The organism is Paractinoplanes toevensis, from assembly GCF_018332695.1.
GTDB classification, from domain to species: domain Bacteria; phylum Actinomycetota; class Actinomycetes; order Mycobacteriales; family Micromonosporaceae; genus Actinoplanes; species Actinoplanes toevensis.
Window position 1 is genome coordinate 1 of the sequence record NZ_BOQN01000124.1, and the last position, 54,359, is coordinate 54,359.

At 70.1% G+C, this 54,359-nt stretch carries 57 protein-coding genes (1 of these 57 running past the window's edge); 29 read left to right on the forward strand and 28 right to left on the reverse strand.

The annotated features are described in order from the left end of the window. Window positions 1-214 (reverse strand): hypothetical protein (locus tag Ato02nite_RS42065; RefSeq protein WP_438873112.1); only part of this gene is annotated, 214 nt, incomplete at its 3' end. Continuing rightward, window positions 207-869, reverse strand: coding sequence for a YqeB family protein (locus tag Ato02nite_RS42070; protein WP_213012307.1), 663 nt, complete (start codon window positions 867-869; stop codon window positions 207-209). The genes Ato02nite_RS42070 and Ato02nite_RS42065, both read right to left, overlap by 8 nt. 108 nt (window positions 870-977) lie before the next feature. On the opposite strand from Ato02nite_RS42070, the gene Ato02nite_RS52730 reads away from it, so the two are divergent. Further along, complete coding sequence (locus Ato02nite_RS52730; protein WP_213012308.1) at window positions 978-2,339, forward strand: sensor histidine kinase; 1,362 nt, start codon at window positions 978-980, stop codon at window positions 2,337-2,339. Window positions 2,340-2,566: 227 nt separating this feature from the next. Then, a complete protein-coding gene (locus tag Ato02nite_RS42080) occupies window positions 2,567-3,220 on the forward strand; it encodes a response regulator transcription factor (RefSeq protein WP_281419892.1) in 654 nt (217 codons plus the stop codon). Here the strand turns inward: Ato02nite_RS42080 and Ato02nite_RS42085 are convergent. After that, entirely contained in the window at window positions 3,217-3,945 is a 729-nt protein-coding gene (locus Ato02nite_RS42085; RefSeq protein WP_213012309.1) for a GbsR/MarR family transcriptional regulator, read from the reverse strand. The genes Ato02nite_RS42080 and Ato02nite_RS42085 overlap by 4 nt on opposite strands. Window positions 3,946-4,137: 192 nt before the next feature. Here Ato02nite_RS42085 and Ato02nite_RS42090 point away from each other — a divergent pair, with 192 nt between their 5' ends. From Ato02nite_RS42090 to Ato02nite_RS42100, 3 genes are all read left to right on the forward strand, one after another. Next, complete coding sequence (locus Ato02nite_RS42090; RefSeq protein WP_213012310.1) at window positions 4,138-4,812, forward strand: DUF4097 family beta strand repeat-containing protein; 675 nt, start codon at window positions 4,138-4,140, stop codon at window positions 4,810-4,812. Between the two features lie 64 nt (window positions 4,813-4,876). Further along, window positions 4,877-5,821: an ATP-binding cassette domain-containing protein gene (locus Ato02nite_RS42095; RefSeq protein ID WP_213012311.1), complete on the forward strand. Its 945-nt coding sequence runs from the start codon at window positions 4,877-4,879 to the stop codon at window positions 5,819-5,821. Next, a complete protein-coding gene (locus Ato02nite_RS42100) occupies window positions 5,818-6,591 on the forward strand; it encodes an ABC transporter permease (protein ID WP_213012312.1) in 774 nt (257 codons plus the stop codon). Before Ato02nite_RS42095 ends, Ato02nite_RS42100 begins: the two co-directional genes overlap by 4 nt. A 64-nt stretch (window positions 6,592-6,655) precedes the next feature. On the opposite strand, the gene Ato02nite_RS42105 is transcribed toward Ato02nite_RS42100, so the two are convergent. The 4 genes from Ato02nite_RS42105 to Ato02nite_RS42120 form a co-directional block, all read right to left on the reverse strand. After that, the gene (locus Ato02nite_RS42105; RefSeq protein ID WP_213012313.1) at window positions 6,656-8,134 is read right to left on the reverse strand and encodes a glycoside hydrolase family 130 protein; all 1,479 of its coding nucleotides are present in this window, start codon (window positions 8,132-8,134) and stop codon (window positions 6,656-6,658) included. Window positions 8,135-8,142: 8 nt separating this feature from the next. Continuing rightward, window positions 8,143-9,225 (reverse strand): glycosyltransferase, encoded by a 1,083-nt coding sequence (locus Ato02nite_RS42110; RefSeq protein WP_213012314.1) that lies wholly within the window; start codon window positions 9,223-9,225, stop codon window positions 8,143-8,145. Beyond that, entirely contained in the window at window positions 9,222-10,376 is a 1,155-nt protein-coding gene (locus Ato02nite_RS42115; protein ID WP_213012315.1) for a glycosyltransferase, read from the reverse strand. The genes Ato02nite_RS42110 and Ato02nite_RS42115 overlap by 4 nt, the downstream gene beginning before the upstream one ends. A gap of 135 nt (window positions 10,377-10,511) precedes the next feature. Next, window positions 10,512-11,507 (reverse strand): glycosyltransferase family 4 protein, encoded by a 996-nt coding sequence (locus tag Ato02nite_RS42120; RefSeq protein WP_213012316.1) that lies wholly within the window; start codon window positions 11,505-11,507, stop codon window positions 10,512-10,514. An 82-nt stretch (window positions 11,508-11,589) separates the two neighbouring features. Between Ato02nite_RS42120 and Ato02nite_RS42125 the strand changes: the two genes are divergently transcribed. After that, window positions 11,590-13,275 (forward strand): glycoside hydrolase family 13 protein, encoded by a 1,686-nt coding sequence (locus tag Ato02nite_RS42125; RefSeq protein ID WP_213012317.1) that lies wholly within the window; start codon window positions 11,590-11,592, stop codon window positions 13,273-13,275. On the opposite strand, the gene Ato02nite_RS42130 is transcribed toward Ato02nite_RS42125, so the two are convergent. Further along, window positions 13,254-14,138: a TetR/AcrR family transcriptional regulator C-terminal domain-containing protein gene (locus Ato02nite_RS42130; protein WP_213012318.1), complete on the reverse strand. Its 885-nt coding sequence runs from the start codon at window positions 14,136-14,138 to the stop codon at window positions 13,254-13,256. The genes Ato02nite_RS42125 and Ato02nite_RS42130 overlap by 22 nt on opposite strands. 114 nt (window positions 14,139-14,252) lie before the next feature. On the opposite strand from Ato02nite_RS42130, the gene Ato02nite_RS42135 reads away from it, so the two are divergent. Next, a complete protein-coding gene (locus tag Ato02nite_RS42135) occupies window positions 14,253-15,509 on the forward strand; it encodes an FAD-dependent monooxygenase (RefSeq protein ID WP_213012319.1) in 1,257 nt (418 codons plus the stop codon). Here Ato02nite_RS42135 and Ato02nite_RS42140 read toward each other — a convergent pair. Then, entirely contained in the window at window positions 15,417-17,402 is a 1,986-nt protein-coding gene (locus Ato02nite_RS42140) for a peptidoglycan recognition protein family protein (protein WP_213012320.1), read from the reverse strand. The two genes, Ato02nite_RS42135 and Ato02nite_RS42140, sit on opposite strands and share 93 nt — an antisense overlap. Window positions 17,403-17,592: 190 nt before the next feature. Here Ato02nite_RS42140 and Ato02nite_RS42145 point away from each other — a divergent pair, with 190 nt between their 5' ends. After that, window positions 17,593-19,881, forward strand: coding sequence for a putative bifunctional diguanylate cyclase/phosphodiesterase (locus Ato02nite_RS42145; RefSeq protein ID WP_213012321.1), 2,289 nt, complete (start codon window positions 17,593-17,595; stop codon window positions 19,879-19,881). On the opposite strand, the gene Ato02nite_RS42150 is transcribed toward Ato02nite_RS42145, so the two are convergent. Continuing rightward, window positions 19,847-20,503 (reverse strand): TetR/AcrR family transcriptional regulator, encoded by a 657-nt coding sequence (locus Ato02nite_RS42150; RefSeq protein WP_213012322.1) that lies wholly within the window; start codon window positions 20,501-20,503, stop codon window positions 19,847-19,849. The two genes, Ato02nite_RS42145 and Ato02nite_RS42150, sit on opposite strands and share 35 nt — an antisense overlap. Window positions 20,504-20,553: 50 nt before the next feature. On the opposite strand from Ato02nite_RS42150, the gene Ato02nite_RS42155 reads away from it, so the two are divergent. Further along, window positions 20,554-22,131 carry a CocE/NonD family hydrolase gene (locus Ato02nite_RS42155; protein ID WP_213012323.1) on the forward strand — a complete coding sequence of 526 codons (1,578 nt, stop codon included), beginning with the start codon at window positions 20,554-20,556 and terminating at the stop codon, window positions 22,129-22,131. Between the two features lie 57 nt (window positions 22,132-22,188). Further along, window positions 22,189-22,335 (forward strand): hypothetical protein, encoded by a 147-nt coding sequence (locus Ato02nite_RS42160; RefSeq protein WP_213012324.1) that lies wholly within the window; start codon window positions 22,189-22,191, stop codon window positions 22,333-22,335. Here Ato02nite_RS42160 and Ato02nite_RS42165 read toward each other — a convergent pair. Further along, the gene (locus tag Ato02nite_RS42165) at window positions 22,332-23,144 is read right to left on the reverse strand and encodes an NADP-dependent oxidoreductase (RefSeq protein ID WP_307854241.1); all 813 of its coding nucleotides are present in this window, start codon (window positions 23,142-23,144) and stop codon (window positions 22,332-22,334) included. The genes Ato02nite_RS42160 and Ato02nite_RS42165 overlap by 4 nt on opposite strands. Before the next feature lie 179 nt (window positions 23,145-23,323). On the opposite strand from Ato02nite_RS42165, the gene Ato02nite_RS42170 reads away from it, so the two are divergent. The 3 genes from Ato02nite_RS42170 to Ato02nite_RS42180 all read left to right on the forward strand — a co-directional run bounded on the left by Ato02nite_RS42170 (window position 23,324) and on the right by Ato02nite_RS42180 (window position 24,850). After that, entirely contained in the window at window positions 23,324-23,776 is a 453-nt protein-coding gene (locus tag Ato02nite_RS42170) for a hypothetical protein (RefSeq protein WP_213012326.1), read from the forward strand. Between the two features lie 91 nt (window positions 23,777-23,867). Next, the gene (locus Ato02nite_RS42175) at window positions 23,868-24,533 is read left to right on the forward strand and encodes a hypothetical protein (RefSeq protein WP_213012327.1); all 666 of its coding nucleotides are present in this window, start codon (window positions 23,868-23,870) and stop codon (window positions 24,531-24,533) included. Continuing rightward, window positions 24,530-24,850: a transcriptional regulator gene (locus Ato02nite_RS42180; protein ID WP_213012328.1), complete on the forward strand. Its 321-nt coding sequence runs from the start codon at window positions 24,530-24,532 to the stop codon at window positions 24,848-24,850. Before Ato02nite_RS42175 ends, Ato02nite_RS42180 begins: the two co-directional genes overlap by 4 nt. On the opposite strand, the gene Ato02nite_RS42185 is transcribed toward Ato02nite_RS42180, so the two are convergent. After that, window positions 24,840-25,970: an erythromycin esterase family protein gene (locus tag Ato02nite_RS42185; protein ID WP_246608038.1), complete on the reverse strand. Its 1,131-nt coding sequence runs from the start codon at window positions 25,968-25,970 to the stop codon at window positions 24,840-24,842. The genes Ato02nite_RS42180 and Ato02nite_RS42185 overlap by 11 nt on opposite strands. A gap of 55 nt (window positions 25,971-26,025) precedes the next feature. On the opposite strand from Ato02nite_RS42185, the gene Ato02nite_RS42190 reads away from it, so the two are divergent. Beyond that, window positions 26,026-26,721, forward strand: coding sequence for a TioE family transcriptional regulator (locus Ato02nite_RS42190; protein WP_246608039.1), 696 nt, complete (start codon window positions 26,026-26,028; stop codon window positions 26,719-26,721). Here Ato02nite_RS42190 and Ato02nite_RS42195 read toward each other — a convergent pair. After that, the gene (locus Ato02nite_RS42195; RefSeq protein WP_213012330.1) at window positions 26,706-27,602 is read right to left on the reverse strand and encodes an oxidoreductase; all 897 of its coding nucleotides are present in this window, start codon (window positions 27,600-27,602) and stop codon (window positions 26,706-26,708) included. The two genes, Ato02nite_RS42190 and Ato02nite_RS42195, sit on opposite strands and share 16 nt — an antisense overlap. Window positions 27,603-27,716: 114 nt before the next feature. On the opposite strand from Ato02nite_RS42195, the gene Ato02nite_RS42200 reads away from it, so the two are divergent. Beyond that, window positions 27,717-28,589, forward strand: a complete 873-nt coding sequence (locus tag Ato02nite_RS42200) for a helix-turn-helix transcriptional regulator (protein WP_213012331.1) — start codon at window positions 27,717-27,719, stop codon at window positions 28,587-28,589. Between the two features lie 18 nt (window positions 28,590-28,607). On the opposite strand, the gene Ato02nite_RS42205 is transcribed toward Ato02nite_RS42200, so the two are convergent. Continuing rightward, complete coding sequence (locus Ato02nite_RS42205; RefSeq protein WP_213012332.1) at window positions 28,608-30,212, reverse strand: hypothetical protein; 1,605 nt, start codon at window positions 30,210-30,212, stop codon at window positions 28,608-28,610. A gap of 126 nt (window positions 30,213-30,338) precedes the next feature. Between Ato02nite_RS42205 and Ato02nite_RS42210 the strand changes: the two genes are divergently transcribed. Together Ato02nite_RS42210 and Ato02nite_RS42215 are read left to right on the forward strand one after the other, a co-directional pair. After that, window positions 30,339-30,998: a Type 1 glutamine amidotransferase-like domain-containing protein gene (locus Ato02nite_RS42210; protein WP_213012333.1), complete on the forward strand. Its 660-nt coding sequence runs from the start codon at window positions 30,339-30,341 to the stop codon at window positions 30,996-30,998. An 11-nt stretch (window positions 30,999-31,009) separates the two neighbouring features. Further along, window positions 31,010-31,975 (forward strand): serine hydrolase domain-containing protein, encoded by a 966-nt coding sequence (locus tag Ato02nite_RS42215; protein WP_213012334.1) that lies wholly within the window; start codon window positions 31,010-31,012, stop codon window positions 31,973-31,975. Window positions 31,976-32,109: 134 nt separating this feature from the next. Here Ato02nite_RS42215 and Ato02nite_RS42220 read toward each other — a convergent pair whose 3' ends face one another. Both Ato02nite_RS42220 and Ato02nite_RS42225 read right to left on the reverse strand, forming a co-directional pair. Further along, window positions 32,110-32,742, reverse strand: coding sequence for a nitroreductase family protein (locus Ato02nite_RS42220; RefSeq protein ID WP_213012335.1), 633 nt, complete (start codon window positions 32,740-32,742; stop codon window positions 32,110-32,112). A gap of 197 nt (window positions 32,743-32,939) precedes the next feature. Continuing rightward, a complete protein-coding gene (locus Ato02nite_RS42225; protein WP_213012336.1) occupies window positions 32,940-33,332 on the reverse strand; it encodes a MerR family transcriptional regulator in 393 nt (130 codons plus the stop codon). 272 nt (window positions 33,333-33,604) lie between these two features. Between Ato02nite_RS42225 and Ato02nite_RS42230 the strand changes: the two genes are divergently transcribed. The 5 genes from Ato02nite_RS42230 to Ato02nite_RS42250 all read left to right on the forward strand — a co-directional run bounded on the left by Ato02nite_RS42230 (window position 33,605) and on the right by Ato02nite_RS42250 (window position 39,308). Continuing rightward, complete coding sequence (locus Ato02nite_RS42230; RefSeq protein WP_213012337.1) at window positions 33,605-35,131, forward strand: DHA2 family efflux MFS transporter permease subunit; 1,527 nt, start codon at window positions 33,605-33,607, stop codon at window positions 35,129-35,131. A gap of 2 nt (window positions 35,132-35,133) precedes the next feature. After that, window positions 35,134-36,396, forward strand: a complete 1,263-nt coding sequence (locus tag Ato02nite_RS42235; protein ID WP_246608045.1) for an LLM class flavin-dependent oxidoreductase — start codon at window positions 35,134-35,136, stop codon at window positions 36,394-36,396. Between the two features lie 22 nt (window positions 36,397-36,418). Next, window positions 36,419-37,225, forward strand: coding sequence for an NADPH-dependent F420 reductase (locus Ato02nite_RS42240; RefSeq protein ID WP_213012339.1), 807 nt, complete (start codon window positions 36,419-36,421; stop codon window positions 37,223-37,225). Between the two features lie 576 nt (window positions 37,226-37,801). After that, complete coding sequence (locus Ato02nite_RS42245) at window positions 37,802-38,581, forward strand: hypothetical protein (protein WP_213012340.1); 780 nt, start codon at window positions 37,802-37,804, stop codon at window positions 38,579-38,581. Window positions 38,582-38,717: 136 nt separating this feature from the next. Continuing rightward, window positions 38,718-39,308 (forward strand): HAD family hydrolase, encoded by a 591-nt coding sequence (locus Ato02nite_RS42250; RefSeq protein ID WP_213012341.1) that lies wholly within the window; start codon window positions 38,718-38,720, stop codon window positions 39,306-39,308. Window positions 39,309-39,310: 2 nt separating this feature from the next. Here Ato02nite_RS42250 and Ato02nite_RS42255 read toward each other — a convergent pair whose 3' ends face one another. Both Ato02nite_RS42255 and Ato02nite_RS42260 read right to left on the reverse strand, forming a co-directional pair. Further along, window positions 39,311-40,438, reverse strand: a complete 1,128-nt coding sequence (locus Ato02nite_RS42255) for a 4-hydroxybenzoate 3-monooxygenase (RefSeq protein ID WP_213012342.1) — start codon at window positions 40,436-40,438, stop codon at window positions 39,311-39,313. A 38-nt stretch (window positions 40,439-40,476) separates the two neighbouring features. Further along, window positions 40,477-41,331 (reverse strand): NmrA family NAD(P)-binding protein, encoded by an 855-nt coding sequence (locus Ato02nite_RS42260; RefSeq protein WP_213012343.1) that lies wholly within the window; start codon window positions 41,329-41,331, stop codon window positions 40,477-40,479. Window positions 41,332-41,410: 79 nt separating this feature from the next. On the opposite strand from Ato02nite_RS42260, the gene Ato02nite_RS42265 reads away from it, so the two are divergent. Continuing rightward, on the forward strand, window positions 41,411-42,070 hold the full coding sequence (locus Ato02nite_RS42265; RefSeq protein WP_213012344.1) for a TetR/AcrR family transcriptional regulator: 660 nt from the start codon (window positions 41,411-41,413) through the stop codon (window positions 42,068-42,070). 18 nt (window positions 42,071-42,088) lie between these two features. Here the strand turns inward: Ato02nite_RS42265 and Ato02nite_RS42270 are convergent, their stop codons facing one another. The 3 genes from Ato02nite_RS42270 to Ato02nite_RS42280 are packed head-to-tail and all read right to left on the reverse strand — an operon-like array spanning window position 42,089 to window position 44,001. Beyond that, complete coding sequence (locus Ato02nite_RS42270; protein ID WP_213012378.1) at window positions 42,089-42,526, reverse strand: HAD family hydrolase; 438 nt, start codon at window positions 42,524-42,526, stop codon at window positions 42,089-42,091. 1 nt (window position 42,527) lies between these two features. Then, a complete protein-coding gene (locus Ato02nite_RS42275; protein WP_213012345.1) occupies window positions 42,528-43,409 on the reverse strand; it encodes a GlxA family transcriptional regulator in 882 nt (293 codons plus the stop codon). 7 nt (window positions 43,410-43,416) lie between these two features. Continuing rightward, window positions 43,417-44,001: a cysteine hydrolase family protein gene (locus tag Ato02nite_RS42280; protein WP_213012346.1), complete on the reverse strand. Its 585-nt coding sequence runs from the start codon at window positions 43,999-44,001 to the stop codon at window positions 43,417-43,419. Window positions 44,002-44,234: 233 nt separating this feature from the next. Here Ato02nite_RS42280 and Ato02nite_RS42285 point away from each other — a divergent pair, with 233 nt between their 5' ends. Further along, window positions 44,235-45,605 carry an alpha/beta hydrolase gene (locus Ato02nite_RS42285; protein WP_213012347.1) on the forward strand — a complete coding sequence of 457 codons (1,371 nt, stop codon included), beginning with the start codon at window positions 44,235-44,237 and terminating at the stop codon, window positions 45,603-45,605. A gap of 160 nt (window positions 45,606-45,765) precedes the next feature. On the opposite strand, the gene Ato02nite_RS42290 is transcribed toward Ato02nite_RS42285, so the two are convergent. From Ato02nite_RS42290 to Ato02nite_RS42305, 4 genes are all read right to left on the reverse strand, one after another. Next, window positions 45,766-46,695 (reverse strand): sugar kinase, encoded by a 930-nt coding sequence (locus Ato02nite_RS42290; protein WP_213012348.1) that lies wholly within the window; start codon window positions 46,693-46,695, stop codon window positions 45,766-45,768. After that, the gene (locus tag Ato02nite_RS42295) at window positions 46,692-47,333 is read right to left on the reverse strand and encodes a bifunctional 4-hydroxy-2-oxoglutarate aldolase/2-dehydro-3-deoxy-phosphogluconate aldolase (RefSeq protein WP_213012349.1); all 642 of its coding nucleotides are present in this window, start codon (window positions 47,331-47,333) and stop codon (window positions 46,692-46,694) included. The genes Ato02nite_RS42290 and Ato02nite_RS42295 overlap by 4 nt, the downstream gene beginning before the upstream one ends. A gap of 52 nt (window positions 47,334-47,385) precedes the next feature. Next, complete coding sequence (locus Ato02nite_RS42300; RefSeq protein WP_213012350.1) at window positions 47,386-47,934, reverse strand: hypothetical protein; 549 nt, start codon at window positions 47,932-47,934, stop codon at window positions 47,386-47,388. A 72-nt stretch (window positions 47,935-48,006) separates the two neighbouring features. Then, complete coding sequence (locus Ato02nite_RS42305) at window positions 48,007-48,519, reverse strand: VOC family protein (RefSeq protein WP_246608042.1); 513 nt, start codon at window positions 48,517-48,519, stop codon at window positions 48,007-48,009. Between Ato02nite_RS42305 and Ato02nite_RS42310 the strand changes: the two genes are divergently transcribed. Then, window positions 48,518-49,363, forward strand: a complete 846-nt coding sequence (locus Ato02nite_RS42310; protein WP_213012351.1) for a PHP domain-containing protein — start codon at window positions 48,518-48,520, stop codon at window positions 49,361-49,363. The two genes, Ato02nite_RS42305 and Ato02nite_RS42310, sit on opposite strands and share 2 nt — an antisense overlap. 84 nt (window positions 49,364-49,447) lie before the next feature. On the opposite strand, the gene Ato02nite_RS42315 is transcribed toward Ato02nite_RS42310, so the two are convergent. Both Ato02nite_RS42315 and Ato02nite_RS42320 read right to left on the reverse strand, forming a co-directional pair. Beyond that, window positions 49,448-50,383, reverse strand: coding sequence for an SDR family oxidoreductase (locus Ato02nite_RS42315; protein WP_213012352.1), 936 nt, complete (start codon window positions 50,381-50,383; stop codon window positions 49,448-49,450). A gap of 32 nt (window positions 50,384-50,415) precedes the next feature. Continuing rightward, on the reverse strand, window positions 50,416-51,039 hold the full coding sequence (locus tag Ato02nite_RS42320; protein WP_213012353.1) for an NADPH-dependent F420 reductase: 624 nt from the start codon (window positions 51,037-51,039) through the stop codon (window positions 50,416-50,418). 207 nt (window positions 51,040-51,246) lie between these two features. Between Ato02nite_RS42320 and Ato02nite_RS42325 the strand changes: the two genes are divergently transcribed. The 3 genes from Ato02nite_RS42325 to Ato02nite_RS42335 are packed head-to-tail and all read left to right on the forward strand — an operon-like array spanning window position 51,247 to window position 53,513. Then, window positions 51,247-52,167, forward strand: coding sequence for a LysR family transcriptional regulator (locus Ato02nite_RS42325; RefSeq protein WP_213012354.1), 921 nt, complete (start codon window positions 51,247-51,249; stop codon window positions 52,165-52,167). A gap of 41 nt (window positions 52,168-52,208) precedes the next feature. Then, window positions 52,209-52,973 carry a hypothetical protein gene (locus Ato02nite_RS42330; RefSeq protein WP_213012355.1) on the forward strand — a complete coding sequence of 255 codons (765 nt, stop codon included), beginning with the start codon at window positions 52,209-52,211 and terminating at the stop codon, window positions 52,971-52,973. A 48-nt stretch (window positions 52,974-53,021) separates the two neighbouring features. Beyond that, a complete protein-coding gene (locus tag Ato02nite_RS42335) occupies window positions 53,022-53,513 on the forward strand; it encodes a hypothetical protein (protein WP_246608043.1) in 492 nt (163 codons plus the stop codon). On the opposite strand, the gene Ato02nite_RS42340 is transcribed toward Ato02nite_RS42335, so the two are convergent. Continuing rightward, window positions 53,510-54,100, reverse strand: a complete 591-nt coding sequence (locus tag Ato02nite_RS42340; RefSeq protein ID WP_213012357.1) for a TetR/AcrR family transcriptional regulator — start codon at window positions 54,098-54,100, stop codon at window positions 53,510-53,512. The two genes, Ato02nite_RS42335 and Ato02nite_RS42340, sit on opposite strands and share 4 nt — an antisense overlap. A 25-nt stretch (window positions 54,101-54,125) precedes the next feature. Here Ato02nite_RS42340 and Ato02nite_RS42345 point away from each other — a divergent pair, with 25 nt between their 5' ends. Beyond that, window positions 54,126-54,359 carry the 5' portion of an SDR family oxidoreductase gene (locus Ato02nite_RS42345; RefSeq protein ID WP_213012358.1) on the forward strand. It continues 507 nt past the right edge of the window, so the window shows 234 of its 741 coding nt (coding positions 1-234); the start codon lies at window positions 54,126-54,128; its stop codon lies beyond the right edge, outside the window.

Sequence of the window (54,359 nt, forward strand, 5' to 3'; positions counted from 1 at the left end):
TCTCCGCGCCGCCCGTCTCCGTGCTGACCGTCTCCGCGCCGCCCGTCTCTGCGCGGGCCGTCTCTGCGCCGCCCGTCTCCGTGCTGACCGTCTCTGCGCGGGCCGTCTCCGGGCTGCCCGTCTCCGCGTCGGCCGTCTCCGCGCTGCCCGTCTCCGCGCCGGCCGCGGGCGGGACCTGCTCCGGTCGGCTGGTCGTTGTGGGGACGTCAGCCATCGGCCTGGCGCCAATACTGCCGTTTGTGGTCGTCGCGGACCACGTAGCCGAGGCGGCCCAGTTCGACGCGCAGCTCGCGCTGGTCTCTCTCGTCACCTGAGGTGAGGGCCGTCTGGCGGGCGGCGAACAACGCGTGCGCGGTGGCCGGCAGCTCGGGCAGGCCGGGCACCCAGCGGTGGTATGCCGACAGGTAGGGGTCCTGGTCGGCCCAGGCGATGCCGCGCTCGGTGAAGGCCGTGCGCAGGCGGACGGCGGACAGGTGGGACGGCTCGCGGGCCAGCTCACGGCCGGTGCGGCCGAGCAGGACCAACTGGTCGCGGTCGGGGAACGCGACGGCCACCTCGCCCCGGGGCACACTGCGCGACGAACCGGGACGGGAGAGCAGCACTTCGGCCGGGCTGATCCGGACGGTGAGGGACTCGCGATCGGCGAGCGCGGCCAGCACCAGACCGAGCAGCACTCCGACGACCACCGCGACTGTCGCGGCCGCGGGCGCGGGCAACGTGCGGATCAGGGCGAACGGGCCGGGCAGCGGAAGCCACCAGGCCGCCCGCACGATCAGCAGGAGCAGCGCGCCGCCGACCACGGGAAAGCCGACCCACGAGAGGACCCGCACCCATCGGGGTGTCGGCACGATCGTCGTTTGTTCGAACACGGGTCCGAGTTTCCGCCGGTGCCGATCGGTCGCGATACCGACTCAAGGCGATGCTCGATAGACCAAAGTCGACTGCCCGCGCCGGCCGCCCGCCGGTAGCGTCGAGGCATGCCTCAGCGACTGTCGATCAGGTCTTGGCTGCTGGAGATCTCTCTCGCAGCGCTTGCCATGCTGCTCGGGCTCTTCTTCGTTGCCAACGCGGTGTCGGAGAGCGACGGCGCCCCGATCGCCGCCGAGGCCGTCGCGGCGGTGGTGTCCTTCACCGGCCTGGTGTTGTTCCGCCGCCGGCATCCGGTGGCGCTGACCCTGTTCCTGCTTCCCATCGGCATCCTGCTCGGCATGCCGATGGGCGCCACCCCGGTCGCGCTGTTCGCGGTGGCACTGCACCGCCCGGCCAGGTTCCCGATCACGCTGGCCGCCCTGCACGCCACCGCTACCGCGGTGATCTACGGACTGGTGCTGGGCCTGACCCCGGAGTATTACGAGTCCGTCGCCTTCCTGGTGCTGCTGCACGTCAGCCTGGTCGCGGTGGCCATGGTGATCCGCGCGCAACGGCAGCTGGTCGCCTCCTGGGCCGATCGCGTCCGGCAGGCCGAGGAGGGGCAGCGGCTGCGGATTGAGCAGGCCCGGCATGCCGAGCGTGAACAGATCGCGCGCGAGATGCACGACGTGCTCGCCCACCGCATCTCGCTGCTGGCAGTCCATGCCGGGGCGCTGTCGGTGCGCCGCGACGCCGCCGACGACGAGCGGCAGGCGGCCGACGTGGTCCGGCAGTGTGCGCACGACGCCTTGGAAGATCTGCGGACGCTGCTCGGCATGTTGCGAACACCGGCGATCGACCGCCCACTGCCGACGCTCGGCGACGTGCCGGCGCTGGTCGAGCAGACCCGCGAGGCCGGAGCCGAGGTCAGCCTGTCGCTCACCGGTGCGGATGACGAGTCCGGCGAGGTGCCCGACCAGACTGGGCGGCATGCCTACCGCGTCATCCAGGAAGCGCTGACCAACGCGCTCAAGCACGCGCCGGGCTCCCCGGTCCGGGTCAACGTCGACGTGCGCTACCTAGTGGGCATGTCGGTGCACGTGGCCAACGACCTCGGCTGGCACCACCCGGACGCCACCCGCTCCGCCCGCACAGGCGCGGGCGCGAGCGCGAGCGCTTTGCCCGGCGAGGGCGAGGGCGGGGGCGGTCTGCGTGGCGCGGGTGGTCTGCGTGGCGCGGGTGGTCTGCGTGGCGCGGGTGGTCTGCGTGGCGCGGGTGGTCTGCGTGGCGCGGGCGGTCTGCCCGGTGCGGGCGCGGATGGTCTGCGTGGCGCGGCGCCCAGCGCGGCCCTGGTCGGAGCGATTCCCGGGGCCGGAGCGGGGTTGGCTGGGCTTCGTGAGCGGGTGCAGCTGGCCGGCGGTGATCTGGAGCATGGGCCCACCCCGGACGGGGAGTTCGACGTGAAGGCCTGGCTGCCGTGGCAGACCTGATGGCGGGCGGGACCGCTGCGGTGGACCGGGCGGTCCAGCGTGGTGCCGGGGACGAGGCGGACCTGTTTCGTCAGAGAGAGCGGGCGGACGTGCGTGGTCCGGCGGAGCGGGCGGACCTGCGTGGCGCCGGGGAGCGGGAGGACCCGCGTGGCGCCCGGGAGCGGGCCGATCCGCTTGGCCCGAGGGGCGGGGCGGTCCAGCGTGGTGCGGGGGAGCCGGCGGGTGGGGTGGTTCGGCCGGTGCGGGTGCTCATCGTCGATGACGATGCGATGGTCCGGCAGGGGCTGGTGATGATGCTGGGGACCTTTGACGAGCTCGAGATCGTCGGGGCGGTCTCGGACGGCACCGAGGTGGCCTCGGCGGTCAACACGTTCCGGCCTGAGGTCGTGTTGATGGATATTCGGATGCCGGGGATGGATGGGCTTACCGCCACGGCCGATCTGCGCCGGCGGCGGGATGCGCCCGAGGTGCTCGTGCTGACCACGTTCGACACCGACGAGCACGTGCGGCGGGCCATGCAGGTCGGGGCGTGCGGGTTTCTGCTCAAGCACGAGCCGCCGGCCGACATCGCCCGGGCGATCTGCCGGGCCGCGGCGGGGGAGCCGATGTTCACGTCGTCGGTGTTGCGGCAGGTGATGGGGCTGGCCGCGGCCGGCGTCGAGGATCCGGCGCGGGACCGGGCGCGGGCTGCCCTGGAGCAGCTGACGCCCAGCGAGCGCAGCGTCGCCGAGCTGATCGCCGATGGCCGCACCAACCAGGATATCGGCGGTGAGCTGATGATGAGCACGCCGACGGTGAAGGCCTACATGACCCGGATCTTCACGAAGCTCGACCTGTCCAACCGGGTGCAGGTGGCCGTGCTGGTTCTCCGGGCTCGCTAGGCGGGGTCCGTCTCGGATTTGGGGTGCAGGAGCTCCCGGCCCAGCTCGGCGGCTCGGGTGATGCTCTCGCTGACGAAGTCCAGGAAGCGGGCGATGTTCTCCAGGCGGGCGGCGGCGGGGGTGTCGCGGCCGAGGATGTCGACGCCCTGCCGGGCGATCACGATGATCTGGGCGTTGGACCGGGCGCTGGCGATCATCGCCTGGTACCAGACGTCGTCGTCGACCACGTAGAGGTCGCGGCGGCGTTCGTCGCGTTCGCGGCGGACCAGGCCCTGGCTCTCCAGGAAGGCGACCGCCTTGGAGATCGAGGCGGGGCTGACCCGCAGGCGCTGCACCAGCTCGGACGCGCTGAGGCTGCCCTCGTCGGTGGTGTAGAGGCAGGCCATCACCCGGGCCATCATCTTGGGCGTGCCCGCCGCGATCAGCGCGGTGGTGAACAGCTCCTCGTATTCCTGCATGGCCGCCGGGTCGCGGCCATGCGCCAGCGGCGCCGCCGCCGGGCCGCCCCGGGCCGCGCCCTGCTTGCGCCGGTGGGTGCGGCGCTCGGTGGCGTGATGGGCCAGCTCGGCCCGGTAGGCGGTGGGACCGCCGTTCCGCATCACCTCGCGCGTGACCGTCGAGGTCGGACGGTCGATGCGCCGGGCGATCTCCGCGTAGGCGAGGCCGTCGGCCAGGCCCAGCGCGATCTGCTGGCGTTCCTGCTGGGTGAGTCTGCCTCCCGGCATCAAGTCCTCCGTTGCGCTCCTCGAAGGAGCCCAGCATAGCGTTCGCTTCCAGATCATTGCAACACAATGAGGCGCTACCGTTGCATTGAAAGCATCCGGTTGCAACGATATGTGGCAGCTGAACTGCTCATAGATCTTTTACTTGCAACGACTACCTTGAGGGAACAGTGAATGCAACGTAGCGTTTCCGACATGAGAAACGACTTCGCAACCACCGCCCCGATCACCGCCATCATCGACATCCCGGCCGGACGCGTCCGGTTCATCGCCGCCGACCGGCCCGACACCACGGTCGAGGTTCTGCCCGCGGACGCTGCCAAGGGCCGCGACGTGAAGCTGGCCGAGCAGACCACGGTCGACTACACCGACGGCGTCCTGCGGGTCGCCACCACCACGAAGAGCCACCAGCTCATCGGCCCGTCCGGCGCCGTCGAGGTGACGGTTCAGCTGCCGGCCGGCTCCCGGGTCGAGGCCAAGGCGGCCAGCGCCGAGTTCCGGGCCGTCGGCCGGTTGGGTGACGTCACCTACGAGAGCTCGCACGGACCGATCAAGATCGACGAGGCCGCGAGCGCGCGCCTCGCCACCCAGGCCGGTGACGTCGAGGTCGGCCGGCTAACCGGTCCCGCCGAGATCAGCACCAGCAAGGGCGACATCCACATCGCCGAGGCGGTCCGCGGCACGGTCGTGCTGCGCACCAAGGCCGGCGAGATCTCGGTCGGCGCCGCCACCGGTGTCTCGGCCTCACTGGACGCCGGCACCTCGCACGGCCGGATTCACAACTCGCTCAAGAACACCGAGGGTGCCGATGCCGAACTCACCATTCACGCGACCACCGCGGCCGGCGACATCACCGCCCGCAGCCTCTGAAGCCTCGCCGAGGTCGCCGGTCGGCCGACCGGCCGGCGACCCCCAGCCGAACGGGAGCACTGACATGACAAACCTGGCGATCGCGGCGAACGGGCTGCGTAAGTCCTACGGCGACAAGGTGGTGCTCGACGGCATCGACCTCGCCGTACCGGAAGGAACGATTTTTGCCCTGCTCGGCCCCAACGGGGCCGGCAAGACCACCACCGTCCAGATCCTGTCCACCCTGATCCCGGCCGACGGCGGCAGCGTCCGGGTGGCCGGCCACGACCTGACCGGGAACCCGGACGACGTGCGCGGCGCGATCGGCGTGACCGGCCAGTACTCGGCGGTCGACAAGCTGCTCACCGGCGAGGAGAACCTGCTCCTGATGGCCGACCTGAAGCACCTGTCCCGGGCCGACGGCAAGCGCCGGGCCGCCGAGCTGCTGGAACGCTTCGACCTGGTCGAGGCGGCCCGCAAGCCGGCCTCGACCTACTCCGGCGGGATGCAACGCCGGCTCGACCTGGCGATGACCCTGGTCGGCGATCCTCGGCTGATCTTCCTGGACGAGCCGACCACCGGCCTGGACCCGCGCAGCCGGCGGGAGATGTGGCGGATCGTCCGGGAGCTGGTGGCGGGCGGCGTCACCATCTTCCTCACCACGCAGTACCTGGAGGAGGCCGATCAGCTCGCCGACCGGATCGTCCTGCTCGACCACGGCCGGCTGATCGCCGAGGGCACCGCCGAGGAACTCAAGCGGCGCATCCCGGGCGGCCACATCGAGCTCACCTTCACCGACCCGCACCTGCTCGACGCGGCCCGCGGCCTGCTGCCGGCCGGGGTCGCCGACCCCGAGGCGCTCACCCTGCAGGTGCCGAGCGACGGCGGCGTCCGGTCGATCCGCGAGCTGCTGGCCCGGCTGGACCAGAACGACATCGACATCGACGCGATGAGCGTGCACACCCCCGACCTGGACGACGTGTTCCTGACCCTGACCGGTCAGCAGAAAGAGAAAGAGGCCACCCGATGACCACTCTTGCCTTCGCCACCCGCGACTCGTCGACCATGGTCAGGCGCCAGCTCAAGCGCCTGATCCGATATCCGGCGATGACCGTGCAGCTGATCATCACGCCGGTCATCATCCTGCTGCTGTTCGTCTTCGTGCTGGGCGGCGCGCTCGGTGCCGGCATCGGGGGCGGGCGGGCCGGCTACGTCAACTACATCGTCCCCGGCATCCTGCTGATGACCGCGGCCACGGCCGCGACCGGAACCGCGGTCATGGTGGCCACCGACATGACCGAGGGGATCATCGCCCGCTTCCGGACGATGCGGATCTCCCGGGCCTCGGTCCTCACCGGCCATGTCGCCGGCAGCGTCATCCAGCAGTTGCTCAGCATGACCGCCCTGATCCTGATCGCCCTGGCGATCGGCTTCCGGCCGAACGCCAACCCGCTCGAATGGCTGGCCACCATCGGACTGCTGACGCTGTTCGCGCTGGCGATCAGCTGGCTGTCGGTTGCTCTCGGACTGAAGTCGCCGACCCCCGAGGCGGCCGGCAACGCCCCGATGCCGCTGCTCCTGCTGCCGTTCCTGGGCAGCGGCTTCGTCCCGACCGACTCGATGCCCACGGTGTTGCGCTGGTTCGCCGAGTACCAGCCCTTCACCCCGATCATGGAAACCGTCCGCGGGCTGCTCCTCGGCACCCCGATCGGCCACAACGGCATCATCGCGATCGCCTGGTGTGCCGGGATCGCCGCGGTTTCCTACCTCTGGGCGAAGAGCATTTTCAACAAGGCCTGATGGGTACGCCGAACAGGGCCGCCGGACCTACGGGTCGGGCGGCCCTGGACGTGCGTGACAGCGATCAGTACCCGGTGGGCACCATGCGGCTCATCAGCTGGTCGAGGTCGACGCTGGCGAAACCGACCCGCACGTCGCTGGCCCCGTAGGGCAGCCACAGCCGGCCGTCCTGGATCAGGCCGCCGCAGGAGTAGAGGACGTTCGGCACGTACCCCTCGCGCTCCACCTCGTCCGGGTCGAGCAGGCCGTCCGGCAGGTCGGCGATCACCCGTTCGGGGTTCTCCAGGTCCAGCAGCATGGCGCCGAGCGAGTAGCGGCGCATCGGGCCCACCCCGTGGGTGAGGACCAGCCACCCCTGTTCCGTCTCCAGCGGTGAACCGCAGTTGCCCACCTGGATCAGGTCCCAGCCCCGGTGCGGCACCAGCAGCGGGACGGCCTGCTGCCAGCGGTGCTGCTCGTCGCGGACGCTCAGGCCGAGCGTCTCGCCGTCGGACCGGCACAGCGCCAGCTTCTGCCCGCCGACGTAGCGCGGGAACAGGGCCATGCCCTTGTTCTGCGCGGCCGGTCCGTGCAGCCGGGACACGTCGAAGTGCCGCAGGTCCCGGGTGAAGATGACCCGGCCGGAGATGTGCCGGCCGTCGTAGGCGGTGTAGGTGGCCTGGTAGGCCAGCCGGCCGTCCGGATCGAGGGTCTGCACGAACCGGGCGTCCTCCATGCCGTTGCTCTCGGCCCGGGTGGTCGGCCACATGACCCGCTGGTGCAGGGGTGCCGCGCACGGGAACGAGACCGCGTAGTCCTCGGAGACGATGTGCCGGATCCGGTCCACCGTCTCCTGGGTGGTGGGCCGGGAGAGCAGTTCGGCCGGCACGTGCCCGATGACGTCCTCGAACTCCTCGTCGGTGTAGCGCTCGGGCAGGGTGGCCACCACGTACGCCGCGGCCTCGTTGTCGATGCCGTCGTCGATGAGGGCGGCCGACAGCTGGAAGCGGTAGTGCTGGGCGCCGACGCGCTGGCCGATCACCAGTGGGCCGCCGCGGTCCTCGAGCCGGATCTGGTCGCCCGGTCCGATGACCGCCGAGCAGAACCCGACCGACGAGATGTGTCCCTCGCCGATCTGGCGCAGGCTGATCGCCACCCGGAACTCGCCGGTTTCGAGGCCCTCCTGGTCGGGGTGGGCCACCATCGACGGGTTGCACAGCGCCGCCGCCTCGACCGAGTACTCGTGGCTGAAGTACGCCCCGATCAGGGTGCGGGCCGTCGGGGACAGCTCGATCTCCGGCGGCACCCGGTGCTGCACCAGCTCGTAGTTGTGCTGGAACGTCGACAGCAGGTCGTGGTGCCGGCCGGCGAACCGGGCCAGCACGTCGTCGAGCAGGCGGCTGGTCTCGGCCTCGTCGAGTTGCAGGATCCGCTCGATCAGGCTGGAGGCCCGGTTCTGCACGGTCTGCTCGTCCTCGCCGGGCACGAACAGCTTGATCACCACGCGCCGGGCGTCCGGCTGCATGACGATCTCGTGGCGGGTGACGTACGTCTGAGTATTCATGGTTGCGGTCACGCTAGGCCGCCTGACGGTCGGGTCGCACTTCGGGTCGCCAGCGTGCGGGCATGCTGCAGCGTGGACACAAGCGCGAGGGTGGATTCGGCTCCTTGGTTCACATTAGGACCATCTGCCGTTAATCCGTCATAACATCCGCCGGTTAGGGGGTCGTACATGACAGTTTGAGTGTCGTTATCGCCGAGAAACCAGGCGATCGCGCGGAACAGGGGCTCCTCCCACCGATCGTCCCCGGTGACCGCCAACGCCGCGGCGCAGGCGTCGGCCACCGCGGCGGCCTCGATGGGCTGCTGGTCGAAGCGATGCTTGGGCACGTCGGCCCGCCAGCCGCCGACCGGCACCACCGACAGGTGCCCGGAATTGTCCTGCTCACGGCACAGCCAGGCGAGCATCTTCAGGCCGGTGCGCAGCAGCGGCTCGTCACCCAGCAGGTCACCGGCCGCGATCACCACCTCGGCCATGGTCGGGTTGGCGTAGGTCAGCTCGTCGGAGGGCCACACCCAGCCGGGGTCGGGGCCGGGCACCCCGACGGCGGTGGCCGCGTCGGCGAGCAGCGAGGCCGCCTGGCTGTCCCGCGGATCGGCGCGCAGCACCTCGGCGGCACCGAGTCCGGCGTACGCCATCGCCCTGGGCCAGACCGAGCGTTGCCGCGCTCCCGAGCGGAACGCGACGCCGGCCTCGCGCCGGATCCAGGGCACCGTGGATCGCGCCGCCGCCGTGCCCAGGCCCCACAGCGCGCGTCCCCACCAGTCGCCGAGGCCGGGCTCGTCGGCCCAGCGCCGGTCGTAGCCCATCCGGTTGCGGAAGGCGCCGTCCGGACCCTGCGCGTGGGTGAGAAACGCCAGGTAGCGTTCGGCGAGACCGACGATCTGCGCGGTCGGCCGGTGCTCCCGGCTGGCCACCAGCAGTCCGCGGCCGACGTCGTCGACGCAGTAGCCGTGCTCGCGCCGCACGATGGCGTTGCGCGCGTGTTCGAGCAGGCCGGTGTCGTCGGAGAGCCGGGCGAGGTGGTTCCAGTTCGGTGCGGGCGCGTCGGTGATCTGAATCGGCGGTGGGACCAGCCGCAACCCCGCCGTCATGCCGGCACGGCCGAGGCCGCGACCGGGGCGCGATCGGCCAGCAGGCGGCCGGCGAGGTTCTGGTAGCGCGCGGCGACGGCGGGCCAGCGCAGCGTCGGCCCACCGGCGAGGCCGGTGAGGCGCCCGGCCAGGCCGGGCTCGGCGAGCAGGTGCCGGACGGCGGAGGCCATGGCCTCCGGGTCCTGATGGGGTACGAGAAGCCCGGGCCCGTCGGCGAGCAGTTCGACCGCGTGCGGGAACTCGGTCGCCACCACCGGCACCCCGGCGCCGACCGCCTCGATGAGCACCCCGGAGGTGACCTGCTCGGTCGAGTCGTAGGGCAGTACCACCACGTCGGCGGACCGGATCAGCCGGGACAGTTCGGCCTGGTCGAGGTAGACGTCGAGCCAGCGGACGGCGTCGGTGACGCCGAGCGCGGCGGCGAGGGCCTTGAGCGAGTCCCGGTACGCGTCCCCGAACTGCTCCAGGACCTTCGGATGGGTGCGGCCGGCGACGGTATAGACCGGCGCCGGGTCGCGGTCGCCGAGCAGCGCGAGGGCCCGCAGCGCCCATTCGATGCCCTTGCCCGGGCCGAGCAGACCCCAGGTGAGCAGCTGCGGCCGGTCGTGATCCTCGCGGGGGGCCGAGACGTCGTGGCTGCCGGCGCCGTGCGGGATCACCGCGATCTTGCGGGGGTCGAGGTCGTAGCCGGCGACGAGCCGCTGCCGGGCGGTGTCGGTCATGGTGACCAGGGCGTCGGCGGTGGCGGCGATGCGTTCGAGGACCTGCCGCTGGAGCGGGTCGGGGTGGCTGAGCACGGTGTGCAGCACGACGATCGACGGGACCTTCAGGGCGCGCAGCAGCGGCAGCACCTCGGCTCCGGCGTCACCGGGGTAGATCCCGTACTCGTGCTGGATGATCGCCACGTCGAAACGGTTGAGCGCGTTGGCCGCCGCCGCCCACCCGCCGGTGTTGTCGGTGTGCCAGGTGTGCACGACGCGCGGGGCGCTCCGGTCGAGTTCGATTCCGCCGCTGACGTTGTCGCTGGCGAGAAGTCGCACGACACCGGCGGTACTGCTCGTATTGAGCTGGGTCGCGAGTGCGGCATTGAATGTCGCCAAACCGCATTGCGTGGGCGGGTACGTGCTCAGAAATCCATAGGTGGCGGGCATGACAGGCCTTTCTGGTTCCGCGGCTGCCTCCCCGCAGCACGACTCACCGCACGTGCGCAGGCACCATTGCAGTGCTCCGGGAAATTGCTCCGCTTAACGTGCAATTCACATTGCGACGTTAACAAGAAAGGCCAATCACCTGACGATTTTTCGGTAAATCGCCAAGTAGTCGTCGACCATGCGGTCGGCCGAGAACCGTTGCCGGGCACGCGCGGCGCAGCCGGACCGGTCGATCCCGGAAAGAGAGGAGACGGCGGCGACCGCTTCGTCCACGTCCGAGACCAGACGTCCGGTCACGCCCTCGTCGACCACTTCCGGCATCGAGCCCTTCCGGTACGCGATGACCGGCGTCCCGCAGGCCATCGATTCCACCACGGAGAGCCCGAACGGCTCGGCGAACCGGATCGGGTGCAGCAGTGCCGCCCCGGATCCGAGGATCCGCCCCCGATCGTCCGGCCCGACCGAGCCGAGATAGACGACCCGGTCGCCGTCGATGTGCGGTTCGACGTCCCGCGCGAAGAAGTCGGCGTCCTGGACGATTCCGCAGATGACCAGGCGGCGGCCGGCCCGGCGGGCGATCTCGATGGCCAGATCGGTGCCTTTGTCCGGGTGGATCCGGCCGAAGGCGATGAGGTCGTCGCCGCCGGCGGAGAACGGGAGCGCGGAAAGGTCGATGCCGTGATGCACGGTCGCGACATAGGTGAGGTCGGGGGAGCGGTCGGCGTCCGAGATCGAGACGTAGTGCGACCGCGCCTGGCGATAGGCGGGCAGGATGTTCGGCCCGGAGAAGCCGTGGATGGTGGTGAGCAGCGGCGCCGCACAATGTTGCGAGAAGGCCAGCGGCAGCCAGTCGAGATGGTTGTGCACCAGGTCGAACTCGCCCGAGCGGGCCAGCGCGTGGGAGACGTGCAGCGCCTCCCAGACGCGGCCGTCGTGGGCGCTCTCCTCGTAGCCGGTGGGGATGACGCCGTCGAGGGTGGCCTTGGTGACCGAGTCCAGGGTGGCGAAGAGGGTGACGTCGATGCCGCGTGCGGCCAGTCCCTCGGCGAGGAGGCTGGTGATCAGTTCCCACGGGCCGTAGTGCAGTGGCGGCGTACGCCAGGCGATCGGCCCCAGCAGCGCAACTCTCATGACAAATACCCCTTTTCGGGAGTTAACCCCGGGTAAGTATGCCGACCCGGTGAAGTCGGCGTTCTCGTGTTAGAGAAGACGCATGACGGATCTCTGGTGGAAAAGTGCGGTCGTTTACCAGATCTACCCGCGCAGCTTCGCGGACGCCGACGGCGACGGCATGGGCGACCTGCGGGGAATCATCGACCATCTGGACCACCTGGCCGAGTTGGGCGTCGACGTCATCTGGCTGTCCCCCATCCACAAGTCGCCGCAGGACGACAACGGCTACGACATCAGCGACTATCAGGACATCGACCCGCTCTTCGGCGACCTGGCCACGTTCGACGAGCTGATGACCGCTGCGCATTCCCGTGGCCTGAAGCTCATCATGGACCTGGTGGTGAACCACAGCTCGGACGAGCACCCCTGGTTCGTCGAGAGCCGGTCGAGCAAGGACAACCCGAAGCGCGACTGGTATTGGTGGCGGCCCGCCCGGGACGGCATGGAGGCGGGCACGCCCGGTGCCGAGCCGACCAACTGGGGGTCCGCGTTCGGCGGCCCGGCCTGGGAGTACGACAAGGAGACCGGCGAGTACTACCTGCACCTGTTCTCGCCCAAGCAGCCCGATCTCAACTGGGAGAACCCGGAGGTCCGCGCGGCGGTCTACGAGATGATGCGCTGGTGGCTGGACCGGGGCGTGGACGGCTTCCGGATGGACGTCATCAACATGATCTCCAAGGTGCTCCCGCTGGAGGACGGCCGGCTCACCGCCGGGCAGGCGTACGCGGACGGGTCGGCCGGCTACATCAACGGCCCGCGCAACCACGAGTTCCTGCACGAGATGTACGAGCAGGTCTTCGCCGGCCGCGAGGGACTGCTGACCGTCGGCGAGATGCCGGGCGTGACGGTGGACGAGGCGATCCGCTTCACCGCCCAGGACCGCCAGGAGGTCGACATGGTCTTCCAGTTCGACCACGTCTGGGCGGACCGCGGCGGCGACCCGTGGCGGATCTTCCCGCTCCAGCTCACCGTCCTGAAGGGGATCTTCGGGCGGTGGCAGGCCGGCCTGGCCGAGGAGGGCTGGAACAGTCTCTACTGGAACAACCACGACCAGCCGCGGGTGGTCTCCCGCTACGGCGACGACAGCCCCGAGTTCCGCGCCGCCTCGGCCAAGATGCTCGGCACGGTGCTGCACCTGCACCGCGGCACGCCGTACGTCTACCAGGGCGAAGAGCTCGGCATGACGAACTACCCGTTCGCGAGCATCACCGATTTCCGGGACATCGAGGCGCTCGGTCAGTTCCGGCAGGCGACCGAGATCGAGGGCCGGGAAGCCGCCGATGTGCTGACCGTGCTGCGGGCTCGCGGCCGGGACAACGCGCGCACCCCGATGCAGTGGGACGACTCGCCGAACGGCGGGTTCAGCACCACCACGCCGTGGCTCGCGGTCAACCCGAACTATCCGCAGATCAACGCGAAGGCCGAGCGGGCCGATCCGGACTCGGTCTTCCACTACTACCGCCAGTTGATCAAGCTGCGGCACGAGGAGCCGGCCGTGGTCGACGGCGACTTCACCATGCTGCTGCCGAACGACGAGCGGCTGTACGCGTACACCCGGCGGCTGAACGAGACGGAACTGCTGGTGATCGGCAACTTCACCGGCGAGACGGTGGAGGCCGAGATCGACGGCTGGGCCGGCGCCGAGTTGGTGCTGTCCAACCTGCCCGCCAACGGCCTGACCATGGCGCCCTGGCAGACCGTCGTCTATCGGCGGGCCACCACGTAAGGCTCCAGGCCGTCGAGCAGCCGGGCCAGGCCGAACTCGAAGAGCAGGGTCAGATCGAAGTCGAAGTCCTCCGTGGTCAGCTCGCGAAAGTGCGGCATCGCACGGTCGTCGAGCACCGCCAGGAACCGGCCGGTCTGCGCTTCCACCCACTGGTCGTTGGTCAGCCCGCTGTCCCGGATCGCCTGTGCCTCCGGCTCCAGCGCGCTGGCCACGCCGCGGACGAACGTGAACGTCACGATCTGGATGTACATCCGGTCGGCCAGCGGCAGGCCGGTGCCGTCGAAGGCGGCCATCACCCACTCGCTGAGCCGCATCGCGTTCGGCGCCATCTGCGGCCGGGTGATCGACATCGTCGGCGCCAGCCACGGGTGCCGCTGGAACACGGTCCACTCGAGCCGCGCGACCAGTTCGAGGGCGGCCCGCCACCCGCGCGGCGGGCGGGCCGGCAGCGGCAACTCGCCCACCGCGGTGTCGATCATGGCGAGGGTCAGGTCGTCCTTGCCGGGCACGTGCCGGTACAGCGACATCGTGGAGACGCCCAGCGTGGCCGCGATGCGCCGCATGGACAGCTCGGCCATCCCCTCGGTGTCGGCGATGTCGATGGCCGCCGCGATGATCTTTTCCCGGGTCAGCTCGTGGTCGCGGCGCGGGGCCGGCCCGGCCACCACCGTGCCGACGCCGGGACGGGCCACGGTCAGGCCCTCCTCGCGCAGCGCCGCGTGCGCCTTGGTCGCGGTGGCGATCGCGACACTCCACTCGCGCACCAGGGCCCGCGCCGACGGCACCCGGTCGCCGGGCCGCAGCTCGCCGGATTCGATGCGGCGGCGAATGTCCTGGACGATGCGCCGATATGGGGCTTCCAAACTAGTACACCTCCCGCTCCCCAACGCACCGTACTAGTACAGTTTGCCAGCCTAAATCATGCGTCCTAGCCTGGCTAGTACATCGATATACGGAGTACGCAGGAGGACGGGGACATGCGGGTTCTGATTTCCGGCGCGGGGATCGCCGGTCCGGCGCTGGCGCTCTGGCTGCACCGCGCGGGCGCCGACGTGACAGTGGTGGAGAAGGCGGCGACGCCGCGTCCGGGCGGGCACGCGGTGGACGTGCGCGGCGTGGCCCGCCGCGTGATCGAGAAGATGGGCGTGCGCGAGGCGATCCGGCAGAAGCAGATCGACGACCGCGGCTTCGCCCTGGTCGACGCGCGTGGCCGCCGGATGGCGGCGCTGCCGGCCGACATGTTCGGCGGCGAGGGCATCGTGGCCGAGATCGAGATCGCCCGCGGCGACCTGGCCCGCGTTCTTTACGACGCGACCGCGCCGAACGTCACCTATCGCTTCGGCGACCGGATCACGGCCATCGACCGGCGGGACGTCACGTTCGCCGGCGGCCACCGCGAAGAGTTCGACGTCGTGGTCGGCGCCGACGGCGTCCGTTCCGGAGTCCGCCGGATCGCGTTCGGTCCGCACACCGACTACGTCCGCCCGCTCGGCGGCTACAGCTCGTACTTCACCGTGCCCGACCCGGGCGACCTCGGTAACTGGAGCACGATGTACAACGCGCCCGGCGGCCGAGCGGTCCTGGTCCGCCCCGAGGCCGGCGGCACCGCGAAGGCCAGCCTCAGCTTCCGCACCCGGGAGGTCTTCGACCGGCTGACCCGCGAGGAGCAGATCCGGCTGTTGACCGAGCGGTTCGCCGGCGTCGGCTGGCGGGTGCCGTCGCTGCTGGCGGACCTGCCGAAGGCCGACGACCTCTACTTCGACGAGGTCAGTCAGGTGCACGTCGAGAAGTGGGCGCGCGGCCGGGTGGTGCTGCTCGGCGACGCCGGTTACTGCGGTTCCCCGCTGGGCGGCATGGGCACCAGCATGAGCCTGGTCGGCGCCTATGTCCTCGCGGGCGAACTGTCCGCGAGCAAGAGCCCCGAGGAGGCCTTTGCCGCCTATCAGCGACAGATGGCCGACTATGTCGCCGAGGGCACCCGACTGCCGCCCGGCGGGATCGCCATGTCCGCCCCGAACAACCCGATCCTGATCCGCGCGCGGGCGCTGTCGATGGCGATGATGAACCGCTGGCCGATGAAGCAGATGCTGGCCAAGCAGTTCGGCAAGGCCGACGCGATCACGATCGAGGACTACCCGCGGCTATCGCAGCACGACCAGCCCGTCCAGCACGACCCCCGGGCGCTCGACCTCGACCCGTACCGTGTGCGCACCGCTGGTGGGCCAGGAGCGTGACCAGACCGCCTGGCGGTAGACAGTCTGCGGCGACCGGAGGTCGATGAGGCCCTGGTCGATGCCGTCCACGAAGATCCGCAGCTGCCCGGACCGGGCCGCCCGGCTCACCGCGATCGCCGCGGAGTTTCCGGTGAAGGTCCAGGTAGCGGCGGATCCGGCGGCGATGCCGCCGAGGGCGACCCCGCCGAGATAGCCGGGGTTGCTCAGGGTGCGCCATGTTCCGGTCCGCTGGGCCGCGGCCTCCGAGACGACCACGGGCGTACGGGTGACCGACCCGTCCACGGTGTTGCCGGCTCGGTCCGCCGCCCGCAGCGCGAAGGTGGCCGGGCGGCCGGGGGCGAGCGCGCCGTTGCGGCTGTGCACGGCGGTGCCGAGGTCGACCGCCGACGGCCGGGTCATGGCCACCGCGGCGACGCCGTTCACGTCGGTCGCGGTCCACTGCAACTGGACCGGCACCGTGCCGTTCAGGGCGCCGGTCCGCAGCGCGAGGGTCGGCCCGGAGTTGAAGACCGGGGCGACGGCGTCCGAGATGACGTTGGCGCCGACCATGGTGGCCCGGCCGGACAGGTGCAGCGCCCGGATCGTCACCACGTGCCCGCCGGGGCTCACCCGCAGGGTCGTGGTGCGGTGCGTGCCGGGCGTGGCGACGGCGAGCTTGCCGTCCACGTACACCTCGAACCGGGCGATCAGCGCACTCGGCGTGGTCACGTTCCAGAGCGGGCGGATCAGGCCCTTCGTGTAGAGCGTGGTGTGGTAGTTCGACGCGCCGGGCATCCGCAGGTAGCGCAGGCCGGCCGGGCCGGCCCCGGCGATCGCCCGGATCGCCGGCAGCTGCCGGTAGAGCGCGTTGCCGGGGCACTCGGTCTGCCCGGCGTCGCGGTGGCCGGAGATCCGCCACAGCACCGCCCTGGTGCCGGCCGGATAGCGATTGCCGCCACCCGAGGTGATCACCACCTTGCCGTTCGGCGGGTTGCCGGCCGCGCCCAGCTTGTAGGCGGCGACCGTGGCGATCGCGGTGCGGACCGTGGGCGAGACGCCGGCCCCGCTGAACGTGCCGATCACCGCGACCGCGCTGGCGTTGCTGTTGAAGCCGAGGGTGTGCGCGCCGAGCACGGACCGGTTCACGCCGCCGGCCCGGCCCTCGAAGATCCGGCCGCACTTGTCGACCAGGAAGTTGTAGCCGATGTCGTCCCAGCCCCGGGTGCGGACCTGGTAGGCCTGGATGCCCCGGACGATCGAGGCCGAGTCGGCGCAGCTGTAGCCGTTGCCGCTGGCCGTGTGGTGCACGAAGAAGACCTGGACCGGGCCGGTGTAGGTGGGTGCGACCTTGACGATCGCCTCGTTGGCGCCCCACCCGGCCCGGGTCACCATCCGGGGGACCGGCCGGACCGGCATCGGCACCCGCACCGCGCCCTTCTCGGCCCGCCGGGACATGGCGGGATCGTCGCCGGCGGCCGCGCGCCGGATCGCGGCCGCATCGGCGTCCGGGTTGATCAGATCCACCCGCAGGCCGGCCGGCAGCGGCCGGCGGCCGCCGACGACGTGCGCCTCGACCGCGTCGGAGGCGCCTACCCAGAGCGGGTCGCTCGCGCCGCGCCGGTCGCCGGTCGTGCTGCCGTCGGCCTCGAGCGCCTGCCACGGCGTCCACCGGCCGGTGCCGAGCGTCCGGGTGCGCACCCGGATCGTGCCGTCGACGGCGGCCGTCGGGTCGGCCCAGGTGACGCCGAGCAGGCTGAACGGCCGGGTGATGCGAGCGGTGGCGGCGTCGGCGAACGGGATCCTCTGCAGTGCCGGTTCGGCCGGTGCGGCGGACGCCGGCGGGACCGGGCCGGCGGTGACGGCGGCGGCGATGACAAGAAGGGCGGCGCGGAACTTCGTCCGATACCGGTGCACGTGAACCCCCGTGGTACTGGTTGATCGGCCATCAGCCACGTTGCCGTCTGTCGTCGCTTCCGTCCCGGAAATCAACAACTTTTTCGGGTTTTTTCGTGGCACAAACGAGGGCAAAACGGCCAAACGGCTGACAGGAGGGACTTGCGTCACATCGGTTAAGAACCTCAACCGAGTGCCGATGGGACAGGGCATGAGCAGCTCTGTGATCGCCGAGCAGCGTCCGCCGCTGCGCGCGCGGTTCGCCTGGCTGCATGTTGTGGCCGGCCTGACCCTGGTGGCGGTCTACTGCCTCGGCCCGGTGTGGGTGCAGACGCCGGCCTCGGTCGTCGCGATGGCCGGCGGCATGACCTCGCTGTACCTCGGGCCGAAGCGCAACCTGAAACCGGCGGACCGGCTGCCGTGGCGGATGGTCCGCGCCGGCGGCTGGCTGTTCATCGTCGCCAGCGTCATCCGGGCCCTCGTGCCGAGCACGATGAACACCCCGCCGACGGCCATCGCGCTCGTCCCGAACTCGTTCATCGTCCCCGCGTACCTCTGCCTGGGTTACGCGTTCCTGGTGATGCTGCGTCGCCGGCGGGCCGGCGACGACGACCCCGCCCGGATCGACGCGATCCTGGTCGGCCTGGCCGCCGCGTTCGTGACCTGGACGTTCGTGATCTCCCCGGCCCTCTACGCGTCGAACCTGTCCGGCTTCCAGGTCCTCGACGCGCTGTTCCCGATCTTCGACGTGGTCATGCTGATCCTGGTCGCGCAGCTCATGCTGGCCGGCGGCGTGCAGCAGGTCGCGCTCTGGCTGATGATCGTCGCGGCCGCCTGCATGTTCGTCGGCGACCTGCTGTTCAGCCTGCGTGACGCCCAGCTGATCGACATCTCGCCGATGGCGAGCAACGCGTCGTTCCTGCTGATGTTCGTGCTGATCCCGGCGGCCGCGCTGCACCCGTCCACCCGGACCCTGGTGCAGCCGCAGAAGATCGTCGTTCGTGACCTGAGCAAGCTGCGGATGACCGTGATCGGCCTGGTCGTGGTGGTGCCCACGATCATCACCTCGCTGGTGCCGGTCGGTGAGGTGATCAACGACCTGGTCCGGGCCGGGCTGTGCGCGCTGATCGTGCTCAGCGTGCTGGGCCGAGTGGTGCGCTCCAACAACTCCCGGGTCCGGGCCGAGAAGGTCACCCGCCGCCGGGCCACCCACGACGCGCTCACCGACCTGCCCAACCGGGAGCTGCTCTCCGACACGGTGTCCCGCTGGGCCGGCCGGGCCGCCACCGACCACCTCGAGATCAGCCTGCTCTTCATCGACCTCGACCGGTTCAAGATGGTCAACGACCACTGGGGGCACGAGGTCGGTGACGAGCTGCTGTGCGCGGTCGCCGGCCGGCTCGGCGAGCAGGTCCGCGCCGAGGACGTGGTGGCCCGGATCGGCGGGGACGAGTTCGTGATCGCCCTGGCCAGCCCGTCCCACTTGCGGCTCGCCGAGTCGCTGGCGGGCCGGCTGCTGGAGGAGTTCGCCAAGCCGTTCGGGCTGTCCGTCGGCGACGTGGTCGTCTCGGCCTCGATCGGCGTGGCCAAGTCGACCGGCGGGGCGCACGCGCTCGAGCTGATCCGGGATGCCGACACCGCGATGTACAAGGCCAAGGGTTCGGGCCGCAACGCGTACGCGCTGTTCGACACGTCGCTGCGCGACCAGGTCCGCGACCGGGTCAAGCTGGAGCAGGCGCTGCGCGGCGCGCTGGAGCGCGGCGAACTGGCTGTGCACTTCCAGCCGATCGTCGACATCGCCGGCGACGAGCTGGACGGGTTCGAGTCGCTGATGCGCTGGACCTCACCCGAGCTGGGTTTCGTCTCGCCGGACGAGTTCATCCCGATCGCCGAGGAGACCGGCATGATCGAGGAGCTCGGCGCCTGGTCGCTGCGCGAGTCGGTGCGCCAGCTCCAGGAATGGCTCGTCATGCGCGGGCCCGACGCCCGCCCGATCCACGTGTCGGTCAACGTGGCGGTCCGCCAGCTCCGCGACGGTGCGCTGGTCAAACTGGTCGACGACGTGCTCCGGGAGACCGGCCTCCCGCCGCAGGCGCTGTGGCTGGAGATCACCGAATCCGGCGTCATGGAGGACATCGAGACCGCCCTGCTGACCCTGAACGCGCTGCACTCGCTGGGCGTGACGCTCTGCATCGACGACTTCGGCACCGGTTACTCGTCGCTCAGCTACCTGCACCGCCTCCCGGTCGGGATTGTCAAGATCGACCGCTCGTTCATCATGGATGTCGGCGAGGCCGGCAGCAACGAGCCGATCGTCCGCGCGGTCCTCGCGATGACCCACGCCATGGGCCACCGGGTGGTCGCCGAGGGCGTGGAGACCGAGCTGCAGCGCGACTGGCTCCGGGCCCAGGGCTGCGACCTGGTGCAGGGCTGGTTCTACGGCAAGGCCGAGCGCCCCGAGAACCTCACGAACTGGATCGATCGCTCGGTCTCGGCCTGATCGCCTGCTCGACCAGGCCGGTGATGATCCAGCCGGCGATCCGCTCGAAGGACGTCTCGGTGCCCTGCGCCCCGGAGCCGAGCGCGGCGGCCAGGTGCGGGAAGTCGCCGCTCGCGACGGCGTCGGTGATCAGCGCGACCTGCTCGGCGGCCGGAGTGGCCGCGGTCAGCTCGTTGGTCACGTAGGACGCCACGAAGCCGGTGATCAGGGCGATCAACTCCATCTTGGTCGGGCCGTCCAGCCCGGTCGGGGCCAGTGCGGCCAGCCCCTGCTCCAGGTAACCGAGCATGTTGCGGCCGGTCAGGCGGCGATTCGGCAGCGCACCGGGCAGCCACGGATGGGCCAGCATCAGGGTCCGCTGCGCCGCGGCGAGCGCCATCAGATCCGTACGCCAATCGCCGGTGATCTTGATCTGGGCAGTTTCCCCGCCGACCCGGTCGACCATCAGGTCGAGCAGGCGGTCCTTGTCGGGCACGTAGGTGTAGAGCGACATCGCCCCGGCGCCGATCTCGGTGGCGACCCGGCGGAAGGTGACCGCGGCCAGTCCCTCGGCGTCGGCGAGCCGGATCGCCGTGTCCACGACCTGCTCCCGGGTGTGCGCCGGCGGGCGTCCACGGGTCATCGATACCTCCTGCTACTATTTTCAGTACAGCGTACGAGAAAGGGAGCCTCATGCAGAGACTGCCACTACTCACCCGACTGCTGCGGCGGCGGACCAGGAAGGGCCCGCCCGCACGTTACGACGTCCACTGGCAGCCGGCCGTCGCGGTGCCGGCCGCCGACGGCGTTTCCCTGATGACCGACCACTACGCCCCGGTGACCGACGAGCCGTGCCCGACCGTGCTGATCCGCGCCCCCTACGTGCGCGTCGGCTTCCCGTTCAACTACCTCTACGGCGCGCTCTTCGCCGAGCAGGGCTACCACGTCCTGCTGCAGAGCAGCCGGGGCACCGGCGGATCGGGCGGCGACTTCCATCCCTGGCACGGCGAGGGCGACGACGGCCGGGCGACCGTCGCCTGGTTGCGGGAGCGGGACTGGTTCACCGGCGACCTCTACACGGCCGGCGCCAGCTACATGACCTACACGCAGTGGGCGCTGGCCACCGACCCGCCGCCGGAGTGGCGCGGCGCCGTCATGCAGGTCGGCCACTCCGACGCGCACGACTTCTTCTGGCGCGGCGGGGCGTTCGGCCTCGAGCGCGCGCTGGTCGGCGGGACCGGCCTGTTCAACCAGGCGCTGACGACCTGGGCCTATGCGCGGGTGATCCTGCGGCTGCAACGCCGCATGCGCCGAGTGGTTCGCGGGGTGCCGATTCTCGACGTCTATCCGCAGGTCTACGGGGGTCGGCGGCCGGCGTTCGAGGAGTGGCTCGCGCATCCGGAGAAGGAGTTCTGGCACGACAGCGATCTCACCCCGGTCGCCGACAAACTGACCGTGCCGGTCAGCCTCAGCACGGGTTGGTGGGATCTGTCGCCCGAGCAGGTGATCGAGCACTACCAGCGGCTGCGCGCGGCCGGCAACGATCCCGACCTGCTGATCGGCCCGTGGACGCACACCTCGGCCCTCGAGGACGGCTGGCCCGTGTTGTTCGAGCAGGCGATGCGCCGGCTGCGTGGCGAGCCGGCCCCGTACCGGATCCGGATCTTCATGGGTGGTGCGGACGAATGGCGCGACCTGCCCTCCTGGCCGCCGCCGGAAATGCGGGAACAGCGGTGGTTCCTCGGCGAGGGCACGTTACGGCTCGCCGAGGGGACCGGGGTCAGCTCCTTCCGGTACGACCCGACCGACCCGACCCCGTCCATCGGCGGCCCGTTGCAGTCGCCGACCCAGGGTCAGCGCGACAACGCCGGCCTGGAGGCGCGGTCCGACGTGCTGCTGTTCACCGGCGAACCGCTGCTGGAAGCGGTCGAGATCATCGGTGCGGTGCGCGCCGAGTTCGACGCGGCGACCACCGCGGTCAGCGGCGACCTCTTCGCCCGCCTGTGTGACGTCGACCCCACCGGCAGGTCGATCAACATCTGCGACGGCCTCACGCGCTTCACCGCCGACGGCCGGGTCACCGTCGAGATGGGACCGGCCGGGCATCGGTTCAAGCCCGGCCATCGCATCCGGCTGCAGGTCAGCGGCGGTGCCCACCCGCGTTTCCTGCGTAACTACGGGACCGGCGAGCCGCCCGGGCCAGCCACCCGGATGGTCCACACCGACACCACGATCCGGCACACGTCGTCCCTGGTGCTGCCGGTGGTTTAGCCGGATCGGTCGGTGGGGTAATGCGTCGCCGCACCCCCCACTGATCGAGGAGAAACAATGTCCATTCAGGGACTCTTTTATGTGATCGCCGTTATCCTGCTGGTCCTCGCGGCCCTGCCGATCGGCACCCGGGGCGTCAGCCTGGCCCTGCTCGGCGCGGCCTTCGCCCTGCTGGCCTACTCCTGGGACACGATCACCGCCTAGGGCTCGACGATAAGGACCACCTTGCCGCGGCCGTGCCGGGACTCGACCACCCGGTGCGCCGCGACGACGTCGGACAGCGGGTAGGCACGTACCGGCATGGTCAGCAGCCCGCGGCCGGTCAGCGCGATCACCCCGGCCAAGCGCTGCGGGTCGCGGCCGGCGCGCACCACCCGGGTGCCCAGTTCGGCCGCGGCCTTGTCATCGACGATGGTGCCGATCCGGTCCGCCGCGATACCCAGCTCCACGGACTGCGCGATCGCCCGGCCGCCGGCGGCGTCGAGCGCGACGGTCGGGGTACGCCCCGTTGCGCGTACCCCGGCAATCAATTCGTCGCCGTAGGCGACCGGAATCGCACCCAGCTGCCGCAGATAATCGTGATTGGACGGCGAAGCCGTGCCGATCACCGTCGCGCCTTTCTGCCGGGCCAGCTGCACCGCGACGGTTCCCACACTTCCGGCGGCAGCGTGCACGAGCAGCACATCGTTCTCATCCACCGATAATTCGGCGAGCGCTCCGCTCGCCGTCTGCGCCGCGGCGACGAACGCCGCGGCGGTCGGGAAATCCAGGCGGTCCGGTTTCCGCACCGCATTTTGTACGGGTACGCAGAGCAGTTCCGCATTCCCGTTGAACATGGTCGAGCCGAGCACCGCGTCGCCTTCCGCAATTCCTTCGACGCCTTCGCCCAGCCGATCGACCGCCCCCGAGTACTCCTGGCCGATCTGCTGCGGGAAATTGACCGGTGCCCAGGTCATCACCCCTTGTCGATATCCCACGTCGAACGGCTGCACCCCGGCCGCCCGCACCCGCACGCGCACCTCGCCCGGGCCTGGCTCCGGATCGGGCAGGTCGGTGACGCGCAGAACCTCGGGCGGACCGAAGCGATCGAAGACAACGGCTCTCATGACCTTCACTCTGCAAGCTGAACCGAGGTTGAGGTCAAGACCGCCCGGCCGTATTCTTTCCGCTCATCGATCTTGGGGGAGTAAACGTGCAGCCGCAGCAGCAGGGCATCGCGCTGACGACCAAATACCACCCGCTTGCGTTCATGCTCGGGCTGTTCAAGCCGGTCATCGAGATCAACGGGCAGCGGGCCGGCAACGCGTGGGGCCGCCAGGTCATCCCGCTGCAACCCGGCCAGTACCACCTGCACGTGCACGTTCCCTACCTGTGGCCGCTCGGGCCGGCCGACCTGCCGGTCAACGTCTACCCCGGGCAGTCCGTGGAGCTGGAGTACCGGGCTCCGATGATCGCCTTCATCAAGGGCGCCCTCGGTGCGCCGCCGCAGAAGTGGCCCGGCCTGGTCGCCACGATCATCCTGTTCGCCATCGTCGGCGTCCTCTTCCTGTGCGTCTGCGGCGGCATCATCGTGGGCATCCTGTCCGACGCCGGCGACAGCTCCTCGTCGTACACCATCCAGGCGGTCACCAACCTCCTGCGGTGACCTTGCGTCTCGGGGCGGCTCTTTCCAAGAGCCGCCCTTTTTCGCGTCCTGGTCCCTTGCGCCAATCGGTTTGTGATGGAAACCTATTGGCATGACCACTGATTCGGTGTCCGCCGGCGACGATCCCCGCCGGTTGCTGTCCGAGGTGCGCACCCTCGCCCACCGGGTGCGCCTCGACCAACGCCTCACCTGGGTCGCGCTCCTGGTGCTGGCCGGGGTGACCTTCCTCGGCATCCCGTTCGACTGGTTCGGCATGAAGGTGAACTGCACGCCCGACGGCGTCTGCGAGTTCGCCCGGCGCGGCGTCCTCTACTACTGGCCGCTCGCGTCCCTGCTGGCCTACACGGCGATCGCCGTCCTCTACGTGCGGGCCGCCCGGGCGCGGGGGCTGGGTGCCCGCGTGCTGCCCTATTCGATCACCGGCGCCGTCACCACCCTGCTCTTCACGGCCACCTGGGTGGCCGCCGCGCTGTACTTCCCGAGTCACCCGCAGCGGTTCCCGGAGTGGGTGCTCGTGTTCGACCGGCTGATCGCACCCTGGGGGATGATCGGCGTCGCGCTGCTGGTGCTGGCCCGGCTGGAGCGCAACCTCGCGCTGCTGGCATTCACCGTGGTCTACCTGGCGGTGGTGCTGGTGCCGATCAACTTCGGCTGGGTCGACCATTCGAGCACCCGCGCCGAGTTCCTTCCGCAGCAGGTCATCAATGGCGGTGTGCTGCTGCTGGGCGCGGCCGGCTTCCGCCGGTGGCAGCGATGACCGACGCGCATCCGGTCACCGGCCTCGACGATGTCGTGCACCAGCGGGTCCGGCTGGGCATCCTGACCATCACCCACGAGGCCCGCCGGGTCGAGTTCGGTTACCTGCGCACCCAGCTGCAGCTCACCGCCGGCAACCTCTCCCAGCACCTCGGGGTGCTGGAGACGGCCGGCCTGGTCGAGATCGAGAAAGGCTACGAGGGCAAACGCGGCCGCACCTGGATCACGCTCACCCCGGCCGGGAACGCCGCGCTGGCCGAGGAGATCGGGCGGCTGAAACTGCTGATCGCCCGGGTCGAGGAGGGGTTCACCGCGTAGCGTCCCGGACGAACAGGATCGCGTCGGCCAGGTGCTCCGGGTCCAGCGGGGCGTAACCGAACCAGGGCGAGACGCGGGCCGTGCGGGGCGCCGCGCCCAGCTTTCCCGGGTCGACGAGGTAACGCTCCTCCGGGAGTGCGTACAGCAACCCCTCGATGGTGTCCGGGGGCGGAGCGTCCACGCCGTGCTCGCGCCACGTGCCGAGGGCCGAGGACACGAACGCGTACTCCGGGCCCAGCCGGCCGTGCGCGATCGCACCGGCGCTCCACCACTCGTACGGCAGGCCGCCCAGCCGGATCGAGCTCCGGTTCCGTTGCAGATGGCTGTTGTGCGCGTTCACCAGCACCGGGCCCCGCTCGGCCACGGCCAGCAGGTTGGCGGCGATCATCAGACTCCGCTGGCCCAGCAACCGCGGCAACCGGCCGGGTGACGTGTCGGCCATCCAGTAGTGGTAGCGCAGCAACCCGACCGCGGTACGCGCGTACAGACTGGCCCGCTCGTCCGCCAGCTGCGGTGCCTGCGCGTCGAGCAGCGCCATCAGGTCGTCGGCGAGCAGCCGCAGCTCGCCGGCCTCGGGTGTCCGGCCGATCGATCGGGACGGGTCCATCATCGCGGCCTCGTTCGGCCAGCGATCGTCGTCGCCGATCAGGCGGTCGAGGGTCTCCGCGGTGCAGGGAAGGAGGTCGGGGTCGAGCCGGGCGGCGAGATAGCCGTGCAATGCGGTGATGGCGGGACGGGGGCTCGCCGCCCCGGTGATCTCCAGCGGTCCGTCGATCCCGGCGAACCGCACCTGCTCGGCCGCGGGCCGGCCGTCGTTGTGCGCGCGCATCCACCGCACCAGCTCGCGGTTGCCGCCGAACGCACCCCACTCGTGGCTGAAGCCGCGCGCCATGACCTTGTCGAGCGTGCCGGTGCCCGACGTGACGTAGTCGTCCACGATCAGCCCGAGCAGGCAGTCGCTCTCCATCGCGATCGTCCGGTAGCCCTCCTGCTCGACGAGCTGCCGGAACAGATCGTTGCGTGCCTCCAGCAGAAGGTCCGCACCGTGCGTGGGCTCGCCCAGGGCGAGCACCCGGGGCCGGCCCGGGAACAGGTCCATGATCTTTTCGTCAGCAACCATAGCCTCAACGCTATCGTTGAACCTCCGGTTGAAACTTTCCCCGCAGATTGGCCGGTTGTTGCCGCAAAACCTTCAACTCAGGCCGATCGACCTGGCGCGCCGGCACGGTCTGTCCACCCAGGCGGTCCGCAACTACGAGGCGGCCGGCATCCTCCCGCCCGCCGGGCGCACCGAGCACGGTTACCGCACCTACACTCCCCGGCACGAGCTGGCCCTGCGCACGTTCCTCGCGCTGCTGCCCGGCCACGGCCACCGGACCGCCACGGCGATCATGCGGGCGGTCAACCGGGGCGCCGCCGAGGACGCGTTCCGGCTCCTCGACGAGAGTCACGCCCAGTTGCTCGACGACCGCCGCACCCTGCAAGCCGTCGAGGCGGCGGTCGGTGACCTCGAACCGGTGCCGCCGGAACGAGGTGCCACGTTCGTCGGTCCGCTGTCGAGAAGACTCGGCCTGCGGCCGGCCACCCTGCGCAAGTGGGAGCGCGCCGGGGTGGTCCAGCCGCCCCGCGACCCGCACACCGGTTACCGGGTCTACCGGGCGGCCGACGTACGCGACGCCCGACTGGCCCACCAGCTCCGCCGGGGCGGCTACCCGCTCGAGCGGGTAGCCGCGCTGATCGCGCAGTTCCGTACGGCCGGCGGTCTCGAGCCGGTCGAGCCCATGCTGCGCGACTGGCACGCCCGTCTCACCGCCCGCAGCCGGGCCATGCTCAGCGGCGCCGCCGCCCTGGACGCCTACCTGAGCCCGTAACCGACGCCGGTCAGGGCCTCGGCCGCCGACCAGAGCCGCTTGCCGATCGCCGGGTCGGTGGCGTCCCGGCTGGCCCGGGCCTCGGTGACCCGGCCGCGCGTCTCCCACAGCCCGGCCGGCCCGAAGAACTGCCCGCCGCGCACGCCGGGCGCGGTCGCGGCGTACAGCTGCGGCCGCGTGCCCTGCTCCACCGGCTGGGTGACCAGCAGGCCGGCCCGGCCCATGATCTTCCCGAGCCGGCCGCGGTGCTCCCAGGCGCGCGGGGTGAGGTTGGTGCGGGTGAGGCCGGGGTGGGCCAGCGCGCTGACGATCGGCGACCCGGCCGCGCGCAGGCGGCGGTCCAGTTCGAAGCCGAAGATGGTGGTGGCGAGCTTGGACCGGCCGTAGGCCGGGGCGGCCCGGTAGTCGCGTTCGAACATCAGGTCGTCGAAGTCCAGGTGCGCGTTCTTGTGGGTGATCGAGCTGAGGTTGACCACCCGCGGTTCCGGTGCCGCGGCCAGGTTGCCGAGCAGCAGGCCGGTCAGCGCGAAATGGCCGAGCAGGTTGGTGCCGAGGTGCACTTCGAAGCCGTCGGCGGTGGTGCGGCGCGGCCCGAGCAGCACCACGCCGGCGTTGTTGACCAGCAGGTCGATCGCCGGGTGGTCGGCGGCCAGCCCGGTCGCGAACGCCCGCACCGAGGCGAGCGAGGCCAGGTCCAACTCGCGCACCTCGACGTCGCCGCCGACCTCGCGGGCGGCCTCGGCACCCGCCGCGGTGTTGCGGACGGCCAGCACGACGTGGGCGCCGTGCCGGGCCAGCTCGGCGGCGGTGACCCGGCCGAGGCCCGAGTTGGCGCCGGTCACGACGGCGATCCGGCCGTGCTGGTCGGGGATGCTGTTCATCGGCTGCTCCCTGGGTCGGGTGGGGTGGACCCACGACGCTAGAAGCGATCCGACCAGGGTCGGTGGTACTGCGGGACCTACCTTCGGTGGTCCGGGTCGCGGCACACTGACGGCATGACCCATCCGTACGCTCGTGAGCTCGGCGATTTCCTGCGCGCCCGGCGCAACCGGTTGCGGCCGCGCGACGTCGGCCTGGAGCCGGGCGGCCCCCGCAAGGTCACCGGCCTGCGGCGCGAGGAGCTGGCCCTGTTGGCCGGCCTGAGCACCGACTACTACCAGCGGATGGAGCAGGGCCGGGAGGTCCGCCCGTCGGACGGCGTGCTGGACGCGCTGGCCGCCGCCCTCGCCCTCGACGACGAGGAGCGCCGGCACCTGTTCACCCTGGCCCACGCCGCCCGCCGGCCGATGCCCGCCCGGGTGGACCGCGAGCCCGACCGGGTGCCGGACAGCACCCGTCGCCTGCTGCGGGTGATCGGCACCCCGGCCGTGGTGCTCGGCCGGCACCTGGACCTGCTCGACTGGAACCCGATGGCCGAGGCGCTGCTGGGCGACCCGGACGGCTACCCGCCGGACCGGCTCAACATGCTCCTGCTGATGTTCGACGACACGCTGACCAGCGATCGCAGCTGCCCCGACTGGGAGCAGCAGGCTCTCGACTACATCGGCATGATGCGCGCCGCCGTCGCCACCGACCCCACCCATCCCCGGGCCACCGCGATCGTCGGCGAGCTGAGCATCCGCAGCGCCGAGTTCCGGCGGCTGTGGGCCCGGCACGACGTCCGCGAGTCAGTCCGCGGCACCAAGATCTTCCGGGTCCCCGAGGTCGGCGACATCGTCCTGGACTGGGACACCTACCCGCTGCCCGGCAACTCCGGCCCGGTCATGCTGGTCTGGACCGCCGAGCCGGGCAGCGCCTCCGCCGACCGCCTGCAGCTCCTGGCCTCGCTGCACGCCACTCGGACGCCGCGTGCCTCAGATCCGAGATGACCGGGCCCGCCCCGCCGGTCACGGCTTGGGAGGAACGCAGAACGGGTGGCCGTTGAGCCCTTTCGAGCCCAGGTTCAGCGTCGCATCGAAGCGGCCCAGCGCGGTGCGGGCACCCGGCAGTTCGGCCGAGTCGTCGCCGACGCCCGGTTTGTTGTAGATAGCCGCGAAAGCGGTCCGCAGGGCGCACCGGCGCTTGTTGCCGGCCGCGGAATCGTCGAACACGGCAATCTCGTGCGCGATCGCGTTGTTCAGCACGTTCGCCGTGGTGCCGCGGTTGCGGTTCAGGTATTGCCGGTTCGCCGCGGCCGAAACGGCGCCGGCCGCTACGAGAACGGCCAGCAGACCGGCCAGCAGCCGGATCCGATCGCGCACCACCGCAACGCACCCGGCCAGCAACACCAACGTCCCGCCGACCGTGGTAGCACCGCTGTCTCGCCACCCGAGACCCCAGCGGCCCGCTGCGGCGTCCGCCTGGGTTTGGTCGTTCATAGCGGCCATCGCTGCCGCAAGCACGAGCAAGGTTCCGCCGACGATGGCAACCCCCGCTGCCTGGCGCCGATCGAGCGAGGCGTAGGCAGGAAGGTTGACCGCGGTCAGCCAGGCGAGCACGGTCAGCACGGTCAGCGCCAGGACGGTCACCAGATCGATTTCCATGGACCAGCCGGCCGCATGCCACTGCAGCGGTGGTAACCAGGAGAGCAGCCGGTTCGGCAGGGTGAGCGCGGCACCTGAGCCCAGGGTGACGTCGGAGCCGCTGTAACAGGTGCCGGTCCGGCAGAGGTGATGGATAGCCACCCGGACCGGAACGAAGATCGGCAGGAAGCCGAGCCAGAGCAGTCCGACCAGCCGGGCACCGCGGCCGGTCAGTGCCGACCGCCAGTCGAGCCCCAGCACGACGCGGGCCCGGACCAGCACGGCGACCAGAGCCAGCGCCGGGGCAAGGCAGGCGACCTCGTTGAAAGCCGCGAGGAACCCGCCGGCAACGATCGCACCGAGGGCCGGCAGCCGGCCGGCCCGCCGCGGCTCGGCGGTGACCGACCGGCAGAGCGCTGCGGCGACGGTCAGCACGAGCGCCGTGGAGAGCAGATAGAGGCCGCCGAACAGCACGGTGGTGCTGTTCGGGCCGGCGGCCACGAAGCCGGCGCCGACCGCGAACGGGATCAGTGCCGCAAGCCGCGACGGTGTCCGGCCCCGTTGCGTGCCGCGGGCCAGCAGGCTCTCGGCGAGGACGACCGCCGCGCCGGTCAGGACGGCCGCCGCGAGGAACGACACCAACCGGAACGCGATGTCGGCCGGCAGGCGCAACGACTCCATCAGCAGGTACGCCGCCAGGTCGACGATGTCCTCGGCCATCCGCCCGATCGGCCGGAAGTTGCCCCTCGCCAGGTAGTACGGCACCGTGTGCAGATTTTCGGTGACCAGGCGCAACGGGTGACTGCGGAAGTCGGCGCCGTGCCAGTAGATGTTGAACCGGTGGTCGGCCGTCGGTGCCAGGGTGACCAGCGGCAGAAGCACGGTGAGCGGCACGAGCAGGGCACGCCAGGCTATCTGTGACGGCAGCCGGCCCGGTCCCGGTGGCGTCGGTGACGTTTCGTCAGAGATCGGCCGGAGCGGCTTGGTCATGATCTCAGAGGTCACCTGTTACCAACGAGGCCGCGAACCGGCGGTGACGTGGGCCGTCTTGCCGTCCGCACGACCGGACCACGGTGCGGTAACGTTCTCGACCGTTCGGGCGAATGTGGAGGCATCTTGAAGCTCTTGCTCACATCGGGCGGCGTCACGAATCCGAGCATCAACGCGGCGCTCGTCAAGCTTCTCGGCAAGCCGATCGCCGAGTGCAACGCTCTCTGCATCCCGACCGCGCAGTGGGGTCACCCGATGTGCGGTCCGGCATCGGTCCGGCGCCTGATCGCCGCCGGGTCCACTTCCGCTAACTTCACCGGCCTGGGCTGGGCGTCGCTCGGCGTCCTCGAGCTCACCGCGCTGCCCACCATCGGCGCGGAGCGATGGGTGCCCTGGGTCCGGGAGGCCGACGTGCTTCTGGTCGACGGCGGCGACGCGACCTACCTGAGCCACTGGATGCGGGAGTCCGGGCTGGCCGACCTGCTGCCGTCGCTGCCCGAGACGGTCTGGGTGGGCGTGAGCGCCGGCAGCATGGTGATGACGCCCCGGATCGGGGACTACTTCGTCGAGTGGCCGGCCGCCCCCGACGACCGCACCCTGGGAGTCGTCGACTTCTCGATCTTCCCCCACCTGAACGCGTTCCCCACCAACACTCCGGAGCACGCCGAGCGCTGGGCCGCCGACCTCGGCGTCCCCTCCTACGCGATCGACGAGCAGACCGCCATCCAGGTCGTCGACGGCGCCGTCGAGGTGATCTCCGAAGGAGAATGGACCAAGTTCGGGTAGGAACCGGCTTGATGGCAACTCTTCACCACCGTGTCGCCGCGTTGATCGAACACGCGGGCTGTCCCGTTCTCGTAGGGCTTCAGCACCGCGGAACGCCGCCCATCTATCTGACGCACGGGTCGACGGCCGCCGCCGGACCGTTGAACCCCTCCGCACTGGCCTATGCCGCGTCGCTGGCCAAACAGATCACCGCCGCCTGCGCCGCGCTGCTCGTCCGGCACGGCCGCCTCGACATGGAAACCACCCTCGCCGAATGGGTGCCCGAGCTACCCGACTGGACGCACGCCGTCCGCCTACGCCACCTGGTCCACCACACCGCCGGGATGCCGCCCGACGAGCAGATCGACGCGATGATCCCCGCGGACGGCGACCGCACCACCACCGCGGTTCTGCAGGCTCTGAACCGACTCCCGGCCCCCACCGCGCGTCCGGGCGGTCAGTACGTCTACTCCAACGCCGGCTACGTCTGCCTGGCCGTCGCCGTCGAACGCGCTGCCGGCCGGCGGCTGCCCGCCTTCGCCCAGACGCACATGTTCGAACCGGCCGGCATGAGCAGCAGCCGGTACTGGCCCGGCCCCGCGTCACAGCCACCCGGGGCGAGGCCACTGCCCAACCCACATCCCGCGCCGCTGTCTCTCGGTGACGGCGGCATCTGGACCACCGCGACGGACCTGATGAGCTGGAACCAGGCACTAGACGCCGACGAACTCGGCATCTCCGACCTGCTGCACACGGCCAGCACGCTGGACGACGGCACCACCCTCGACTACGCCTGGGGCCTCGGCATCCGCACCTACGCCCGCCACCGCATCTACCGCCACGGCGGCGGCTGGCCCGGCCTGCGCGCCCAACTCATCCGCATCCCCGACCAGCGTTCCGGGCTGACGGTCATCGCTCTCACCAACGACACCGACCGGACCGCCAGTTTGGCCAACGCGCTGCTCGACATGCTCGTCCAACCCGGAACGACCTCGTGACCGGCAGGTCACAGCCACCGACCTGTTCGGGATCAATCCCGGCAGCGCTGCGCGGCGACGGCCGATGGGCTGGCCACGCCAGGCCCGCCGACGCGACTCCGGCCTCCTCGTGTTCCCGGTCGCCGTGAACACACCTAGATCCAGCGGATGACCTCGTCCGGAGCGGGTCGCCCGGCCGGGTGGAAATCCGTGCCTTTCGTGTACGCCACCGGCGTGAGCACCGCCTGCGCGACCGTTTCGTAGTCGAGTCCCAGGATCTCGGCCACGTCCCGCTCGCGGGCGAGGTGCATCGATGTCCACGCGGTGCCCAGCGCGCGGGCCCGGGCGGCCAGCATGAAGCTCCACGTGGCCGGGATGACGTTGCCCATGCCGGCCACCGCCCACTCCCGGTTGGGGCCTTCGTTGCAGGCCAGCACCAGCACCGGCGCGTCGCCCATGTGCTCGCCCAGGTAGTCGGCCGAGCTGGCCACTCGCCGCTGCACGGCGTCGCGGGCGTCATCACCGGTGGGCTTACCGGGGTAACCCGGGGAGGCTTTGTAGCCGGCGTACACCTCGCGGTAGACATCGCCGACCGCCCGGCGCTTCGCCTCGTCACGGACGACGACGAACCGCATGGTCACGACGTTCGAGCCCGACGGCGCCTGCAGGGCCATCGTTACGCATTCGCGGATCACGTCGTCGGGCACCGGCCGGGTGAAGTCGAGGCGTTTGCGGACCGCCCGCGTGGTGGAGAGCAGCTGGTCCGGGTCGAGGTCAAGCAGGGTCATTCGGTCACCTTGAGTAGTCAGCGGATGGTGTCGCAATGCATTCGGGCGGAGGTCACCACGAGGACCGTGTAGATCACGGCAACGGATCCGGCGCCCCGGGTCAGGCCCGGGTCGCCGGCATTTGGATCTTTATCGCGGTAGGACCGGCGAGGGGTCTCTGGTGAGCGCGGGCGCGCCACAACCGCTGGGGTCGATGATCATGCTGGTACTTGGGGCCCACTCGTGGCATCGATGGATCGGTCCATAGCGGCGATGTATTGGGTGAGGGCGTGGCAATGGTGCTCGAGCAGCGCGATGCGCTCGGTCATCCGGTCGCGCTCACGGACGAGCAACTCGCGCAGCTCAGGGTCGGGATCGGCGACCACGATCTCCTGCGGCTGGTTGAGACACGGCAGCATGTCGCCGATGATGCGGGTGGGAATGCCGGAGTCGAGCAGGCCGCGGATCTTCTTCACACGATCCACCAGGTACTCGTCGTACTCTCGGTAGCCGTTCTGCTGCCGCCGCGGCGTGATGAGCCCTTGCTCCTCGTAGTAGCGCAGCATGCGCGTCGGGACCTCGGTGCGTTTCGCCAGTTCACCAATCTTCATGACCACCCCCGGAGAAACGTTACAGCCATGTCAAGGTTTGCTGAGTGTGAGTGACCACTCGTCGCTCAGAGTTGACATTCACATGATGTGAAGGTTGCACCATGGTCGCATGTTCCAGACCAGCAACCCGGCACGCACCTGTGATCACCCGAGCCCGGCCGCGACTCACCCCGCTGTCTCTCGTACGCCGACTTGTCCGGCCCGGACCTGAATCCTGAGCGCCGACATCGATCGATCTTTTCTTCGGACCTCCCGAGACAGCGAGCACGCATATGACCACCCCAACAGAACTTGACGTCGCCGCCCCGGCCCCGACGGTCCGTTCCGGCGACCGGCTCCCCCCGGGCGTCGCCCTGGTCATCGGGGTCCTGATGGTCTCGACGTTCATCGTCTTCCTCAACGAGATGCTCCTCGGAGTCGCCCTGCCCACGCTGATCGTGGACTTCGGGGTCAGCCCGAGTACCGGGCAATGGGTCACGACCGGCTTCCTGCTGACCATGGCCGTGCTGATCCCGGCCAGCGGTTTCGTGATGCGGCGGTTCCACCTGCGGACCATCTTCCTGGCCGCGCTGTCCCTGTTCATCGTCGGGACGACGCTCGCCGCGACCGCGCCGACGTTCGGTGTCCTGGTGACTGGCCGGATCGTCCAGGCGTTCGGCACCGCTGTCTTCCTGCCGTTGTTGATGACCACGACGATGCGCCTCGTCCCGGCCGCTCGCCGCGGCCGGATGATGGCGATCACGACGGCTGTCCCGGCCGTGGCGCCGGCTGTCGGCCCGGCGCTGTCGGGTCTCGTGCTGTCCACACTGAGCTGGCGTTGGCTGTTCATCCTGATGCTGCCGATCGCGGTTGCAGCCCTGGCCCTGGGGGCGTGGAAGCTGCGCAACACCACCACCCCGGAGCCGGTGGCCCTGGATGTGCCGTCGTTGCTGCTGTCCGCGGTCGGGTTCGGTGGTCTGGTCTACGGACTCTCCCTGATCGGCGAGGCGTCCGCCGGGCATGCCCCGATCTCGCCGTACCTGCCGATCTTGGTGGGCCTGGCCGGCCTGGTGGCGTTCGTCCTGCGACAGGTCCCGCTGCAGCGTCGCGACGACGCGTTCCTGGACATGCGGATCTTCCTCCGGAGGTCGTTCACCGCGCCGCTTCTGGTGATGATCTTCGTCGCGGGTAACGGGATCGGTCTGCTGGTCGTGCTGCCGTTGGTGCTGACCGGCGTCACCGGCCTGAGCGCCCTCCAGCTCGGTCTCTTTCTGATCCCGGGCGGGGCGGCGATCTCGATCGTGGCGAGCCTGAGCGGCCGGGTCTACGACCGTTTCGGGCCGCGCCCGCTGGTGATTCCCGGCGCCATCGTCTGGCTGGCCGTCCTGTGGTTCCTCAGCCGGGTCGACGAGGGCACGAGCGTGGTCACGCTGATCGTCGCGTGGCTGGTGTTCACCAGCGCGCAGGCCGCGATGTGGACACCGCTGACGACGAGTGCGATGGGCGACCTGCGAACCGAGCTCTACCCGCACGGCGCCGCAGCCTTCTCGACCGTGCAGCAGCTCGCCGGCGCAGCCTTCGGTGCAGTGTTCATCTCCGCCTACACCATCGGTTCCGGTTCTCGGGACGCCGGCGTGCTCAGCACGGCCCAGGCCACGGCGGCCGGACATGCCGCCTTCCTGACCGCCTGGGTCATCGGGCTGGTCGTGCTGGTAGGCGCCTTCTTCATCCGTCGGACACCGAGTCCGCCCGCCGACGGAACCCCCGTGGCCCCACCAGTCGCGGCTGCGCCGGTCAGCGGCGAGACGGTGTCCCGGTGACCATGCCGGACAAAAAGCTCATCCTCGGTATGGGGCTGATCGACGGATACGGTGGCCTGCACGGCGCCTGGCGTGCCCCGCACGTGGACCCCGGGACCTACGCCGACGTCGACGCCACCGTGCGTCATGCGAAAGCTGCCGAGCGCGGCAAGTTCGCCTTCCTCTTCACCCCCGACTTCCCCGCCGTGCGCGGCGACGTCGAGCACTCGACCATCAGCAACCTCATGGACCCACTGATCCAGTTGTCCGCCGTTGCGCGCGAGACGACGAACATCGGCTTCGTCGCAACCGGGTCGACGACCTTTCAGGAGCCGTTCAACACGGCACGCCAGTTCAAGGCCCTCGACGTCCTGAGCCACCGCGACGAGCGTTACCAGCGTGCCCACGAGGCGATCCAGATCGTCCAGGCGCTCTGGGGCAGCTGGCAGGAAGACGCGTGGGTCAAGGACCAGGTAGCGGATCGCTTCATCGACCCGTCGAAGCTGCGACCGATCAACCTGAAGGGCCAGTACCTCGCTTCGCGAGGCCCCCTGGCGATCCCACCGTCGGAGCAGGGCCAGCCCGTCGTCTTCACCTCCGGCGGCCCCAGCCCGCACCTGCTGTCGATCGCGGGCCGCTACGCGAGCGGCTTCATCGCCGAGGTGTGGACGATCGAGGAGGCGCGCGCCCAGCGCGAGCTCGTGCGGAACGCGGCACGCGAAGCCGGCCGCGACCCCGACGAGATCAAGTACATCGCCGGCATCATGACCACCGTCGCGCCGACCGTGCGCGAGGGCCTCGACCGTCGCCTGAGGTATGCGGGCGATGTCATCGAGGCCGGTCTGCCCCACCTCGGCGCGATGCTGGGGATCCAGATCCACCCGGACCGGATCGACGAGCCCCTCATGCCGCAGCGGCTCGCCTCCGCGCACGCCTCACCGAGAGACCCGCGCTCGTCGAACGCACTCGCGGTGGCACGCGAGGGGTGGTCCCCGCGCGACGTCCTCGCCCATGGCGTGATCGACTTCCACCCCACGGTCGTGGGCCCGGGGAAGCTGCACGCCGACCACCTGCAGGAGTGGTTCGAGGCGGGAGCCGCCGACGGCTTCTGGGTGACACCCGACATCTACGAGGACGGCGTCGACGCCTTCGTCGACGAGGTCGTGCCGATCCTGCAGGAACGCGGCATCTACCCCACCGAGTACCCGGGCACGACCCTGCGCGCGAACCTCGGCGTGCCCCACCAGTACGGACTCGACCCACGCATCATCGGCGCCGAGCAGTGACCGGACTCAGGTGATGCCCCGGATGTCCGACGACCGTTCGGCTCTCGCTGACACACAGAACATCACGCAGGAGGAGAACCTCATGAAGATCGGCATCATGGGAGCCGGCAGCATCGGCAGCGTCCTGGCCCTGCGGCTGGGCGCCCATGGCCACCAGGTCAGGATCGCGAACTCGCGCGGGCCCCGGACGATCCCCGCCGAAGTCCTCGCCACCGGCGCGCAGGCGGTGTCAGCCGGTGAGGTCGCCGCGGACGTGGACGTTCTCATCACCTCGGTCCCTCTCATCCGGGTGCCCGACCTCAAGCCGTTGCTGATCGACCTGCCCGTTGACGCCGTCGTCATCGACACCTCGAACTACTACCCGGCCCGCGACGGGCACATCGCGGCCCTCGATCGCGGGCAGGTGGAGAGCCGCTGGGTCGAGGAGCACCTCGGTCGTCGCGTCGTCAAGGCGTGGAACGCCATCACGGCACAGTCTTTCGCTGCCTACGCGAGCCCGAGCGGTAACCCCGGCCGGATCGCGATCCCCGTCGCCGCGGACGATGACGACGACCGGGCCCTGGGCATGTCGCTGGTCGAGCAGACGGGCTTCGAGGGCTTCGACGCGGGCACCATCACCGACTCGTGGCGCCAGCAGCCAGGCAGCCCCGTCTACTGCACCGACCGCACCGCCGAGGAGATGCCCGGCGCGCTCGGCAAGGCCCACGCCGAACGCTCCCCGAAGCGCCGAGACCTGGCGATGCACGTCATCGCCGAACTGATGGGGGACCCCACCAGCGAGCTCGGCAAGGACTTCCTGGTCCGGGTCAACCGCCTCATCTACGTGTAGTCCGCAGCCCCGGAACCTCCTCTTCGTCGCAGTCGTGCTCTGTCCACGTCATCTCCACCTGGCCGGCTCGCGCCGAACCGAATCGCCTCGAGAGTGTGGGCAGGCTGCAGGCTGCGGTCTTCCAGGCCGCGATCGCTCCACCTTCCACCGGTCGCGGCTGCGAGGCGCCACCCAGAGCGTCGGGCCGGGTGGGAGTTCGCAAGCCCGCTGCTGTTTAGGGCGTGGTCCTGGCACCACCGCACGATGGTCGACCAAGACGTCAAGTCACGCCGCTGCTGATCGCCGAGATCAATCGCCATCAACTGAAGAGTGCAAGACCCCGATATATGCGTACAGCGCTTCTCGCGGGACCTTATGCTCCTATTCTCTTCGGGCGTGCAACTCTGTTCCAGTCGAGCAAGATTCATCGATGCGGCTCCCCGAACGATCATTCAGAAGCTTCTGACCGATCGGGGGTGTTGCAGACACCATTTGTCAGCTTTGGTGTCCAGACCGGACGGTGACGCGGGACTTTAAAATTTCAGTCTTCCCTGGGCGCGACTGTGTGCCGGTGGACCTCCGGGAAGGGGGGCCGCAATGGATTCCTGCTCCGACCTGCCCCAGCCGGCAGACTGGAACCCGATCGCTGGTGGGGGACCTACATCCGCGTTTGCGGCGGTGCTTGCCGGTTTTGTCTTTATCGGAATGGTCTATGTACTGACCGAAGGTTTCAACCGCCATCATGGTCACACTCTGATGTTGTTTATGGCGGCCTTCGTCTGTCTCGCGGCGGGCAGCTATACCGAAGCTCTTGCGTCAGGTGAGGTGGCGTGCCTACGGGCCTGGTCCGAGGGAATGTTCTCGAGCGGGCTCCTTGCGGTGGGTTCGACCGCCATGCTGGCTGCACTTGCTTGGTTGCTACCGACGCGGTACGGGCGCGACCCGATCGTCCGAAAGTTCACCATCCTTGCGGCGCTGTCGATAGCTCTGATCGTCTCTGAGCTGCTCGCTGCCGCTGCACAAGGTTTCTTGCTGGATGTACCTGGACGAAGCCATTGGCGCGGGGCTGTCGGATGGTCGGCATTGATAACAATTGCGCTGGTCATCATCGCATGGCTTCTCCGTCTCGCCAATGTGGTAAGAGATCGGTATCGCGTGGCTATAGCGGCTGGCGGGGTCATTGCTTTTACTTTTCTTAGCTTAGTCTTTCTAGGACCGATCGGCAGCCTTCCGCGGTCGGAATGGGTTTCGCCGGCAACGTGGATTGTTGTGGCGTCAACCGTCATTCCTCTCTACGGAGGCGCTTTGGTCGTTGCCACTATCACTTGGGCGTTGCCGACCGGTCGAAGCTACGCCGTCGATTGTTGCTCCACGTAGTGTTGAGGTGTCATGTGGCACCACGGCCCGCCGTCAGCGAAGAACTTCGATGGCCGGAACCTCGCTCGGCACATGCTCGAATGGCAACGGACGGGGCTCGTTGGCAGAGGACAGCTCGGCCGGGGAGAATGGTGGGGTGCGGCTACCCCTTCCCGACGGTGACTTCCGGGCCTATCTGTTCGACTGCGACGGCACCATTACCGACTCGATGCCGGCGCACTACCGTGCCTGGACCGCGGCCCTCGCCGAGTGGGGGTGTGAGTTTCCCGAGGACCTCTTCTATGCGTGGGGCGGCCGGACGGTCGTCGAGATCATCGAGGATCTGAACGCTCGACAGGGGCTGGCGATGCCGGTGGCCGCGGTCGCTTCGCGCCGCGAAACGCTCTTTCAGGAGAGCCTGGGCGACATGCGTGCGGTGCCGGGGGTGCTTGCGCACATCGAGGAGGCGTACGCCCGGGTGCCGTTCGCGGTGGTCTCGGGCAGCACGCGCGCGTCCGTGACGGCGTCGCTCGCCGCGCTGGATCTGCTGGACCGCTTTCCCGTTCTGGTCTGCGCCGGTGACTACACGAAGCCCAAGCCGGACCCGGAGGCGTACCTTCTGGCGGCCCTTCTGCTGGACGTCCCGCCGGCCGAATGCCTGGTCTTCGAGGACACCGACCTGGGCATCCAGGCGGCGACCGCGGCCGGCATGGCCGCCGTCCGGGTGCCGCCGCCGTGGATGCGCTGAACCTAGTTCACGCCGGCGGTGAGTTCGCCGAAGAGGCGGCTCGCCGCGGGTGAGTTGAACTGGCGGGCCAGTTCGGCCCGGGCGATCTGCTTGCGGAATTCTCCCTCGTAGGAAGGGTCGCCGGCGTTGTGCATGACGTCGGTGATCCAGACCGCGAAGGCCTGGTAGTTCCAGATGTGCCGCAGGCAGGTCTCCGAATATTCGTCGAGTTGGCTCGGGTCGTGGATCAGGGCGCGGGCGAACACGTCGGCGTCGTTCAGGGCGAGGTTGATGCCTTTGGCGCTCATCGGCGGAACGATGTGCGCCGCGTCCCCGAGCAGGTAGAGCCGGCCGTAACTCATCGGCTCGTAGACCACGCTGCGCAGCGGCACGAGCCGCTTCTCGAGGATGCGGCCGGCGGTCAGCGGCCGGCCGAAGCGAGCTTCGAGTTCGTTCCAGACGCGCTCGTCCGTCCAGTCCTCGACGGTGGCGTCGAGCGGGCACTGGAGATAGATGCGGCTGTTCTTCGCGCCGCGGGGGATGAGCCCGGCGAGACCACGGGAGTGGATCGCCATGCCGGAGGAGTGCGCCGGCACCTCGGCGAGGGCACTGAGCCATGCGTACCCGTACTCGTGGGAATAGCGGGTCAAAATGCCGTCGGGGATGGACGCGCGGCTGATGCCGCGGTCGCCGTCGCAGCCGGCGATGTAATCGCCGGTGATCGTGGTGCCGCCGTAGCGCACCACGCCGTGTTCCGGGTCCAGGGAGATGCCCTCGGTCTCGAAGCGGAGGTCGCCGCCGTCGCGCAGGAAGGCGTCCGTGAGGTTGCGGACCAGGACCTGCTGGGGGCAGAAGACGCTGTCGCTGTTGTCGTCGCCGTCGAACTCGATCGGCAACTCCTCCTCGTCGATCCAGATGCCGCCCTCGACCTCGGCGACGGTGTCGCCGGTCAGCACCTCCTCGAGGCCCCACTCGCGGAACATGCGCACCCCGCGACTGTCGATGGTGCCGGCGCGCTGGCGCCGCTCGACGTACTCCCGGCTGCGCCGCTCCAGGACGACGCAGCCGATGCCGTTGCGGAGCAGGAGGTTGCCGAGGGTGAGCCCGGCAACCCCGGCTCCGATGATCACTACGTTGGTGGTTTCAGCCATGCGCCCACTCTGAGCCCGACCTTCGCAGCCGCAAACCGTTAACTGGCCGCGGAATGCTGGAAACCCGCCAAGAAGTCCCGCACGTCGGTGGCGGGGCGGCCGATGGCCTTCTCCAGGGCCGGGTCGGTCACCGCGAACTCGCCGCGGCGGGCCGCCCGGAACATGCCGAGCGTGAAGTCGGCGAACTCACCCGCAGCGGCCTTCCACTCCTCGTCGTCGACCACGACCCGGGTGATCGTGCGGCCGGTGACGTCGCTCAGGATGCTGGCCACCTCGACCAGGTCGACCGCCGCCGGACCGGTCAGCGGCGGCGTCACCCCGTCGAACAGGTCGGGCGCGGTCAGCGCGGCCACGGCGGCCGCGGCCAGGTCGGCGTGAGCAGTCCAGGACACCGGGCCGTCGGCCGGCAGGGCGAGCACCCCGGTCTCCAGGGCGCGGGGAACGTAGAAGTCGAGCGTGGTGACGTAGAAGCCGTTGCGCAGGACGGTGAACGGCACGCCGGCCGCGGCCAGGTGGTCCTCGGTCGCCGCGTGCACCAGCATCGGGGCGAACGCCGAGTCGTGGGCGGCGGCCTGGTGACCGGTGTAGAGGATCCGCCGGGCGCCGGCGGCGCGGGCCGCGTCGATGGCGGCGCGGTTCGCGGCCACGGCGGCGTCGGTGCCGCGGATCGACGCCGAGATGAGCAGGACCTGGTCGGCGCCCTCGAATGCCGACGCGAGCGACGCCGGGTCGGTGAAGTCGCCCGCGCGGACCCGCACGCCCCGGGCGGCCAGGTGCGCCGCCGCGCCGGGATCGCGGACGCTCACCCCCAGCTCGATGGCCGGGACCTGGGTCAGGAGCAGGTCGAGGATCTGCGAGCCGAGCTTGCCGGTGGCACCGGTAACGACGATCATGACATCTCCTTATCGTTGGTAACAGCGAAACGTTAGCACTGATTTTCCGGCGTTACGCAAGATCTGTTATCGTCGTTACATGGACGAGGTGCGGGCCGCGATCATCGAGGCGGCGAGCCGGTTGCTGCGCGAGGAAGGGGCCCGGGCGGTCACCACCCGGGCGGTCTCGCAGGCCGCCGGGGTGCAGCCGCCGACCATCTACCGGCTCTTCGGCGACAAGGACGGCCTGCTCGACGCGCTCGCCGAGCACGCGATGGCGGCGTACGTCGGGGAGAAGGCGATCGACGCCGACGAGGATCCGCTGACCGACCTGCGGGCCGGCTGGCGCGGTCACATCGCGTTCGGGCTGGCCAATCCCGACCTGTTCCAGCTGATCAGCGATCCGCACCGGCGCCACTCACCGGCCGTCGCGGCCGGTGACGAGATCCTGCGGCGCCGGGTGCACCGGCTGGCCGCGGCCGGCCTGCTGCGGGTCGGCGAACAGCGCGCGGTCGACATGATCCAGGCGGCCGGCCGGGGCGCGGTCCTGGCCATGCTGACCGGCGGCGACCCGGCCCTCGGCGAGGCGATGTTCGACGCGATCACGGCCGCGGTCCTCACCGACGGCCCGGCCGTCGCCGCGAACGACGCCCGCACCATCGCCGTCGCTCTCGCCGCCAACATCGATCAGCTGCCCGCGCTCAGCGCCGCGGAAAAGGCCCTCATGACGGAGTGGCTCGCCCGCGCGATCAAGGGCTGAGGCCGGCCGCGCCGGCGATCAGAGGCGGAGGTCGGCGAGGCTGCGGATGCGGTGCGGCTCGTCGTGCGGGCCCTCGTCCCGGCGGTCCAGATGGACGGCGCGCAGGCCGGCGGCGCGGGCCGGCAGCACGTCCAGGTCGTGGCGGTCACCGACCGAGAGCACCGACGAAGGCGGCAGGTCCAGGCGGGCGCAGGCGGCCAGGAACGCGGCCTGGTCGGGCTTGGCGGCGCCGACGTCCTCGACCGTGAACATCGGGCCGACCCGACCGGCCAGACCGGTGCGGGTCAGCTTCTGGTGCTGCTGCTCGCGAGAGCCGTTGGTGAGCACGGCCACCGTCAGACCGGCGGCGGAGATGGCGGCCAGCGCGGCGTCGACGTCGGGAAACGCGCGCCAGGACGATTCGTACGCGGCCAGGTATCCCGCGAAGATCTCGTCGAGCGCGCAGCACGCCGACAGCCTACGGCCGGGCGCGGAGCCGGCGGAGCATGCGGGCGTCGGTGAAGCCGACGGCCCGGGCCGCGGCCTCGACCGTGGTGCCGTGGCCGATCAGGTATTCGGCGCGTTCCACTCGCAGGACCTGCTGGTAGCGCAGCGGAGTGCGGCCCGTCGCGGCGGTGAACAGCCTGGTCAGCGTGCGTTCGCTGACGCCCGCCTCGGTGGCCAGGTCGGTCAGCGGCAGCGGCGCCGCGAACTCGGCGTCGATGCGGTCCTGGACCCGGTGCACCACATCGGACAGGTGGGCGCGGTGCCGCAGCATGGCGCTGGCCTGCTGCTCGTCGCCGTTACGCCGCGCGTAGACCACCATCTCGCGGGCGACACGCGCCGCAGCGGCCGGGCCGTGACGCAGTGCGACCAGGTGCAGGGCCAGGTCGATGCCGCTGGCGATGCCGGCCGAGGTCACCACGCGGTCGTCGCTGACGTACAGCACGTCGCGCACGACGGTGGCCCGCGGAAATGACCGGGCCAGACGGTCCTGCAGGTCGTGGTGGGTGGTGCAGCGGCGGCCGTCGAGCAGCCCGGCCCGGCCCAGCGCGTCGGCGCCGGCGCAGACGCTGGCCACCGTGCCGCCCGCGGCGTGGTGGCCGGCCAGCCGCTGGAGGGTGTCGGGGGTGAACGCTCCGTAACCGCTGCGCCAGCCGGGCACCACCAGCAGGTCATCGGGGGTCAACCGCGGCCAGTCACGCTCGGCGTGCAGGGACACGCCCTGCCAGGTGGGCACGGGCGTGGCCTCCGCGACGTACGCCATCTCGTAGCCGTCGGCGGTGCCGAACACCTGGGCCGGCCCGGCCAGGTCGAGCAGATGCACCTGCGGAGTCAGCACGAACACCACCCGGCTCACGATCCGGTCACCCTCCCAGATAGTCGTCCGTAGTGCGGACGGTGGCGAATCGCCCGGCCAGAACGTAGGCGGTGCGGGCCTTGATATCCGCCGGGGAAAGCGTACGCGGATCGGCCAGCAACTCCTCGACCGACCGATCGGCGGGGGCTTCCCAGTGCGGGATGGGGAACGTTCCGGTGGCGTCGATGACGAACGTCACCTCGTACCCGTAATCGGAGGCGACCCGGGCGGTGGTCTCGACGCACTGCTCGGTGTTCAGCCCGGTGACCGTCACCGAGCCCACGCCGGCCGCGGTCAGGGTCTGCCCGAGATTCGTCGTGGAGAAGGCGTTGTGCGAGGTCTTCGTGATGATCGGCTCACCGTCGGCGGGCTTCAGGTCGTCCACGATCCGCACGTGGCCGTTCGCCGGATCGAAGAGCCCGCCGCTGCCCGGTTCCGCATGCAGCACCCACACCACCAATTCCCCGTTGGCCCGCGCCGCGTCTACGAGACGCTGAATGTTGCCGATCAGAGCCGGGTTGTCGAGCGCCTTCCACAACGGCCGGGCCCGGAAGGACTCCTGTACATCAATCACGATCAGAGCGTTTGTCATGAGTCCATCCTTCGCCGCCGGCCCGGCGGCCCGACAGACACCATCCGGCCCATCAGCGGAACGATCCGGTCACCCATTCTTTCAATACGGGCATGGCGAAGTCCCGTGGTTATCAGCGTGGCGCCGTCGTTGGTCACCCACTTTGCCCGGGTTCCGGGCGGGCCCGATTCTCAGGGTTCGATCCGGGCGTTTCCCGATTAACCACCGAGTCCACATCGACCAGGCTCGACGTCATGAATTCACTGCTCTCGCTGCTGATGGTCGCCGCGTTGCCGGTGCCCGCCGCGCCACCGGCGGCCGGCCTCGACTGGTACACCTGCGGCAAGGCCGACGACGCCCAGTGCGCCTACCTCACCGTTCCCGTCGACTGGACGCATCCGGGCGGCGAGAAGATCGACATCGCCGTGGGACGGCGGCCCGCCCTCGACCAGGCGCACAAGGTCGGCACGCTGATCTTCGGGCCGGGCGGGCCGTGGGATCCGGGCGTCTCCCGAGTCACCGACGGTTACGACCGGTTCAGTGACACCCTGTTGGACCGGTTCGACATCGTCAGCTTCGACCCGCGCGGCTCGAACGGCAGCCACGCCGTCAGCTGCGACCCGGAGCAGGTCGCCGCCGCCCCCTACCCGGTGCTCGCCGACCAGCAGGACTTCGATGACATGCTCGCCTACAACCGCGCTCTGTGGGCCGAGTGCGAGCGGCGCACCGGCGACCTGTGGAACCACGCCGACATGACCAGCAACGTCCGCGACCTCGACGCGCTGCGGGCCGCCCTGGGCGAACGTCAGTTGACCTTCCAGGGCAGTTCCTACGGCACGCTGCTGGGCGAGGCGTACGCGGAACGCTTTCCCCAGCGGGTCCGGGCCATCGTGCTGGAGAGCGTCGACGACCACAGCAGCCGGTCCACCGCCGAGTTCCTGACCGCGCAGACCTGGGCCTCCGAGGACGCGTTCGACGCGTTCGTGGCCTGGTGTGCCCGCACCGAGTCGTGCGCGCTGCACGGCCATGACGTGGTCGCGGTGTGGAACCGGCTGTACGACTCGGCGGTCGCCGGCCGTCCCGACTTCACCCCGTTCGATCTGGTCGCGATCACCTACAAGCGCACCAAGGACGCCGACTACGACAAGCTGGCCGACTATCTCGCGGCGGTCGACGGTGGCGCCCCCGGCGCTCGGCTCGGCAGCCTGCCGGTGGTGCTGCCCGCGTTCTGCGCCGACTGGTCGCTGCCGGTCCGCGACTACCGCGAGTACGCCGGGCTGCTGCGCCGGGCCGCGCGGGTGGCTCCGCACACCCACTTCCCGGTGCAGGTGTTCGCGGTGACCTCCTGCCTGGGCTGGGAGAACGTCGTCTACCCGCAGCACGACCTGCACGTCCGCACCGCGACCCCGTTGCTGTTGCTCAACTCGCGGCACGACTCGGCCACCGGCTGGAACTGGGCCCGCAACGTGGAACGCCAGCTGGGCCGGCACGGCGTGCTGGTGACGTACGAGGGCGACGGCCACGGCTCGTACTCGCTCAGCCAGTGCATCCGCGCCGTGACCGACGCGTACCTCATCTCGCTGACCGTGCCCCCGCGCGGTACCAGCTGCGCCGCCGGCACCTGAAGGGTCGGATAGTTGGTGTATCCGATGTGGCCGCCGCGGAAGGCGGTGGCCACATCGGCGGTGTTGAACGGGCCGCCGGCCGCGAGTCAGGCCGGCAGGTCCGGGTTGGCCAGGAACATCGCCCCGAAACCCCGGCTGACCGGTCTCCGCGCGGCTCGATCTATCGCCGCAGGTCGCCGCCGGTCAGGGCCAGCAGCTCGGAGCGGTCGGGGGCGCCCTCGCAGTCGCCGGGGACGGTGACCGCGAACGCGCCGGTGGCGATCGCGGTGGACAGGCATTGACCGGGGGTGGCGCCGGCCAGCCGATCGGCGAGGTAGCCCGCCACGAAGGCGTCACCCGCGCCGACCGGGTCGACCACGGTCACCGGCAGGGCCGGAACGGTGTGCCGCTCGCCGTTGATCTGCGCCACGCAGCCGTGGCCGCCGTCCTTGAGGATCACCTCGGCCGGACCGAGTTTGGCCAGGCCACCGAGCAGGTCGTCGGCGTCGACGAACAGGGCCGCCTCGTCGGGGCTGGCGAAGACGATGTCGGCCAGGCCGGTCAGGTCGCGCAGCACCGGCGCGGCGTCGAATCGGGACCACAGTTTGGCCCGGTAGTTGAGGTCGATCGACACCGGCACGCCCGCCGCGAGGGCCGTCTCGACCGCCTGGAACACCGCGGCCCGGCAGGACTCGCTGAGCGCCGGGGTGATGCCGGTGATGTGCAAGATGCCGGCTTCGCGCAGCTCCGCCGCGGGAATGTCGGCGGGCGTGAGCCGGGAGCCCGCACTGCCGGCCCGGTGGTAATCGACGTGCGCGAACTCGCCGGACCGGCGGTGCCGCACCATCAGACCGGTGAACGCGTCGTCGGCCAGGGCAATCGTGCGCACCCCGGCCGCCTCGAGACGGGCCTTGATCAGCGCGCCGGTCGCATCCGGGCCGACCCGGCCGAGCCAGCAGGACTCACCGCCGAGCCGGGCCACGCCGATGGCGACGTTGCTCTCGGCACCGCCGATGCCGAACGAGAAGCCCTTCGCGTACGGCAGAGGGCCGATGCTGTCCGCCGCGACCAGCCCCATCGTTTCACCGAAGGTGAAAAGTCCCCCGGTCATGACCGGGCGAACGCGACCGCGCTGACCGCGTGCCGGGCCCGCGCGGCGAGAGCGGGCAGGCTGCCGCCGGTGGCGGCGTCGCCGATCAGCGGACCGCCCAGCCCGACCGCCTTGGCCCCGGCGAACAGCCAGTCGGCGATGTCCTCGATCTTGATGCCGCCGGTGGGCATCACCTTGATCTGCGGCAGCGGCCCACGCACGTTACGCAGGAAATCAGGCCCCAGGTTGGACGCCGGGAACACCTTTACCAGCGGGGCGCCCGCCTGATAGGCCGCGAACATCTCGGTCGGCGTGGCCGTGCCCGGGTAGAACGGGACCAGCGACGACTGCAGCAGCGCCACGTCGAGGTTGGGCGCCACCAGGAACTCGGCCCCCGCGTCGACCGCGGCCTTCGCATCGTCGGAGGTCAGCACCGTGCCCGCGCCGACCGCCACCGAGGCCGGCAGCTGACGGCGCAGGCCGGCCAGGGCCTCGATCGCGCCCCTGGAGGTCAGCGTGACCTCCAGGGCGGTGATGCCGGAGCCGACCAGCACCTCGGCCACGGCGGCGAACCCATCGGAGGTCGGCGCGCGCAGGATCGCCACGATCCCGCTGCGCACCACCGCGGCCGTCACATCGTCGAGCTTGTCGTTGGTCACGACTTAGATCCTGCCCGATATCGACCGGCCCAACCAGTGCCCAACCCAGTGGTCAGCGTCGCAGCAGTTGCCGGGCGCGACCCCGGACATCTCCATCGGACAGTTCCGACCCGGCCGGTGCTTCGATGTCGATCCGCAGCTCGACCCGTACGGCCTCCTCGAACTGCTGGATGACCAGGGGAACCTGGGTGAGCAGCTCGCGGAAGTGGGTCTGCGGCTGAACGCCGGACACGGATGCCGGGTTCATCTCTCCGTGCAGCTTCTGCAGCAGAACGTGCACGGCCAGGGCGGCGCTGCGCACCGGCCCGGAGGCGAGCAGCCGCACCCGCATCAGCGCCGGCGCGGCCTCGTCGACGTAGGCCAGCCCCGAGGCGGGCTTGTCACCGGAGTCGTAGGCGGAACGCAGTCGGTAGGTGTTGCGCTCGAAGACGGCAAGCAGCGCGACGTACGCGTCCTTACGCTCCTCATACCACCGCCGGGTGCGCTTGCGCCGATTGCGCACTTGTTCGTTACGAGCCGTCACGAGCAGCGCCGTTGCGGCCCCAGCCAGGGCAAACACCACGGCGACGAGGGGCAGCCCCCACCACGGGATCTCAGACACGCGCTAACCGTAGCGATGCCGGGCCCGCGAGGCACCTGAGTCGCCTGTCGTCGATCGGGTGGTAACGGTGCGTCAGGACACGCAGAACTCGTTGCCCTCGGGATCGTGCATGACCACGAAGTAGTACGAGTCGCCACGCTCGCGGCGCCGCACATTCGCGCCCAGCTCGACCAGCTCGGCGACCTTGGCATCGACGATCTCGACGCGCCGATCGTAGGGCAGCGAGTCGTCCCGCGCGGTCGGGTAGAGGTCGAGGTGGAGCCGGTTCTTCCCGGCTTTCGACTCGGGCACCTCCTGGAACCAGAGCGGCGGCTTGCGCCCGTCCGGGTCGAAGATCCGGTCGTCGAACGCATCGCGGCCGCCGAGCCGCCCGCGGTAGTGAGCCCACCAGGTGGTGTCCGACTCCGGCGGCGCCGGCTGGTAGCCCAGCACCTGCCCCCAGAACCGAGCCAGCCGGGCCGGGTCGTTCGCATCGATCGTGAGCTGCCAGAACATCATCAGCACGATAGCCGAGCGCCTCGTTCCGGTGTGGGCGGTAGCGTCGATCACCGAAGCGTTGCGGCCCGGTGACGTGGAGGTCGTCATGCCATTGCCCGCCGATAGTCATGTGCACAGCCAGTGGTCATGGGACACGCCGGTCGGTGACATGGAACGGTCGTGCGCCCGAGCCCTGCGGCTCGGCCTGCCGGCGATCGCTTTCACCGAACACCTCGACCACACCGTCTGGCGGATCGCGTTGGACGGCCCCTACGTCATGGACAATCTCACCGCACTCGCCGATGCCGACGGGCTGTTGACGCCGCCCGCCTTCGACGCCGCCGGATATCTGGAAACGATCGAGCACTGCCGGCAACGGTTTCCGCAGCTGCGCATCCTCAGCGGTCTGGAGCTGGGGGAGCCGCACCGCCACGCCGATCAGATCGCTCAGGTCCTGGCCGCGGGCCGCTTCGATCGACTGCTCGGCTCCCTGCACACACTGCCTGATCAAGCGACCTTCGCCGAACCCTGGGGCATCTACCCACACCGGGACCCCAACGACGTGGTACGCGAATATCTCGCCGGCGTGGCCACGATGGTGTCGACGAACGACCAGTTCGCCGTGCTGGCCCACGTCGACTATCCGGTCCGCTCCTGGCCGACCGAGACGGCCGGCCCGTTCGACCCCGCTGCCTTCGAGGAGGAGTTCCGCCACGCGCTGCGGCTGACCGCGCAGTCCGGCCGGGCACTGGAGGTCAACACCCGGCTGCCGCTGCACCCTGCCGTGCTCACCTGGTGGCACGACGAAGGCGGCGACGCGATCACCTTCGGCAGCGACGCCCACCTGCCCGACCTCGTCGGTCACGGTTTCCGCGAGGCCGCCCAGATGGCCGAGGCGTACGGCTTCCGGCCGGGCAAGAACCCCCACGACCTCTGGGCCCGAGCCGATTGAGTAACCATCCGGCCTTCTGGAACGCGGTGCCCGGGCCGCACTGAGCGGTCCGACCGGCTCTTTCTGAGCCGCGTCTTCGTGCCGTCAGCCGGCGGGGAAGTAATGGCCGTTGTCCAGATCGGCGAGCAGGCCGGGCTGAGTGGGTTCCCAGCCGAGGGTCCGGCGGGTGATGAGGTTGGACGCCGGGTAGCTCTGCGTGACCAGGTTGGCCAGGAACCCGAAGTAGCCCGGCACCATCAATACGTCCGTGGGAATGCTCATGACGGGCAGGCCCAGACGGCTTCCGATGGCCTCGGCGATCTCGCGGAACGGGATGCCTTCGTCCCCGACCGCGTGCCAGTACCTGGCGGCCGGCCCCTTCTCCAGCGCCAAGCGGAGCACGGCGGCGGCATCACGGACGTGCACGGCGTTCCACAGGTTCGCGCCGTCTCCGGGGTAGCCGACGAAACCTTTCTCCTTCGCGAGTGCGATCAGCTGCATGAGGAAGCCGGCGCGATCGGTCGTGCTGTGCGCGATGTTGGCGATCCGCACGACCGAAGACCGCACTCCCCGCTCGGCGAGGTCGATCACGGCGGTTTCCACGATGTTGCGAGCGTGCAGCGTGCCCTTGTGCTCATCGCCGGTGGGAAGGGCCGGGTCCTCCTCGGTGGCCGGCCGGCCCAGGCTTCCGGACGAGCCGATGCTCCCGGCCGCGACCAACGGCTTTCCGGTTCCCGCCAGTGCCTCGCCGTACGCGAGCATGATCGGGTGTTCCGCGGCGGCCACGGCGTCGATTCCCCCGGAGAACAGCAGGTCCTGCCGGTGGGCGAGGTGAATGACGCCGTCCGAGTCGGCGGCCGCCTCCTTGAGCCCGTCGAGGTCCTCGAGGTCGCCGCGACGTACCTTCGCGCCGAACGCGGACAGCGCCGCCGCGGCCGTGTCCGACCGGGCCAGACCGGTGACCTCGTGCCCGGCGGCGATGAGCTCTCCGATGATGTACGAACCGGAGTGGCCGGTCCCGCCAGTGACGAAAACGCGCATGCTGTTGTCCCTTGTGAGTGACCCAGGTGCGGTCAGCCGAGATTGTTGACGCCGAGGCTGAAGTTGAAGCCCCCCACGCCGTGCCGGGCCAGGCTGATCATCAACAGGCCCGTCCCTTCCAGCCAGTGCGCCATCTCCAGGCCTCCGGCATCCAACGGGCGTAGTCCGAGGCTCTCGATGAACGCCGATACGCTCGCCTTGGCCCGCGCGTCGTCGCCGGCGAAGAGCACGTCCAGAGGGCGGCCCAGGGCCAGGACGTGCCCGAAGACGGTGTTGAACGCCTTCACGACGGGCGCGCTCGCCGGGGCGGCCTTGGCGATCGCCTGCGCGGCGGAAGTGCCGTCCGGGGTGACCAGCCCGGTCGCGTCGGCGTTGACGGGGTTGGTGACGTCGATGATGACCTTGCCGGCCAGCGCGTTCCCGTACTGGGCGACGACCGGCACGGCGCCGGCGTGCGGCACGGCGAGGATGACGATGTCGCCGGCCGGAGCGGTGCCGAATGTCCCGGCCGTGGCGCCGCCGCCGAGCGCGGCGGCCAGTGCCTCAGCCTTGGCCGCGTCGCGACCGACGACCTCGACGGCGTTGCCGCCGGCGAGCGCCCGGGCGGCAAGGGCACCGGCCATGTTCCCCAAGCCGATAACGCTGATGCTGCTCATTGTGTGCCTGCTTTCTGGAGCTGAAACGGACGCCATGCGACCCCGTCTCAATTCATGACGTACTCATTGGTGTTCGATGCCGAATTCTTGTACCGAATTCGCTGCGGCCCATCAGCACCTATTAATTTGCCAGTGGCCTGAGTCGGTGTCCAAGACCTCTTTCAGCGGTCGCGATACCCTCGAGGCATCGCCGGACCGGGAGGCCCCATGGATCTGGACCTGCGCAAGTTGCGCTACTTCGTCGCCGTCGCCGACAAGCTGCACTTCGGCCGCGCCGCCGATGAACTGCACATCGCGCAGCCGGTGCTCAGCCGGCAGATCCGCGCGCTGGAACACGATCTCGGCACCCCGCTGCTGATCAGGGACAGCCACGGCGTGGCGCTGACCGACGCGGGCCGGCAGCTGCTGACCGACGCCGGCCCGCTGCTGGCCTCGGCGCACGCGGTCCGCCGCCGGGTGACCGTGGCCGCGCGCGGCAGCCGGCGGCTGATGGTCGGCTTCCGGGCGGGCATCACGGTCACGCCGGCGATAGGGCAGTTCGCCACCCAGCACCCGGACGTGATCGTGGACATGCAGCGGATCGAATCGGACGACCAGGCCACGATGCTGCTCGACGGCCGTATCGACGTCGGCTACGTGCGGCTGCCCATCGACGAGACCGGCCTGCGCGTCACCCCGCTGTACACCGAGCCGCGGGTGGCAGTCCTTCCCGCCGGTCACCGATTGGCCGGCAAGGAGCAGATCACCGAGGCCGACCTGGCCGGCGAGCCGGTGCTCTGGCATGCCGACCCGAGCACGCAGCCGACCCGGCGCCCGCACCCCAACGCCGGATACCTGGTACGCGGCGTGGACGAAACGCTCGAGCACGTCGCGGCCGGCCGGGGCATCTCGTTCCTGGCCCGTTCGGCGACCGTGTTCTACTCACATCCCGAGGTCAGCTATGTGCCCATCCCGGATCTGGCACCCGACCAGGTGTGCCTCGCGGTGGCGGAATCGCGCATCTCGCCGCTGATCGACGACTTCCTGACCGCGGCTCGGGAGACCTCCGAAATCACGGCAGAATGTGGAAACTACGAAATGTGGCAGCTGGGCGGCCATGCCGCTGCAAAGCCCGCTACCGAGGAGTAGAACGCGCCGGATGGCTATCCGCGCCGCGCGGATCGCCACACGTGCTGGGCCCACAACCATCGCAGGGGACGCTGCCGGGCATTGTTCGGGCAGATCTTTGCCGATTCGGCGATGGCCGCGCCGGCCGGCATCGCTGCCGGCACATCGAAACCTCAATCCGCACCGTACGGCCGGGTCCGCCGAACGCCACCATGTTGTCGGACCTGCGCGGTGTGAGCCCGTCAGTGCGTTCTATCGACCAGTCCTTCGGTACCTTACGAGAGCGAACCGCCGGTGCAACCACCGAGGACGGACTGATGTATCAAAGGCGGGATCTGGTCCATGCTTATCTGGGCGCTCAGCAACGTTCTTTCGGCGGTTACTACGCAGAGTCTCCGACGTTCAACGGCGCACTGAAAGCGCACTATCTGTCGCTTCTGGACGGCCTTCAACGCCTCTTCGGCGTGATTCTTGACGGGGACCTGGGAGCCAACCCGAAGCCCGCTCTTCTCATGCTGTTCCGGTCTACGGCCGATTCGCTGCTGACTCTGCGTACCCCTTGGTCCGGCTTCCTGGAGGCTGGGCTCATCCATCGCAATCTCGAAGAGGCGGGCGAGTGGGGCGTACGAGTCACCCGGGCCGGCGAACGAATCAACGCCGCCCTAACAGACGCCCGTGAGGGACACCTCGACATGCTCGACGCTCTGGTCGCCGCGATGCTGGGTGATCGCGCTGACCTGACGATCACCGAGGCCGACGTCCGGGCGGCCGGAATCGACATCCTCGCCGAACCGAATCCGACGGAATACCCCCTGTTCGACGCATAGATGGATCTGCCATCGCTCGTTCTGTCGGCTACGTGCGACGATGACCTCGTGTGCGCCTGGCGACGGCCCTATCGGGATGCTTTCCGCGTCTACACCGGATTCATCGCGGTGGCCGGAACCGTTTTCGCCCTCGTGGTCGCCACCATGATCGCCACGCACTGGCGGTCCGGGAGGGTGCTGCCGGTTGCCGGCGTAGGTGGTTTTCTCGGTGTGTGGCTCACGCTGGCGTGGCGGTTGCACCGCACAGCTCTGCTGGTGGGTGACGCGGGGGTTCGAGTGCGGTGGCTGCTGCGCACCCGGACCATCCCGTGGTCGCGGGTCAGTCGGTTCCGGACGGCGCCGGATGTCTTGGTCCGCGAACGGTTGTGGATCGTGTTGATCGACGGCCGAATGGTGCGCACCCCGGTCCAGCGCGCGAGCGGAGTCTTCGGGAGCGTGCTCAGCGACGGCGGGACCTGGCTGCGCGGATCGCGCTACGACACCTTGCTCGACGCGCTGACCGGCGAGATGCGATCACACGGCGTCACGCCCGGCGGCTAAGGCTGAGCCCGGAGGCCGTCGACCAGGATTGACAACAGCCGGGAGCCGCGGGCGTCGAGTTCGGCGTCGGCCAGGCGGGACAGCCAGCTGATCAGCACGATGACGTCGCGGACCTCGGCGTCGGGCCGGATGCTGCCGGCTGCCCGGCCCGCGGTCAGCAGCAGGTCGACCGCGCCGCCGATCGGGCCGAGGCTGTGGGCGGCCAGGTTCTGCCAGGTGGCTGCCTCGACGGCGGCGAACACATCGCGTTTGATCCGGGCGTACGCGGCCACCCGGTCGAACCAGGCCGCGAGTGCGTCCAGCGGCGGGTGGTCGGCCAGCAGCCGGGAGGCCGCGGCGACCAGCTCGTCGACCTCCTGGCGGTAGACCTCGATCAGAAGATCCTCGCGGGTCGGGAAGTGCCGGTAGAGCGTCCCCTGCCCGATGCCGCACGCCTTCGCCACCGCGTTGAGCTTCAGCTCGCCCGGCTCCCGGACCAATTCGCGGGCCGCCTGCAGGATCCGTTCCCGGTTGAGCTGGGCGTCGGACCGGCGCGGCCTGGCGGAAGCGGACACGTGTCCGATACTGTCGTCGAGGTAACCGGACATGTGTCCACTCTACTGGAGGATCCTCATGACCATCTCGGGCAAGGTCGTCGCCGTCACCGGCGCCAGCAGCGGCATCGGCGCGGAGACGGCGCGGCACCTCGCGTCCCGCGGGGCGCACGTCGTGGTGGGCGCCCGGCGCACCGACCGGTTGGATCGGCTGGTCGCCGAGATCGCGGCCGGCGGCGGCACCGCGGTGGCCACCCGCGTCGACGTCACCGATCCCGCCGATCTCCGATCGCTGGTCGACACCGCCGTCGAG

Bases quoted from the DNA above. Each gene is read 5' to 3' on its own strand.
- Ato02nite_RS52730 (WP_213012308.1), top strand. From the start codon at position 978: ATGCCTCAGCGACTGTCGATCAGGTCTTGGCTGCTGGAGATCTCTCTC.
- Ato02nite_RS42085 (WP_213012309.1), bottom strand. From the start codon at position 3,945: ATGCCGGGAGGCAGACTCACCCAGCAGGAACGCCAGCAGATCGCGCTG.
- Ato02nite_RS42090 (WP_213012310.1), top strand. From the start codon at position 4,138: ATGAGAAACGACTTCGCAACCACCGCCCCGATCACCGCCATCATCGAC.
- Ato02nite_RS42095 (WP_213012311.1), top strand. From the start codon at position 4,877: ATGACAAACCTGGCGATCGCGGCGAACGGGCTGCGTAAGTCCTACGGC.
- Ato02nite_RS42100 (WP_213012312.1), top strand. From the start codon at position 5,818: ATGACCACTCTTGCCTTCGCCACCCGCGACTCGTCGACCATGGTCAGG.
- Ato02nite_RS42105 (WP_213012313.1), bottom strand. From the start codon at position 8,134: ATGAATACTCAGACGTACGTCACCCGCCACGAGATCGTCATGCAGCCG.
- Ato02nite_RS42110 (WP_213012314.1), bottom strand. From the start codon at position 9,225: ATGACGGCGGGGTTGCGGCTGGTCCCACCGCCGATTCAGATCACCGAC.
- Ato02nite_RS42115 (WP_213012315.1), bottom strand. From the start codon at position 10,376: ATGCCCGCCACCTATGGATTTCTGAGCACGTACCCGCCCACGCAATGC.
- Ato02nite_RS42120 (WP_213012316.1), bottom strand. From the start codon at position 11,507: ATGAGAGTTGCGCTGCTGGGGCCGATCGCCTGGCGTACGCCGCCACTG.
- Ato02nite_RS42125 (WP_213012317.1), top strand. From the start codon at position 11,590: ATGACGGATCTCTGGTGGAAAAGTGCGGTCGTTTACCAGATCTACCCG.
- Ato02nite_RS42135 (WP_213012319.1), top strand. From the start codon at position 14,253: ATGCGGGTTCTGATTTCCGGCGCGGGGATCGCCGGTCCGGCGCTGGCG.
- Ato02nite_RS42145 (WP_213012321.1), top strand. From the start codon at position 17,593: ATGAGCAGCTCTGTGATCGCCGAGCAGCGTCCGCCGCTGCGCGCGCGG.
- Ato02nite_RS42150 (WP_213012322.1), bottom strand. From the start codon at position 20,503: ATGACCCGTGGACGCCCGCCGGCGCACACCCGGGAGCAGGTCGTGGAC.
- Ato02nite_RS42155 (WP_213012323.1), top strand. From the start codon at position 20,554: ATGCAGAGACTGCCACTACTCACCCGACTGCTGCGGCGGCGGACCAGG.
- Ato02nite_RS42160 (WP_213012324.1), top strand. From the start codon at position 22,189: ATGTCCATTCAGGGACTCTTTTATGTGATCGCCGTTATCCTGCTGGTC.
- Ato02nite_RS42175 (WP_213012327.1), top strand. From the start codon at position 23,868: ATGACCACTGATTCGGTGTCCGCCGGCGACGATCCCCGCCGGTTGCTG.
- Ato02nite_RS42180 (WP_213012328.1), top strand. From the start codon at position 24,530: ATGACCGACGCGCATCCGGTCACCGGCCTCGACGATGTCGTGCACCAG.
- Ato02nite_RS42185 (WP_246608038.1), bottom strand. From the start codon at position 25,970: ATGGTTGCTGACGAAAAGATCATGGACCTGTTCCCGGGCCGGCCCCGG.
- Ato02nite_RS42195 (WP_213012330.1), bottom strand. From the start codon at position 27,602: ATGAACAGCATCCCCGACCAGCACGGCCGGATCGCCGTCGTGACCGGC.
- Ato02nite_RS42200 (WP_213012331.1), top strand. From the start codon at position 27,717: ATGACCCATCCGTACGCTCGTGAGCTCGGCGATTTCCTGCGCGCCCGG.
- Ato02nite_RS42205 (WP_213012332.1), bottom strand. From the start codon at position 30,212: ATGACCAAGCCGCTCCGGCCGATCTCTGACGAAACGTCACCGACGCCA.
- Ato02nite_RS42215 (WP_213012334.1), top strand. From the start codon at position 31,010: ATGGCAACTCTTCACCACCGTGTCGCCGCGTTGATCGAACACGCGGGC.
- Ato02nite_RS42220 (WP_213012335.1), bottom strand. From the start codon at position 32,742: ATGACCCTGCTTGACCTCGACCCGGACCAGCTGCTCTCCACCACGCGG.
- Ato02nite_RS42225 (WP_213012336.1), bottom strand. From the start codon at position 33,332: ATGAAGATTGGTGAACTGGCGAAACGCACCGAGGTCCCGACGCGCATG.
- Ato02nite_RS42230 (WP_213012337.1), top strand. From the start codon at position 33,605: ATGACCACCCCAACAGAACTTGACGTCGCCGCCCCGGCCCCGACGGTC.
- Ato02nite_RS42235 (WP_246608045.1), top strand. From the start codon at position 35,134: ATGCCGGACAAAAAGCTCATCCTCGGTATGGGGCTGATCGACGGATAC.
- Ato02nite_RS42240 (WP_213012339.1), top strand. From the start codon at position 36,419: ATGTCCGACGACCGTTCGGCTCTCGCTGACACACAGAACATCACGCAG.
- Ato02nite_RS42245 (WP_213012340.1), top strand. From the start codon at position 37,802: ATGGATTCCTGCTCCGACCTGCCCCAGCCGGCAGACTGGAACCCGATC.
- Ato02nite_RS42255 (WP_213012342.1), bottom strand. From the start codon at position 40,438: ATGGCTGAAACCACCAACGTAGTGATCATCGGAGCCGGGGTTGCCGGG.
- Ato02nite_RS42260 (WP_213012343.1), bottom strand. From the start codon at position 41,331: ATGATCGTCGTTACCGGTGCCACCGGCAAGCTCGGCTCGCAGATCCTC.
- Ato02nite_RS42265 (WP_213012344.1), top strand. From the start codon at position 41,411: ATGGACGAGGTGCGGGCCGCGATCATCGAGGCGGCGAGCCGGTTGCTG.
- Ato02nite_RS42280 (WP_213012346.1), bottom strand. From the start codon at position 44,001: ATGACAAACGCTCTGATCGTGATTGATGTACAGGAGTCCTTCCGGGCC.
- Ato02nite_RS42285 (WP_213012347.1), top strand. From the start codon at position 44,235: ATGAATTCACTGCTCTCGCTGCTGATGGTCGCCGCGTTGCCGGTGCCC.
- Ato02nite_RS42290 (WP_213012348.1), bottom strand. From the start codon at position 46,695: ATGACCGGGGGACTTTTCACCTTCGGTGAAACGATGGGGCTGGTCGCG.
- Ato02nite_RS42310 (WP_213012351.1), top strand. From the start codon at position 48,518: ATGCCATTGCCCGCCGATAGTCATGTGCACAGCCAGTGGTCATGGGAC.
- Ato02nite_RS42305 (WP_246608042.1), bottom strand. From the start codon at position 48,519: ATGACGACCTCCACGTCACCGGGCCGCAACGCTTCGGTGATCGACGCT.
- Ato02nite_RS42315 (WP_213012352.1), bottom strand. From the start codon at position 50,383: ATGCGCGTTTTCGTCACTGGCGGGACCGGCCACTCCGGTTCGTACATC.
- Ato02nite_RS42320 (WP_213012353.1), bottom strand. From the start codon at position 51,039: ATGAGCAGCATCAGCGTTATCGGCTTGGGGAACATGGCCGGTGCCCTT.
- Ato02nite_RS42325 (WP_213012354.1), top strand. From the start codon at position 51,247: ATGGATCTGGACCTGCGCAAGTTGCGCTACTTCGTCGCCGTCGCCGAC.
- Ato02nite_RS42340 (WP_213012357.1), bottom strand. From the start codon at position 54,100: ATGTCCGGTTACCTCGACGACAGTATCGGACACGTGTCCGCTTCCGCC.